The 56,389-nt window shown below is 64.9% G+C and carries 53 protein-coding genes (1 of these 53 cut by a window edge); 25 read left to right on the forward strand and 28 right to left on the reverse strand.

Annotated features, from left to right (window positions below; genetic code table 11):
* Positions 1-77 precede the first annotated feature (77 nt).
* The 4 genes from CO675_RS35410 to CO675_RS35425 all read right to left on the reverse strand — a co-directional run bounded on the left by CO675_RS35410 (position 78) and on the right by CO675_RS35425 (position 6,242).
* Positions 78-2,057 (reverse strand): acetyl/propionyl/methylcrotonyl-CoA carboxylase subunit alpha, encoded by a 1,980-nt coding sequence (locus tag CO675_RS35410; protein ID WP_097676520.1) that lies wholly within the window; start codon positions 2,055-2,057, stop codon positions 78-80.
* A complete protein-coding gene (locus CO675_RS35415) occupies positions 2,054-3,670 on the reverse strand; it encodes an acyl-CoA carboxylase subunit beta (protein WP_097676521.1) in 1,617 nt (538 codons plus the stop codon). The genes CO675_RS35410 and CO675_RS35415 overlap by 4 nt, the downstream gene beginning before the upstream one ends.
* Positions 3,670-5,268, reverse strand: a complete 1,599-nt coding sequence (locus tag CO675_RS35420; protein ID WP_097676522.1) for an AMP-binding protein — start codon at positions 5,266-5,268, stop codon at positions 3,670-3,672. Before CO675_RS35420 ends, CO675_RS35415 begins: the two co-directional genes overlap by 1 nt.
* 107 nt (positions 5,269-5,375) lie before the next feature.
* Entirely contained in the window at positions 5,376-6,242 is an 867-nt protein-coding gene (locus tag CO675_RS35425) for a beta-keto acid cleavage family enzyme (RefSeq protein WP_097676523.1), read from the reverse strand.
* A 212-nt stretch (positions 6,243-6,454) separates the two neighbouring features.
* Between CO675_RS35425 and CO675_RS35430 the strand changes: the two genes are divergently transcribed.
* Positions 6,455-7,678 carry an ABC transporter substrate-binding protein gene (locus CO675_RS35430; protein ID WP_097676524.1) on the forward strand — a complete coding sequence of 408 codons (1,224 nt, stop codon included), beginning with the start codon at positions 6,455-6,457 and terminating at the stop codon, positions 7,676-7,678.
* Positions 7,679-7,817: 139 nt separating this feature from the next.
* Here the strand turns inward: CO675_RS35430 and CO675_RS35435 are convergent, their stop codons facing one another.
* The 5 genes from CO675_RS35435 to CO675_RS35455 all read right to left on the reverse strand — a co-directional run bounded on the left by CO675_RS35435 (position 7,818) and on the right by CO675_RS35455 (position 13,236).
* Positions 7,818-8,648 (reverse strand): helix-turn-helix domain-containing protein, encoded by an 831-nt coding sequence (locus tag CO675_RS35435; RefSeq protein ID WP_097676525.1) that lies wholly within the window; start codon positions 8,646-8,648, stop codon positions 7,818-7,820.
* A 116-nt stretch (positions 8,649-8,764) separates the two neighbouring features.
* Positions 8,765-9,421 carry a glutathione S-transferase family protein gene (locus CO675_RS35440; protein ID WP_097676526.1) on the reverse strand — a complete coding sequence of 219 codons (657 nt, stop codon included), beginning with the start codon at positions 9,419-9,421 and terminating at the stop codon, positions 8,765-8,767.
* A 98-nt stretch (positions 9,422-9,519) separates the two neighbouring features.
* Positions 9,520-10,731, reverse strand: coding sequence for an acyl-CoA dehydrogenase family protein (locus CO675_RS35445; protein WP_097676577.1), 1,212 nt, complete (start codon positions 10,729-10,731; stop codon positions 9,520-9,522).
* A 61-nt stretch (positions 10,732-10,792) separates the two neighbouring features.
* A complete protein-coding gene (locus CO675_RS35450; protein WP_097676527.1) occupies positions 10,793-11,950 on the reverse strand; it encodes an acyl-CoA dehydrogenase family protein in 1,158 nt (385 codons plus the stop codon).
* Positions 11,951-12,099: 149 nt separating this feature from the next.
* Complete coding sequence (locus tag CO675_RS35455) at positions 12,100-13,236, reverse strand: acyl-CoA dehydrogenase family protein (RefSeq protein ID WP_097676528.1); 1,137 nt, start codon at positions 13,234-13,236, stop codon at positions 12,100-12,102.
* Positions 13,237-13,451: 215 nt separating this feature from the next.
* Here CO675_RS35455 and CO675_RS35460 point away from each other — a divergent pair, with 215 nt between their 5' ends.
* Positions 13,452-14,993, forward strand: a complete 1,542-nt coding sequence (locus CO675_RS35460; RefSeq protein ID WP_097676529.1) for an acyl-CoA synthetase — start codon at positions 13,452-13,454, stop codon at positions 14,991-14,993.
* A 127-nt stretch (positions 14,994-15,120) separates the two neighbouring features.
* Positions 15,121-16,341, forward strand: coding sequence for an ABC transporter substrate-binding protein (locus CO675_RS35465; RefSeq protein ID WP_198964861.1), 1,221 nt, complete (start codon positions 15,121-15,123; stop codon positions 16,339-16,341).
* A 253-nt stretch (positions 16,342-16,594) separates the two neighbouring features.
* Here CO675_RS35465 and CO675_RS35470 read toward each other — a convergent pair whose 3' ends face one another.
* Positions 16,595-17,359: a helix-turn-helix domain-containing protein gene (locus CO675_RS35470; RefSeq protein ID WP_097676530.1), complete on the reverse strand. Its 765-nt coding sequence runs from the start codon at positions 17,357-17,359 to the stop codon at positions 16,595-16,597.
* A gap of 253 nt (positions 17,360-17,612) precedes the next feature.
* Here CO675_RS35470 and CO675_RS35475 point away from each other — a divergent pair, with 253 nt between their 5' ends.
* From CO675_RS35475 to CO675_RS35485, 3 genes are all read left to right on the forward strand, one after another.
* Positions 17,613-19,832 carry a marine proteobacterial sortase target protein gene (locus CO675_RS35475; protein WP_502693437.1) on the forward strand — a complete coding sequence of 740 codons (2,220 nt, stop codon included), beginning with the start codon at positions 17,613-17,615 and terminating at the stop codon, positions 19,830-19,832.
* A 143-nt stretch (positions 19,833-19,975) separates the two neighbouring features.
* Positions 19,976-20,587, forward strand: a complete 612-nt coding sequence (locus CO675_RS35480) for a class GN sortase (protein WP_097676532.1) — start codon at positions 19,976-19,978, stop codon at positions 20,585-20,587.
* A gap of 168 nt (positions 20,588-20,755) precedes the next feature.
* Complete coding sequence (locus CO675_RS35485; protein ID WP_097676533.1) at positions 20,756-22,978, forward strand: acetate--CoA ligase family protein; 2,223 nt, start codon at positions 20,756-20,758, stop codon at positions 22,976-22,978.
* A 173-nt stretch (positions 22,979-23,151) separates the two neighbouring features.
* Here CO675_RS35485 and CO675_RS35490 read toward each other — a convergent pair whose 3' ends face one another.
* Positions 23,152-23,913, reverse strand: coding sequence for a S1 family peptidase (locus CO675_RS35490; RefSeq protein WP_097676534.1), 762 nt, complete (start codon positions 23,911-23,913; stop codon positions 23,152-23,154).
* A 435-nt stretch (positions 23,914-24,348) separates the two neighbouring features.
* Between CO675_RS35490 and CO675_RS35495 the strand changes: the two genes are divergently transcribed.
* The 10 genes from CO675_RS35495 (at position 24,349) to CO675_RS35540 (ending at position 33,361) form a co-directional block, all read left to right on the forward strand.
* Positions 24,349-25,023 (forward strand): LuxR C-terminal-related transcriptional regulator, encoded by a 675-nt coding sequence (locus tag CO675_RS35495; protein ID WP_097676579.1) that lies wholly within the window; start codon positions 24,349-24,351, stop codon positions 25,021-25,023.
* 349 nt (positions 25,024-25,372) lie between these two features.
* Entirely contained in the window at positions 25,373-27,829 is a 2,457-nt protein-coding gene (locus CO675_RS35500; protein ID WP_097676580.1) for a S8 family serine peptidase, read from the forward strand.
* Positions 27,830-28,003: 174 nt separating this feature from the next.
* A complete protein-coding gene (locus CO675_RS35505; protein WP_029080476.1) occupies positions 28,004-28,195 on the forward strand; it encodes a hypothetical protein in 192 nt (63 codons plus the stop codon).
* Between the two features lie 56 nt (positions 28,196-28,251).
* A complete protein-coding gene (locus CO675_RS35510) occupies positions 28,252-28,431 on the forward strand; it encodes a hypothetical protein (RefSeq protein WP_097676535.1) in 180 nt (59 codons plus the stop codon).
* Positions 28,432-28,467: 36 nt separating this feature from the next.
* Positions 28,468-28,806 carry a hypothetical protein gene (locus tag CO675_RS35515; RefSeq protein WP_143279201.1) on the forward strand — a complete coding sequence of 113 codons (339 nt, stop codon included), beginning with the start codon at positions 28,468-28,470 and terminating at the stop codon, positions 28,804-28,806.
* Between the two features lie 96 nt (positions 28,807-28,902).
* Positions 28,903-29,589 carry a methyltransferase family protein gene (locus tag CO675_RS35520; protein WP_097676537.1) on the forward strand — a complete coding sequence of 229 codons (687 nt, stop codon included), beginning with the start codon at positions 28,903-28,905 and terminating at the stop codon, positions 29,587-29,589.
* A 155-nt stretch (positions 29,590-29,744) separates the two neighbouring features.
* A complete protein-coding gene (locus CO675_RS35525) occupies positions 29,745-30,377 on the forward strand; it encodes an HAD-IA family hydrolase (RefSeq protein WP_198964862.1) in 633 nt (210 codons plus the stop codon).
* Between the two features lie 174 nt (positions 30,378-30,551).
* Positions 30,552-30,869, forward strand: coding sequence for a hypothetical protein (locus CO675_RS35530; protein ID WP_097676539.1), 318 nt, complete (start codon positions 30,552-30,554; stop codon positions 30,867-30,869).
* 161 nt (positions 30,870-31,030) lie between these two features.
* Complete coding sequence (locus tag CO675_RS35535) at positions 31,031-31,978, forward strand: AAA family ATPase (protein ID WP_097676581.1); 948 nt, start codon at positions 31,031-31,033, stop codon at positions 31,976-31,978.
* Positions 31,979-31,984: 6 nt separating this feature from the next.
* A complete protein-coding gene (locus CO675_RS35540) occupies positions 31,985-33,361 on the forward strand; it encodes a vWA domain-containing protein (protein ID WP_097676540.1) in 1,377 nt (458 codons plus the stop codon).
* A gap of 18 nt (positions 33,362-33,379) precedes the next feature.
* Here CO675_RS35540 and CO675_RS35545 read toward each other — a convergent pair whose 3' ends face one another.
* Positions 33,380-33,907, reverse strand: coding sequence for a hypothetical protein (locus tag CO675_RS35545; RefSeq protein ID WP_245453050.1), 528 nt, complete (start codon positions 33,905-33,907; stop codon positions 33,380-33,382).
* On the opposite strand from CO675_RS35545, the gene CO675_RS40275 reads away from it, so the two are divergent.
* Positions 33,899-34,168, forward strand: a complete 270-nt coding sequence (locus tag CO675_RS40275; RefSeq protein WP_143279202.1) for a hypothetical protein — start codon at positions 33,899-33,901, stop codon at positions 34,166-34,168. The genes CO675_RS35545 and CO675_RS40275 overlap by 9 nt on opposite strands.
* Before the next feature lie 71 nt (positions 34,169-34,239).
* The gene (locus tag CO675_RS35550; RefSeq protein WP_097676541.1) at positions 34,240-35,460 is read left to right on the forward strand and encodes a T6SS phospholipase effector Tle1-like catalytic domain-containing protein; all 1,221 of its coding nucleotides are present in this window, start codon (positions 34,240-34,242) and stop codon (positions 35,458-35,460) included.
* Positions 35,461-35,465: 5 nt separating this feature from the next.
* On the opposite strand, the gene CO675_RS35555 is transcribed toward CO675_RS35550, so the two are convergent.
* The 3 genes from CO675_RS35555 to CO675_RS35565 are packed head-to-tail and all read right to left on the reverse strand — an operon-like array spanning position 35,466 to position 39,516.
* Positions 35,466-37,688 (reverse strand): xanthine dehydrogenase family protein molybdopterin-binding subunit, encoded by a 2,223-nt coding sequence (locus tag CO675_RS35555; RefSeq protein WP_097676542.1) that lies wholly within the window; start codon positions 37,686-37,688, stop codon positions 35,466-35,468.
* Positions 37,685-38,176, reverse strand: coding sequence for a (2Fe-2S)-binding protein (locus CO675_RS35560; protein WP_097676543.1), 492 nt, complete (start codon positions 38,174-38,176; stop codon positions 37,685-37,687). The genes CO675_RS35555 and CO675_RS35560 overlap by 4 nt, the downstream gene beginning before the upstream one ends.
* Positions 38,173-39,516: a c-type cytochrome gene (locus CO675_RS35565; protein WP_097676544.1), complete on the reverse strand. Its 1,344-nt coding sequence runs from the start codon at positions 39,514-39,516 to the stop codon at positions 38,173-38,175. Before CO675_RS35565 ends, CO675_RS35560 begins: the two co-directional genes overlap by 4 nt.
* Positions 39,517-39,660: 144 nt before the next feature.
* On the opposite strand from CO675_RS35565, the gene recQ reads away from it, so the two are divergent.
* The 3 genes from recQ (at position 39,661) to CO675_RS35580 (ending at position 44,534) form a co-directional block, all read left to right on the forward strand.
* Positions 39,661-41,529, forward strand: a complete 1,869-nt coding sequence (gene recQ / locus CO675_RS35570; RefSeq protein WP_097676545.1) for a DNA helicase RecQ — start codon at positions 39,661-39,663, stop codon at positions 41,527-41,529.
* A gap of 227 nt (positions 41,530-41,756) precedes the next feature.
* Complete coding sequence (locus CO675_RS35575) at positions 41,757-43,505, forward strand: flavin-containing monooxygenase (RefSeq protein ID WP_097676546.1); 1,749 nt, start codon at positions 41,757-41,759, stop codon at positions 43,503-43,505.
* An 84-nt stretch (positions 43,506-43,589) separates the two neighbouring features.
* Entirely contained in the window at positions 43,590-44,534 is a 945-nt protein-coding gene (locus CO675_RS35580; RefSeq protein WP_097676583.1) for a metallophosphoesterase, read from the forward strand.
* A 23-nt stretch (positions 44,535-44,557) separates the two neighbouring features.
* Here CO675_RS35580 and CO675_RS35585 read toward each other — a convergent pair whose 3' ends face one another.
* The 3 genes from CO675_RS35585 to CO675_RS35595 form a co-directional block, all read right to left on the reverse strand.
* A complete protein-coding gene (locus tag CO675_RS35585) occupies positions 44,558-45,820 on the reverse strand; it encodes a S1C family serine protease (protein ID WP_097676547.1) in 1,263 nt (420 codons plus the stop codon).
* A gap of 206 nt (positions 45,821-46,026) precedes the next feature.
* On the reverse strand, positions 46,027-46,272 hold the full coding sequence (locus tag CO675_RS35590; protein WP_245453057.1) for a hypothetical protein: 246 nt from the start codon (positions 46,270-46,272) through the stop codon (positions 46,027-46,029).
* A gap of 128 nt (positions 46,273-46,400) precedes the next feature.
* Positions 46,401-47,414, reverse strand: coding sequence for a 1-aminocyclopropane-1-carboxylate deaminase (locus CO675_RS35595; RefSeq protein WP_097676548.1), 1,014 nt, complete (start codon positions 47,412-47,414; stop codon positions 46,401-46,403).
* Between the two features lie 161 nt (positions 47,415-47,575).
* Here CO675_RS35595 and CO675_RS35600 point away from each other — a divergent pair, with 161 nt between their 5' ends.
* Positions 47,576-48,040, forward strand: a complete 465-nt coding sequence (locus CO675_RS35600) for an Lrp/AsnC family transcriptional regulator (protein ID WP_097676549.1) — start codon at positions 47,576-47,578, stop codon at positions 48,038-48,040.
* Positions 48,041-48,061: 21 nt separating this feature from the next.
* Here the strand turns inward: CO675_RS35600 and CO675_RS35605 are convergent, their stop codons facing one another.
* Entirely contained in the window at positions 48,062-48,304 is a 243-nt protein-coding gene (locus CO675_RS35605) for a hypothetical protein (RefSeq protein ID WP_097676550.1), read from the reverse strand.
* Between the two features lie 294 nt (positions 48,305-48,598).
* Here CO675_RS35605 and CO675_RS35610 point away from each other — a divergent pair, with 294 nt between their 5' ends.
* Together CO675_RS35610 and CO675_RS35615 are read left to right on the forward strand one after the other, a co-directional pair.
* Positions 48,599-48,805, forward strand: a complete 207-nt coding sequence (locus CO675_RS35610; protein ID WP_097676551.1) for a hypothetical protein — start codon at positions 48,599-48,601, stop codon at positions 48,803-48,805.
* 190 nt (positions 48,806-48,995) lie between these two features.
* The gene (locus CO675_RS35615; RefSeq protein ID WP_245453051.1) at positions 48,996-50,150 is read left to right on the forward strand and encodes a LysM peptidoglycan-binding domain-containing protein; all 1,155 of its coding nucleotides are present in this window, start codon (positions 48,996-48,998) and stop codon (positions 50,148-50,150) included.
* 20 nt (positions 50,151-50,170) lie between these two features.
* On the opposite strand, the gene CO675_RS35620 is transcribed toward CO675_RS35615, so the two are convergent.
* A complete protein-coding gene (locus CO675_RS35620) occupies positions 50,171-50,551 on the reverse strand; it encodes a c-type cytochrome (protein ID WP_245453052.1) in 381 nt (126 codons plus the stop codon).
* A 22-nt stretch (positions 50,552-50,573) separates the two neighbouring features.
* Between CO675_RS35620 and CO675_RS35625 the strand changes: the two genes are divergently transcribed.
* Complete coding sequence (locus tag CO675_RS35625; RefSeq protein ID WP_502693435.1) at positions 50,574-51,467, forward strand: NAD-dependent protein deacetylase; 894 nt, start codon at positions 50,574-50,576, stop codon at positions 51,465-51,467.
* 23 nt (positions 51,468-51,490) lie between these two features.
* On the opposite strand, the gene CO675_RS35630 is transcribed toward CO675_RS35625, so the two are convergent.
* The 8 genes from CO675_RS35630 to CO675_RS35665 form a co-directional block, all read right to left on the reverse strand.
* A complete protein-coding gene (locus CO675_RS35630; protein ID WP_092122321.1) occupies positions 51,491-51,787 on the reverse strand; it encodes a hypothetical protein in 297 nt (98 codons plus the stop codon).
* The gene (gene minE, locus CO675_RS35635; protein ID WP_198964863.1) at positions 51,784-52,062 is read right to left on the reverse strand and encodes a cell division topological specificity factor MinE; all 279 of its coding nucleotides are present in this window, start codon (positions 52,060-52,062) and stop codon (positions 51,784-51,786) included. Before minE ends, CO675_RS35630 begins: the two co-directional genes overlap by 4 nt.
* Positions 52,062-52,877, reverse strand: a complete 816-nt coding sequence (gene minD / locus CO675_RS35640) for a septum site-determining protein MinD (protein ID WP_092122315.1) — start codon at positions 52,875-52,877, stop codon at positions 52,062-52,064. Before minD ends, minE begins: the two co-directional genes overlap by 1 nt.
* A gap of 21 nt (positions 52,878-52,898) precedes the next feature.
* Positions 52,899-53,609 (reverse strand): septum site-determining protein MinC, encoded by a 711-nt coding sequence (gene minC / locus CO675_RS35645; RefSeq protein WP_097676556.1) that lies wholly within the window; start codon positions 53,607-53,609, stop codon positions 52,899-52,901.
* 169 nt (positions 53,610-53,778) lie between these two features.
* Positions 53,779-54,030 carry a hypothetical protein gene (locus CO675_RS35650; protein ID WP_097676557.1) on the reverse strand — a complete coding sequence of 84 codons (252 nt, stop codon included), beginning with the start codon at positions 54,028-54,030 and terminating at the stop codon, positions 53,779-53,781.
* 47 nt (positions 54,031-54,077) lie between these two features.
* Positions 54,078-54,794, reverse strand: a complete 717-nt coding sequence (locus CO675_RS35655) for a TetR/AcrR family transcriptional regulator (protein ID WP_245453053.1) — start codon at positions 54,792-54,794, stop codon at positions 54,078-54,080.
* A 198-nt stretch (positions 54,795-54,992) separates the two neighbouring features.
* Positions 54,993-56,003: a phosphate ABC transporter substrate-binding protein PstS gene (gene pstS, locus CO675_RS35660; protein ID WP_097676558.1), complete on the reverse strand. Its 1,011-nt coding sequence runs from the start codon at positions 56,001-56,003 to the stop codon at positions 54,993-54,995.
* A 192-nt stretch (positions 56,004-56,195) separates the two neighbouring features.
* Positions 56,196-56,389, reverse strand: partial view of a tripartite tricarboxylate transporter substrate-binding protein gene (locus CO675_RS35665; RefSeq protein ID WP_245453058.1) — the end only. It continues 739 nt past the right edge of the window; only the last 194 of its 933 coding nucleotides appear in the window; its start codon lies beyond the right edge, outside the window; it ends in the stop codon at positions 56,196-56,198.

A 56,389-nucleotide genomic window follows, 5' to 3' on the forward strand; every position in this document is an offset into this window, starting at 1 on the left:
TGTGCCACGGGGGCCGTCCACATATGGGTCCCGGCCTTCGCCGGGACGACAGTGGAGTATGCCGCCGGTACCTTCCTTCAAGCCGCGCCCTCGATCTCCACCACGATCTTCCCCGTGGTCACCTGCTCGCCCTCGGCGACGTCGATCGACGACACCGTGCCCGCGACACCCGCCGTATGCACGTGCTCCATCTTCATCGCCTCCAGCGTCATCACCGGCTGGCCCGCCGCGACCTTGTCGCCGGCCTTCACCAGCACCGCGACGACCCGGCCGTTCATGGCGGCACGAACCTTGCCGTCACCGCCGGCGGCCGTAGCACTCTCCGGCGGCGCGAGCGTGAGGTCGCGCGCCGCCAGCGAGACGCCGCGATGCAGGATGTAAAGCCGATCGCCATCGCGCAGGAACTTTGCCTGCTCCATCAGGCCGTCATGATGGAAGCGGATGCTGTCCTGACCGAGCTCATCGATCGCGAAGCTGAAGCGATCGCCGTTCCGGGTCGCGAGATAGCTGCCGTCGCGCTCGCGGACAATTTCGATCTCCTGCACGCCGTGGCCGAGATCGATCCGCAAGCCGAGCGGGAATGTTGCCGATAGCGACCGGCCACGCTGCCAAGGCGGCGCGTGCGGATTGGTGACGTAGAGCAGCAACGCCGCCAGCGCGAGGTCGCTGCTACGATCCGGCCGCGGCGCAAGCAGCACATCGCGGTTGTTGCCGATGAAGGCTGTGGTCGCCTCGCCCTTGGCGAAGACCGGATGACGCAGGCAGTCGATCAGGAAGCCCTGATTGGTGGTCACGCCGAAGGCGGTGACCTGCTCGAGCGCGCAAATCAGTCTGCCGCGCGCCTCGTCGCGGGTCGCGCCATGGCTGATGACCTTGGCGATCATCGAATCATAGAACGGCGGAATCTCCGAGCCGGACTGCAATGCGTGCTCGACACGGATACCATCAGGCATCTGCCACCGTGCCATCGTGCCGGATTGCGGCATGAAGTCATGCCCGGCATCCTCCGAGCAGAGCCGCACCTCGATGGCATGACCGGAGAAGGTGATATCCTCCTGCCTCAAGCCGAGCGGTTCACCCCGGGCGACGCGAAGCTGCAGCTCGACCAGATCGAGCCCGGTGATCGCCTCGGTGACGGGATGCTCGACCTGCAGCCGTGTGTTCATCTCCATGAAGTAGAAATTGCCGGCGCGATCGAGCAGGAATTCCAGCGTGCCGGCGCCTTCATAGCCGATCGCCTTGACCGCCTGGACTGCAACCGCGCCCATCCGCGCGCGCAGCTCCGGCGTCACCGCCGGCGACGGCGCCTCCTCGATCAGCTTCTGGTGCCGCCGCTGCACCGAGCAATCGCGCTCGCCGAGATGGACGGCGTTGCCATAGCGGTCGCCGAACACCTGGATCTCGATGTGGCGGGGATCGACGATGGCGCGCTCGAGGATGACGGTAGGATCGCCGAACGCACCCTGCGCCTCCGACCGTGCGCTGCGCAGCGCATCCGGAAATGCGGTAGCATCCGCCACCAGCCGCATGCCGCGGCCGCCGCCACCGGCGACGGCCTTGATCATGACCGGAAAACCGATCTTCTTCGCTTCGGCCAGCATGACGGTGTCGCTCTGGTCGGCGCCTTGATAGCCGGGCACACAGGGCACGCCGGCCTTCTGCATGATCTCCTTGGCGCCGGCCTTATTACCCATCGCAAGGATTGCCTCCGGCGACGGGCCGATGAACACGAGCCCGGCGTCGCGGCACGCCTTCGCAAAGTCCTCGTTCTCCGCGAGGAAGCCGTAGCCCGGATGCACGGCGCCGGCGCCGCTCACCTTGGCGGCTGCAATAATCGCGTCGATCCTCAGATAGGATTGCGCCGGCAACGCCTCGCCGATCCGCACCGCCTGGTCGGCCTCGCGCACATGCAGCGCGTCGCGGTCGGCATCCGAATAGACCGCGACGACACCATAGCCGAGCCGCCGCGCCGTATGCATGATGCGTAGCGCGATCTCGCCGCGGTTGGCGATCAGGATCTTGAAGAACGGTGTCCGCTTCACGATGCTACCGCTCATGGCCGCGCCACCGAGAACTGCATGCGCTGCGGGCTGCGCGCCTCGGCCTCGCGGCAGATCGCCAGCACCTCTGACAGCACCGTCCGGGTATCGCGCGGATCGATCACGCCGTCGTCGAGCACCCGGGCGCTGGTCGAGAACACGTCCATCTGGCCATCGAACACACCGGTGATCTGCGCCTTCATCGCGTCCAGCTTCTCCTTCTCGATCGGCTTGCCGCGCCGCGCGGCGGCAGCTTCGGTGACGATCGCCATGGTCTCGGCGGCCTGCTCGCCGCCCATCACCGCGGTCTTGGCATTGGGCCATGAGAAGCAGAACCGCGGATGGAAGCCCCGGCCGCACATGCCGTAATTGCCGGCACCGAACGAGGCTCCGCAATACAGCGTGATCTGCGGCACTGTCGCCGAGGTCACCGCCTGGATCATCTTGGAGCCATGCTTGATCATGCCGGCCTCTTCATAGGCCCGGCCCACCATATAGCCGGTGGTGTTGTTCATGTAGAGGATCGGCGTCCGCGACTGGCAGCAGGCCTGGATGAAGTGCGTCGCCTTGTTGGCGCCGGGCACATCGAGCGGCCCGTTGTTGGTGATGATGCCGATCGCCTGCCCTTCGATACGTGCGTGGCCGCAGACCGTCGCCGGACCGTAATTGGCGCCGAACTCGGTGAAGTCGGAATCGTCGATGAAGCGCGCGATCGCCTGGCGCATGTCGACGGGCCGCTTGTGGTCCATCGGCATGATGCCGAGCAGCTCCTCCGCGTCATAACGCGGCGGCTTGAATGAGGCAGCTTCGGATGCCGGCCGATCCCACGGCAACTTGCCCATGATCTCGCGCGCAATGCGTAGCGCGTCGCGGTCATCTTCGGCGAGATAATCGCCGAGCCCGGAGATCTGCGTGTGCATCTCGGCGCCGCCGAGCTCTTCCTCGGTCGCGATCTCGCCGGTGGCAGCCTTGAGCAGAGGCGGCCCGGCGAGGAACGCGCGGGTCCGGCCGCGCACCATCACGATGTAGTCGGAAAGGCCGGTCTGGTAGGCACCGCCCGCGGTCGAGGAGCCGTGGGTGACGGTGACGACCGGCAGCCCGGCCGCCGACAGCCGCGCCAGATTGCGGAAGATGTTGCCGCCGCGGACGAAATCCTCGACCCGGTAGCGCAGCAGATTGGCGCCGGCGCTTTCGACCAGCTGCACATAGGGCAGCTTGTTCTCCAGCGCGAGCTCCTGCACCCGCAGCGTCTTGTCGAGGCCGTAAGGCTGCAGCGCGCCGGCGTCGATGCCGGCATCATTGGCGCTGACCATGCAGCGGATGCCGGAAACGAAGCCGATGCCGGCGACCAGGCCGCCGCCGGGCACGCTCTTGTCAGCGTCAGGCACATCGAACATGTAGCCGGCGAGGGTCGAGAGTTCGAGGAACGGCGAGCCGGGATCCAGCACCAGCGCCACGCGCTCGCGCGGCAGCAGTTGGCCGCGCTTGTGGAAGCGGTCCTTTGCCGCGGCGGATGCCGCGCGCGTCCGCTCCTCCAGTCCCCGCATCCGGGCGATCAGCGCCAGCATGCCGTCACGATTGCCCTGGAACGCTGCGCTGCCGGTGGAAATCGTGTTCTCGATGATGGCCACTAGGCGCGCTCCACAAAATGCTCACTGTATTGCTGCCGCAGCTCGACCTTGCGCAGCTTGCCGGTCGCGGTCATCGGCATCTCCTCGAGGATACGCACCAATTTCGGCACCTGAAAGCCGCCGAGATGTTTTCGGCAATGCGCCTCGATGCCGGCCTCGTCAGCCACCACACCGGGCTTCAGCTTGACGAAGGCGGAAACCGCCTCGCCCCATTGCGGGTGCGGCAGGCCGACCACGGCGGCATTCTGCACCGCGGGGTGCGCCAGCAGCGTCTCCTCGATCTTGACGGAAGCAACATTCTCGCCGCCCGACTTGATCATGTCCTTCTTGCGATCGAGGAACAGCACCTCGCCGTTGGCGTCGATCAAGGCCAGATCGCCGGTATGGTGCCAGCCGAACTTGCGCGCCTCCTCGGTCGACTTGGGGTCCTTGTAGTAGCCCATCATCACATTGGGTCCGCGATGCACCAGCTCACCGATCTCGCCGCGCGGCAGCAGATTGCCGTTGTCGTCCATGATCGCAGTCTCGTTGACGATCAGCGACTCGCCCCAATAGTTGCCGAAGCGCTCGAGCTGCACCTCCGGCCGAGACATCGTCGTCGCCGGGTACATTTCGGTCTGACCGCTGGTCAGCACGAAGTTCGGACACATGTCCGCCATCGCGCGTTCGAGCAGCGGCTTGCCCATCGGCGCCATGGTGTAGATGCAGCAGCGCAGGCCCGTGAGGTCATATTCGCGGCGGCGCGGATGGTCGAGGATCGCCTGGTACATCAGCGACAGGCCGACGAACACGGTGAGCTTGTCGCGGACGATCGCCTCCATGCAGACCACCGGATCGAAGCCGCGCATCAGCGCCATGCGGCCGCCGACCGAGAGATAGCTGAGCAGCAGCACGTGGCCGGCACAGTGAAACAGCGGAAATTGCCCGGTGATGCCGTCGTCGCGCGAGAGCTGCATCTCGATGCAGTTGCTCATAACAGCCATGACCACGGCAAGGTGGCAATGCATCGCCCCCTTCGGCCGCGACGTGGTGCCCGACGTATAGATGATCATCGCGAGATCGCGGTCGTTGATCTCGATGTCAGGCTCGATGTCGGATTGCCCCTCCAGCAGGCGGTTGAACTCCTGCAATCCGGTCTTGCCGGCATTGCCGGTCAGATCGATCGCGATCATCTCCATGCCGCGGGCTTCGAACGCGGCGCGCCGGTCGGCCTGGGCATGAAGATTGTCGTCGATGATGGCGAAGCGCACTTCGGCATGGCCGAGGATGTAGTCCATGTCCGACGGCCCGAGCATGGTGTTGATCGGCACCCAGACGAGGCCGGCGCGGTGGATGCCGAACAGCGCTTTGACGAACTCGACGGAGTTGTTGCAAATGGTCGAGATCTTCTCACCCGGCTTCAGCCCGCGCTGCACCAGATGATTGGCGAAGCGATTGGCGTCACGCTCGAGCTCGGTGAAGGTGACTTGCCTGCCGCCATCGGTCAGCGCGACGCGATCCGGAAACCGCCGCGCGGCGCGCTTCAGGAGATCGCCGATCGCGACCCGTCCGATGCGGCCCGGCCCGGCGACGCCGCCAGTTGCTGCGAGACTGTCCATGTACTTCCTCCTGCCTCGTCATTGCGAGGAGCGAAGCGACGAAGCAATCCACTCTCTCTTCGAGTGGTAAGATGGATTGCTTCGCTCGCGATGACGGCTGGTGCAGCCTAGTGCCTGACCCCAAAGATCTGCCGTGCTTCCGCAGGACTCGCGATGTCGCGGCCAGCGCGCCGCGCACAGGCGGCGAGCCCTTCGACCAGCTGCCCGTTCGACGTCACCTTGGTGCCGTCGCTGAGATAGAACGTATCCTCCAGCCCGCTGCGGAGATGACCGCCGAGATCGGCGGCGCGCTGGTGCAGCGGCCAGATCTCGGCGCGGCCGATCGCGGTGACCTGCCAATGCGCGTCCGGCGCCTTCAGCTTCAGGAGGATCGGCAACAACTCCGGATCGGCCGGCATGCCCGAGGCAACGCCCATGACGAAATTGTATTCGAGCGGGCCGGAATACATGCCGGTCTGCCGATACATGCCGACGCAGCGCACGATGCCGACGTCGAAGCACTCGAATTCGGGAATGGTGCCGGCGGCCTTCATCACGTCGAGATAGTCCTGCACCTTCTCGACCGCGTTATCGAACATCATCGGCGGCCAGGCCCAGGTGTTGTCGGCCTTGACCTTCAGATAGTTCAGCGAGCCGGCGTTGCAGGCGGCGATCTCGGGCCTGGTCTCGCGTACGCAGTCGAGCGCGCCCTGGTAGTTCGGGCCCGAGGTGCCGGTGGTGTGGTTGATGATCACGCCGGGGCAGGCCTCACGAATCGCCTGCTGGATCTCCTTGCTGACGCCGACCTCCCACGACGGCAGATGGCCCTTGTTCGGCGCCTGCTGACGCAGATGGATGTGCATGATGCTGGCGCCGGCGTTGAATGCAGCCTTGGCCTCGCGCGCCATCTCTTCCGGGGTCACCGGAACATTGTGCTGCTTCGGGTCGGTAAGCACGCCGTTCAGCGCGCAGGTGATGACGGCCTTGTCGCTCATGGTCTCTTGTCCGCTTTGCAGTGCACCTGCACTGCTGATTTTCCCATGATGGGAAATTTGCCTTCGCGCCATCTTGCGTTGACTGGCTAAGTCAATGCTCCCGCGCCGCAATTCGCCGCCAGCCGGTTAACACAAGACGAGAAGCCCACATGCACATAGGCTCTGCGTCAAGCAGAAGCGGCACAACAAGCCGGCATCACGGGGAGAACGTCATGGTCTCGATCAACCGGCGCACATGGCTCACCGGCGCGGCAGGCGCTGGGCTGGCCGCAGCCGCGGGTATCCGCCCTTCATTCGCCGAAGACACGCCCGGCGTCACCGCGACCGAGATCAGGATCGGCAGCACCACCTCGCTGAGCGGCCCGGTGTCGGCGCTCGGCGTGCAGGCGCGCTGCCAGGAAGCCTATTTCAAGATGCTCAACGAGCAGGGTGGCATCGCCGGCCGGCAGATCAAGTACATCTATTACGACGACGCGTTCAATCCGGCGAAGACGGTCGAGCAGGTGCGCCGCTTGATCGAGAGCGACAACGTCGCCTTCCTGTTCAACATGCTCGGCACCGCGCCGAACTCGTCGGTCGTCAAATACATCAACGCCGCCAAGGTGCCGCATCTGTTCTTGTCGGTGAACGGCGACAAATGGGGCGACTACAAAACCTATCCCTGGACCATGGGCTTCGCGCCGAGCGCGCGGACCGAGGCGCAGGTGTTCGTCAAATATGCGCTGAGCCAGAACAAGAACGCGAAGTTCGCGGTGCTCTACCAGAACGACGATCTCGGCAAAGACTTCGTCGCCGGCACCAAGGATGTGCTCGGCGAGCGGTTCGCGACCTCGGCCGTGGTGGCCTCACACGAGGTCACCGATCCCACGATCGATTCCCAAATCGTCGCTTTGCGCGGCGCCAATCCCGACGTGCTGATCTCGGGCACGACGGCAAAATTCTGCGCGCAGTCGATCCGCAAGATCTTCGAACTCGGCTGGAAGCCGATGCATTTCATCGCGAGCGGCGCGGCCTCGATCTCCTCGACCATTGCGCCGGTCGGCCTCGACAAGTCGCAGGGCACGATCTCGTCGGCCTATGTGAAGGACGTCGCAGATCCGGCTTGGGCCAACGACCCCGGCGTGAAGGATTTCCTTGCCTTCATGGCGAAGTACTTTCCCGACGGCAATCCGAAGGAGGGTTACAGCCTCTATGCCTACACGGTGGCGCAGGTGCTCAGAATCGTGCTCGAGCAGTGCAGGGGCAATTTCACCCGCGACAACATCATGGCGCAGGCGAACAGTTTGAAAGATGTCGAGGTCCCGACACTGTTGCCCGGCATCAAGGTCAACACCAGCCCGACCAATCATCACCCGCTGCAACAGCTGCAGTTGCAGCGGATCGAAGGGCCTGGCTGGCTGCGGTTCGGCGAGGTGATCCAGGGCGCGAATTTGTAGCGGAGGGGAATCCCAAGCGTCGTCCCGGCAAAGGCCGGGACCCATAACCACATCTGCTCATTATTTTGGAAGGCGTCTGCCATCTCGCATCACGGATAGATCACGCGGTATGGGTCCCGGCCTTCGCCGGGACGACAGTCTAGGTCACCGCGCGCTCGCTCGCCGATTGCCCGGTCCGGTAGATCGCAAGATCACGCGAGCCGGAGAAGATCGCGCGCGGCTTCAGGCCGTAGAAGCGGCGGATCGAGTGGCTGAAATGGGTCGAGTCGGGATAGCCGATATCCTGCGCGAGATGCGCGAGATTGATGTCCTGGTTGGCGAAGTGCAGCAGGTGCCGCGCGCGCTTCCAGGCGCGGAAGGAACGGAACGAGATCCCGGTCTCCTCCTTGAACAGGTGCAGGAAACGCGACGGCGACAGACCGGCCTCGGCGGCGCAGCCCGCCGCGGTCACCGGCTCGCCGGAGAACTGTCCGATGCGGCCGATCGCGCGCACCACGCGCGGATCGAGCACGCGCTGCGGCAGCGCGTCGCCGAAGCACATAGCATCGAACTCGGCATTGGCGATCGCGTCGCGATGCTGCATCTCGGCAAGCGTCGCGTAGGCATTGCGAATCCGGTTCGCGAATAAATGAGAGTCGGGCCCTTGCAGGCGGCGCGCGACTGCCTCCAGCGTGCCGTCAGGCACGCTCTCCGGCTCGATCGCAACGCAGATCGCGGATCGGTATTCGCTGGTGATGGTGTGGCGCAGGTTCGGCATCGTCACGGCGAGCTCGCCATGAGATTCGCGGCCCTCGCTGGTCGACAGATGCAAGCCGTCGCGGATCGCAACATAGACATGAAATGCGCCGGGACAGCGCTCGCGCGGGCGACCGAGCAGCCCGGCGTAGAACACCCGTTCCGGCGTGATCAGCATCCGGTGGCCGGACGGCTGGCCTGAGTTCTGGCACTTCGCGTCCACGATCGCGTCCATGGCGGTTCCTCCTCGCGCGGCTCTTTGGGCCGCTGCGGCGGAGCTACCATAGCGCAAATTCGAGGCCTGTCACCGACGCGCTAGATCAATTCGAGGACACATCGACGTTGCCAAGATCAAGGCCGCGCTCGCGGCGCAACGTTCTGTTCCAGCCCGGCTTTTTGCTCTGCTGCCACCGCGCGCTTATAGCCCTCGCGCTGCTGCAACCGCGCCCAATAGGCCGCGACATTCGGCCCGAAATCCTTGGCGAGGCCGATATTGCCGGCGAGGCGGAGGGCATAGCCGTTGGTGATGTCGGCGGCCGTGAAGCGTTCCGCGCAGAGGAATTCCGACTTGGCGGCGGCGGCTTCCACCGCACGCAGACGGCCCAGGAACCATTTTGCATAATCGCCCGAGACCTGCGGGTTGCGTCGCTCCTCCGGCTCCAGCTGGCTGTAGCGAAGCACCAGCGTCTGCGGAAAGGTCAGCGTCGCGTCGGAGAAATACATCCAATTCAGGAACGCGCCATAGGCCGGCTCGTCGACACCGACGATCAGCGGCGTCGGGCCGTACTTGGTGCCGAGGTAATGGCAGATACCGGAGGATTCCGTCATCTTGGTCTCGCCGTCGACCATGAACGGGATGGTGCCGAGCGGATTGATGCCGAGATATTCCTTGGCGAACACGCGCGGCGGGAACGGCAGCATCTTTAGCTCATAGGGCAGCCCGAGCTCCTCCAGCATCCACAACGGACGGAACGAGCGCGCGGCATCGCAGTGATAGAGCGTGATCATCAGGCGTTTCCCATGTTCTTGATCGCCGCCACCATGGAGCGCCGGCGCGGTGACTGCAACAATGTCGTACGCGGTGCATTCATCGCGCAGGTTTCCGGTTAGGCATTGCCGTATTTGCGCAGCTCGAGCCGCGCGATCTGGTTGCGATGGACCTCATCCGGACCGTCAGCGAGACGCAGCAGCCGGGCCGTCGCATAGGCCGCCGCGAGCCCGAAATCATTGCTGGTGCCGCCGCCGCCATGGGCCTGGATCGCCCAGTCGATGACCTGGCAGGCCATGTTGGGGACCGCGACCTTGATCATGGCGATCTCGGCCTTGGCGACCCTGTTGCCCACGGTGTCCATCATGTAGGCCGCGTTGAGCGTCAGGAGGCGCGCCTGCTCGATCATAATGCGCGATTCCGCGATCCGCTCTTGCGTAACCGTCTGCTCCGCAACCGGCTTGCCGAACGCAACCCGGCTCCTGGTCCTGACGCACATCTTCTCCAGCGTGCGTTCGGCGAGCCCGATCAGCCGCATGCAGTGATGGATGCGGCCCGGGCCGAGCCGGCCCTGCGCGATCTCGAAGCCGCGGCCCTCGCCGAGCAGCATGTTGCTCGCAGGCACCCGCACATTGCTGAACACGACCTCCGAGGCGCGATCTGGCACGCCGTAGAAGCCGAACACCGGCAGCGGCCGCAGCACCTCGATCCCCGGCGCATCCATCGGCACCAGGATCATTGACTGCTGGCGGTGCCGGTCCGGATTATCGGGATCGGTCTTGCCCATGAAGATGCAGATCTTGCAGCGCGGGTCGGTGGCGTTGGTGGTGTACCATTTGCGGCCGTTGATGACGTAGTCATCGCCGTCGCGCACGATCGAGCTCTCGATATTGGTGGCATCGCTGGAGGCGACGGCCGGCTCGGTCATCGCGAAGCAGGACCGGATCTCGCCCGCGAGCAGCGGCTTCAGCCACCGCTCCTGATGCTCCCTTGTGCCGTAGCGCGCCAGCACCTCCATGTTGCCGGTGTCGGGCGCCGAGCAATTGAACAGCTCGGGTGCAAGATGCGACCGGCCCATGATCTCGCACAGCGGCGCGTATTCGAGATTGGATAGGCCAGCGCCATGCTCGCTCTCGGGCAGGAACAGATTCCACAGCCCCTCGTCCCTTGCGATGGGCTTCAGCTCCTCAACGACCGGATAGATTTTCCACGGCCCGAGCTCTTCCGCCTCGCGATAGAACCGCGCCTCGTTCGGATAGACGTGGCGATCCATGAATGACTGAAGCCGATGCTTCAGCTCGGCGACTCTCGGGGTCTCCTGAAAGAGCATATCGACCTCCATCTCTGCGCTCGTACCGGCGGCGCATGCAATCCGCCGGGACGGCCTCGCACTATTTCTTCATTCCGGGCAGCGTGCCCATCATCTTGCACAAGACCATCAGCATCACCTCGTCGGCGCCGCCGCCGATCGAGGTCAGGCGGCTGTCGCGATAGGCGCGGCTGACCGGCGTCTCGTTGGTGAAACCCATGCCGCCCCAATATTGCAGGCAGGCATCGGTGAGCTCGCGGCCGAGCCGGCCGGCCTTCAATTTCGCCATGGTCGCCAGCCGCGTCACGTCCTCGCCCGCCACCAGCGCTTCACCGGCGCGATAGATCAGCGACCGCAGCAGCTCGACCTCGGTCTGCATCTCCGCAAGCTTGAAGTGCACCACCTGGTTGTCGAGGATCGAGCCGCCGAACGCCTTGCGATTGCGGGTGTAGTCGATGGTCTCGTTGATGATGAATTCATGCGCCTTCAGGCAGGCGGCCGCACCCCACAACCGCTCTTCCTGGAACTGGATCATCTGGTAGGTGAAGCCCTGCCCTTCCTCGCCGATCCGGTTGCGCTTCGGCACCCGGACATTGTCGAAGAAGATCTGCGCGGTGTCGGAGGAGCGCATGCCGAGCTTGTCGAGCTTGCGCGCGACCTGCACGCCCTTGGTCTTCATGGGCACGCAGATCAGCGACTTGTTGCGATGGACCTGGCCGTCGCTAGTGTTGGCAAGCAGGCAGATCCAGTCGGCCTGGGTGCCGTTGGTGATCCACATCTTGCCACCATTGATGACGTAGTCGTCGCCGTCGGAGCGCGCATTGGTCTTGATCGAGGCAACGTCGGAGCCGGCGCCGGGCTCGGAGACGCCGATGCAAGCGACCTGATCGCCGGCGATCGCCGGCACCAGGAATTCGCGCCGCACCTCGTCGGAACCGAACCGCGCCAGCGCCGGCGTCGCCATGTCGGTCTGCACCCCGATTGCCATCGGCACGCCGCCGCAGGTGATGGCCCCTAGCTCCTCGGCCATCATCAGCGCATAGGAATAATCCAGCCCCTGGCCGCCGAATTCGACCGGCTTGTTGAGGCCGAGGAAGCCGAGATTGCCGAGCTTCTTGAACAGCTCATGCGCCGGGAAGATATCGGCCTTCTCCCATTCGTCGACATGGGGATTGATCTCGGCCGCGATGAACTTTTGTAGAGCGCGGCGCGGTTCGTCGTGGTCGGCGGTAAAGAGCATGTTGCCTAGTCCTCGTCATTCCGGAGCAATGCGCAGCATCGGGCCCGGAATCCATTTCACATCAAATTTGCCGCTCGACGGGCCCGGGCTCGCGCTGCGCGCGCCCTCAGGTGCGCGATTGCGCACCGGGGAATGACGGAGCAAATTCATCACAATCCCATCTGCCTTGACGCGAGATCCTTCATGATCTCCTCGGTGCCGCCGCCGATGGCGTTGACCTTGACCTCGCGGTAGATGCGCTCGACCTTGATGCCGCGCATGAAGCCGGCACCACCGAAGATCTGCACTGCCTCGGAGGCGCAATGCGCCATGGTTTGGGTGGCCTGATTCTTCATCATGCAGATCTCGGCGACCGGGCTCTCGCCCTGGCCGAGCCGCCACGCCAGCATCTCCAGCATCGCCTGCGAGACCGCAACCTTCTGCGCCATGTCGACGATCTTGTGCCGGATGACCTGGTGCTGGGCGATCGGCTTGCCGAACGTCTTGCGCTCCTTGGCATAGGCGATCGCTTCATCGAGGCAGACCCGCGCATAGGCCGTGCAGCTTGCCGCCATGCCCATGCGCTCGCTGTTGAAGTTGTACATGATCTGCTTGAAGCCCTGGCCTTCCTCGCCGATCAGGTTCTCGACCGGCACGCGGCATTCGTCGAAATGAAGCGTCGCGGTGTCCGACGCCCACCAGCCCATCTTCTTCAGCTTGGTGCGGGATAGGCCCGGCGTATTGCCCTCGATCAAGAGCAGGCTGACGCCGCCCGGCCCCTCGCCGCCGGTGCGCACCGCAACCGTCAGATAGTCGGCGCGCATGCCTGAAGTGATGAAGGTCTTCTCGCCGGAGACGACGTAATGGTTGCCGTCACGCCGCGCCTTGGTGCGCAAATTCGCGACATCGGAGCCGCCGCTCGGCTCGGTGATCGCGAGCGCGGAGATCTTCTTGCCCGCGAGCACCTCCGGCAGCACCCGTGCCTTGACCTCGGGGCGCGCGGCGCGGGCGATCGGCGGCGAGCCGATGGTGTGGCTCATCAGGCTCGCGGAGACGCCGCCGGCGCCGGCGCGCGCCAGCTCCTGCGAGGCCACGATCTTCATGAACTGGTCGGCGGCGACCCCGCCATACTCTTCCGGGAAGCCGAGGCCGAGCAGCCCGATTTCGGACGCCTTGGCATAGAGCTCGCGCGGAAACTCGCCCTCCTCGTCCCATTGATGGGCATAAGGCTCGATTTCCCTGGCCACAAAGCGCCGCATCACCTCGCGAAAGGCCTCATGCTCGCCGGTGTAGAACGGGTTTGCCATCCGCGTGCTCCGTTGATTCCCGGATCGGACGATGTCCGGATTTTTCTCAGGCCACTTGCGTCGAGTAGCTGTCGGCCGGATCGGGTTTCCATCCGGCCTCCCGCCAGCCACTAAACGCAAGACAGTATCCTAATACGCCCCCTCCACTGCCAATTCATGGCATCAATCGAGCCAGGGACAGGCGGCGCAAGACTGCCGTTCCAGAGGAGGGACATTTGCCGGTTCGTTATTACGACTGGATCACGCATCATCGCCGGCGCACGCCGGACAAGATGGCGCTTGTCGATCTCGCAAGCGGTCGCCGTTTCAGCTATGCGGGCCTCGACGCGCGCGTGTCCCGGCTCGCCGGCTATCTGCGCGACGAGCTGAAGGTCGCCTGCGGCGACCGGGTCGCGGTGCTGGCGCTGAACACCACGGATACGCTGGAGGTGCAGTTCGCCTGCTTCCGGATCGGGGCGGTCTTCCTGCCGCTCAACACCCGCCTCACCGTTCCCGAGCTGCGCTACATCACCGGCGATGCCTCACCCAAGGTGATGATCCATGACGATGATCTCGCCGAGACCGCGCTTGCGGTCGCCAAGCTCTGCGACGTCGCGTCGACCGTGCGGCTCGGCCCCGGCGGCGCCTATGAAGCCGGCATCGCGGCGGCCAAACCGCTCGAACGGTTCGAGGAGGTCACGCTCGATGACATCTCGACCATCATGTACACTTCGGGCACCACGGGCCAGCCCAAGGGCGCGATCATCACCCATGGGATGACGTTCTGGAATTGCGTCAATCTCGGCGGCCCCGCCTACATCTCGCCGGCCTCCGTGCTGCTGACGGTGCTGCCGTTGTTTCATACCGGCGGACTGAATTGCTACACCAACCCGGTGCTGCATGCCGGCGGCACCGTGCTGATCATGCGCGCGTTCGATCCCGGCGAGGCCTTGAGGCTGATCGGCGATCCGGCGCAAGGCATCAACGTGTTCTTCGGCGTGCCCGCGATCTACCAGTTCATGGCGCAGCATCCAGCTTTCGCGTCGGTGGATTTCAGCCGCCTGATGATCGGCGGCGTCGGCGGCGCGCCGATGCCGGTGCCGTTGCTCAAGACCTGGGAGGCTCGCGGCGTGGCGCTGCAACAGGGTTACGGCATGACCGAGACCTCGCCCGCGGTGATGGTGCTCGACCGCGAGGATGCCGCGCGCAAGGCCGGCTCGTCCGGCAAGCCGGTGCTGCACACGGAAGTGAGAATCGTGCGGCCTGACGGCAGCGATGCCGCGGTCGGCGAGCTCGGCGAACTCTGGGTCAAGGGCCCGAACATCACGCCGGGTTACTGGAACCGGCCGGACGCCAACGCCGCGTCCTTCACCGACGGTTGGCTGCACACCGGCGACGCCACCCGGATCGACGAGGAAGGCTTCTACTACATCGTCGACCGCTGGAAGGACATGTACATCTCCGGCGGCGAGAACGTCTATCCGGCCGAGGTCGAGAGCGTGCTGCATCAACTGGCAGCCGTGGCCGAGGCCGCTGTGATCGGCATTCCCGACCAGCAATGGGGCGAAGTCGGAATGGCGATCATCGCCGTGAAGCCCGGCCATACTCTGACGCCGGCCGAGATCCACGCGCATTGCCAGGCCAATCTGGCGCGGTTCAAGTGCCCGCGCCTGATCGAATTCATCGATGCCCTGCCGCGAAACGCGACAGGCAAAATTCATAAGCCGACGCTGCGGCAGCAATTCAGCCAGCCGAAGCCGACCGATACCGCGGCGTGATCCGAAAACGCGCCTCGCGCGTTTCGAATTTCGCAGTGACAAGAACTGCCCCGCAACCGTCTGCCGGGACCGGCTGCGGGTTCGTTGCGTAAGTCCCCAACCAGAATCAATCGAGGAAATTGCCTTTATGAAAACCACAAAATTGTCGCTGCTGGCCGCCGCCGCGGCGCTTTGCCTGCTCTCCAGCCAGGCCGCCTTTGCACAAAAGAAGTATGACACCGGCGCCTCCGACACCGAGATCAAGATCGGCAATGTCGAGGCCTATAGCGGTCCCGCGTCCGCCTACGGCGTCATCGGCAAGACCGAAGAAGCCTATTTCAAGATGATCAACGATCAGGGCGGCATCAACGGCCGCAAGATCAACTGGATCTCCTACGACGACGGCTACTCGCCGCCGAAGACCGTGGAGCAGATCCGCAAGCTGATCGAGAGCGACGAGGTGTTCCTGGTGTTCAACGCGCTGGGCACGCCGACCCAGACCGCGGTACAAAAGTATCACAACGCCAAGAAGGTGCCGCAGCTGTTCCTCGCCACCGGCGCCAGCAAGTGGAACGACCCGAAAGATTTTCCGTGGACCATGGGCTTCCAGCCGAGCTATCGCGTCGAGGCGCGGATTTTCGGCAAGTACATCCTCAAGGCCAAGCCGGATGCCAAGGTCGCGATCTTCTATGCCAATGACGATTTCGGCAAGGACTACCTGGTCGGCCTCAAGGAGGTGCTCGACAAGTCGAGCGTCAAGATCGTCGCCGAGGAAAGCTACGAGACGACCGAGCCGTCGATCGATTCCCACATCGTCAAGCTGAAGGACACCGGCGCCGACGTGTTCGTCAACATCTCGACGCCGAAATTCGCGGCGCAGGCGATCAAGAAGATCGCCGAGCTCGGCTGGAAGCCGATGCAGGTGATGACCGACGTCTCGATCTCGATCGGCGCGGTCATGAAGCCCGCCGGCCTCGAAGCATCCGAAGGCGTGCTGTCGGCCGGCTATCTCAAGGACGCGTCCGATCCGCAGTGGAAGAATGACGAGGGCATGAAGAAGTTCATGGCCTTCGCCGAGAAGTACATGCCGGGCGCGAATCTCTCCGACGCCAATCTGGTCTATGGCTACGCCGCGGCGCAGACCATGGTGCAGGTGCTGAAGCAGGCCGGAGACAACCTGACGCGTGAGAACGTGATGAAGCAGGCTGCCAGCCTGAAGGACTTCACGCCCGACACGCTGATCCCCGGCATCCGGATCAACACCAGCGCGACCGACTTCGCTCCGGTCGAGCAGCTCAAGATGATGCAGTTCAAGAACGGGCAGTGGGAGCTGTTCGGCGACATCATCAGCGCCGAGACCGGCGGCTAGCGCTGCGCGCACCGCGTCCAAACATCAGCCATCGCGAAGCCGCCCATCCGGGCGGCTTCGTTGTTTCGGCGAGCACTTCGCCGATCAAACCGAGTTTAAAGTAGAGCCGGCGCCGGGAGGCACCCCTGTCTCACCGTCACCCTGAGGAGCCGCGAAGCGGCGTCTCGAAGGGTCGACGCCCCCGCTGGTGGCCGTGCATCCTTCGAGAGCCGCTTCGCGGCTCCTCAGGATGACGGGGCTAATTCTGTCGACGTCAGCCCGGCAAAAAGATCGCAAACGGCTCGTCGATCGTGCGGCGCAGATGCTCGCGATAGAGGGCGTAGTTGCCATCGTCAGCCGACACCCGGCCAAGGCTCGGCTTCGGCACATTCTTCACCGGCAGGAACGCGATCGGCGCGGCGACCGGCGTCAGCAGCGAGCCGCGGCCGGCAAGCAGCGTCGTGATGATGCCGTACATCTCACCGGTGTTGCGCGGGCGCGAGACCGTGATCACGCGATGTTGGCCATGGCGGTTGGTTACCAGATAGACGAAGCCCGATTCGTTGGGCACCGCCACCTCGCCATACTGGGTGTAGTCGGCATCCTGCCGCTCGCCTTCGCGGAAGCCGAGCGCTGACGCCGCATCGTCCCAGGCGATCTCCGTCCGATAGGCGTAGACCGCGCCCTGCTCGCCGAACGACGGGCGCACCGTGATGTAAGTGCCTTCGATCCGCGCCACCGAGCGGCGCGAATACGATCCGAGGCTGTCGGGCGCGATCCCGCCATTGGCAGGCACGGCCACCGCGATCGCCTCCGGCAGCTTGCGCAGGGACACGCCGAGCGCCTGCTCGAGCCGCACGGTGGTCGCCAACGTGAACGGACGGCGGCCGCCGAGCACCTTCTCCAGCGTCGACAGGCTGAGCTTGGCCTGCTCGGCCAGCGTCTGCCGCGAGATGCGGCGGCGCGCAATTTCCTCGCGGATGGTCTCCGCGACCTGCTGGCTCTGCTCGGTTGAAAGCTGCTTGTCCGGCGTCGGCATCCTGATTCCTGCCCGGTTCCCCTTGATTCCGCGCAGTCTAGCAGACCGGACAATCCATCACAAAACCGCACAAACCCGCCTCGACCGACGGCGGACCGCGCCGGACGGCGGCCAATCATTGCCGATCATTCTGCTCGCGCCAAAACCGCCGCTCTCCATGATTGCGAAGCAGCGAAAGCCTCGCTCGGGAGTGACGAAAATGACGATTTACGATGCATGTGAGAGCAGCCCGCAGATCCGCCTGTCGCGCCGGATGCGCATTGTGCTGTTCTTCCTGGTGGAAGGTGTGGCCGCGCTGGCGATCGGCTTCGCGGTGCTGTTCGTGAGTTTTGATCCGGTCTGGTCGGCCGAGCTGCCGCAGCAGGCGGTGCTGCGGCCGAGCGATGCGCGCTCCGGCTCGCTGCTGTTCAAGACCGACGACGGCTATGCCGACGCAACCAGGCTCGGCATCGATGTCGACCTCACCGTGTCGGGCCCGACGGTGCGGGCCCGCGTGACGCAGATCTTCCGCAACCCGACCAAGGACTGGGTGGAAGCGACCTATGTCTATCCACTACCGGCCGGCGGCGCGGTCGACACGCTGAAGATGGTGGTCGGTGACCGCATCGTGGTCGGCGACATCAAGGAGCGGCAGCAGGCCCGCGCGATCTACGAGCAGGCCAAGCAGAATGGCCAGAAGGCCGCGCTAACCGAGCAGGAGCGGCCGAACATCTTCACCAACTCGGTTGCCAATATCGGTCCCGGCGAAACCGTGCTGGTGCAGATCGAATATCAGGAGCCGGTGCAGCAGAGCGGCAACGAATTCTCGCTGCGGGTGCCGATGGTGGTCGGCCCGCGCTACAATCCGCGCCCGGTGGTGCAGAGCGTCGACCTTCGCGCCGACGGCGGCGGCTGGGGCGTCACCGCGACCGATCCGGTGCCGGACCGCGATCGTATCGCCTCCGAAGTGCTCGATCCCGCGACAAATGCGCCGGTCAATCCGACCAACATCACGGTGCACCTCAACGCCGGCTTCCCGCTCGGCGACGTGAAAAGTCATTTCCACCAGGTCAGGGTCGAGAGCCTCGACAGCACCACGCGCATCGTCAAGCTCGCCGAAGGCCCGGTACCGGCCGATCGCGATTTCGAGCTGACCTGGAAGCCGGCCACCGAAAAGGCGCCGTCGGTCGGGCTGTTCCGCGAGCATGTCGGTAATTCCGACTATTTGCTGGCCTTCGTCACCCCGCCATCGGTCGAGCAGGCGCAACAGAAGCAGCTCCGACGCGAAGTGATCTTCGTGATCGACAATTCGGGCTCGATGGGCGGCACCTCGATCATCCAGGCCAAGGCGAGCCTCATCTATGCCCTCGGCCGCCTGCAGCCGACCGATCGCTTCAACGTGATCCGCTTCGACGACACCATGGACACCCTGTTCCCGTCGCCGGTCGCTGCCAACAGCGCCAATATCGGCAACGCGACCTCGTTCGTCAGCGCGATACAGGCACGCGGCGGCACCGAGATGGTGCCGGCGATGCGCGCGGCGCTGTCCGACACCAACCATGATGGCGCCGACCATGTCCGCCAGGTGGTGTTCCTGACCGACGGCGCCATCGGCAACGAGCAGCAATTGTTCGAGACCATCAGCGCGCTGCGCGGCCGTTCACGAATCTTCATGGTCGGCATCGGCTCGGCGCCGAACACCTATCTGATGACGCGCGCTGCCGAGCTCGGCCGCGGCACCTTCACCCATATCGGCTCGGTCGAGCAGGTCGACGAGCGGGTGCGCGACCTGTTCGCCAAGCTGGAGAATCCCGCGGTGACCAACCTCGCCGCAAAATTTTCCGAGGCGACGGCCGACCTGACGCCGTCGGCGCTCCCCGACGTCTACCGCGACGAGCCGCTGGTGCTGGCTGCGAAGCTCGACAAGCTTACCGGCTCGGTCGAGATCAAGGGCCGGATCGGCGATCGTCCGTGGAGCGTGACGCTGCCGCTCGCGAATGCCGCCGAAGGCAAGGGCCTCTCCAAGCTGTGGGCACGCCGCAAGATCGCGGATGCCGAGGTTGCGCGCACCACGCGGCAGGCGAGCCCGGAGGATGCCGACAAGACCATTCTTGCGCTGGCGCTGGAGCATCAGCTTGTGACGCGGCTGACCAGCCTCGTTGCGGTCGACAAGACGCCGAGCCGTCCCGAAGGCGAGCCGCTGAAGTTGAGTGAACTTCCGCTCAACCTGCCCGCTGGCTGGGATTTCGCAAAGGTGTTCGGTGAGCGTCCGCGCCTGCCGGCCGCACCGGGCGAACGTCGTGCCGATGCCGGAGACGGCAAAGTGCAGCTCGCCGCGCTGAAGCGGTCACCGGTCGCCACGCAAGGTCCCGGCACGATCCAGCTGCCGAAGACCGCGACCGATGCCGAGCTGAAGATGATCGCAGGTGTGATCCTGCTCACGGTCAGCCTTCTGCTTCTGGTGTTCAACCGACGTCAGACGTCGTCCCACTGACGTCGGATGAAAGGAGGAGGTGCCCCCGACCTCCTCTTTCAAGAGCGCGCGCGGCCTTCTCACCCGTCCCCCCGGGGGGCCGCGCGCGCCATTTCTCTCAACAGGCGTCATTGCGAGCGAAGCAACGACCCGAGCAGAACAAGATGCGCCGCTTCATTCTCCCGCTCGCCTTCGCCCTCATCGGCCTGATCCTGTTCGGCCAGGGCGCCTATATCCACGCCAAGGCGCTGCTTGCGCAGGTGCTGCTGGAGCGCGCCTTCGCACAGAGCATCGCGACCGGACATGCCGTGAAACCGTGGCGCTGGGCAGATACCTGGCCGGTGGCCCGGATCGAGGTGAAGCGCCTGCATGCGTCCGCGATTGCGCTAGCCGGCAGCAGCGGCCAAGCGCTGGCGTTCGGCCCCGGCCACGTCGAAGAGACCGTCGATGCCGGCGAGCCGGGCGTTGCGGTCTATTCCGCGCATCGCGACACCCATTTCCGCTTTCTGAAAGATGTCACAATCGGTGACGAGATCGACGTCACGAGAAGCGACGGCAAGATTTTTCGCTACCGGGCCGATCGCAGCGCGGTCGTCCGTTTCGATCAATCGGGCATCGATCCGCTCACCAACCGGTATGAGCTGGTGCTGTCGACCTGCTGGCCGTTCGACGCGCTGACATCCGGCCCCGAGCGTTACGTGCTGCACGCGACCATGGTCCAATCGGATTCGAGCCAGCTCGAAACGGATTCGAGCCCATCCGACTCTGGTTCCTGATACGCATCGATTTTGCGCCTGCCGGGATATTGCAAGCGATGGCCTGACTTGCGTCAGCGTGAGTTGCTACCCCCTTCCATCGGCCATAAAAACAATGAAAAGTCGCGTTCTGCGGTGATCCGCCGTGGGCCAGAGGAAACAAGTAGAACAAGGATAAGGGCAGGCTCCATGGAAGCTTTCGCAGGCACCGCGTCACATTCGTCCCGCAAATGGGCACCGCCCGCTGACGCCAGCGATATCGTCAAGAGCATCCATGCGATGCTGCACCCGCGCAATATCGTGCTGGTCGGCGCCACCGACAAGCCCGGCAACTATGCCGAACGGATCTGGAACAATCTCGTCAAATACGAATATGCCGGCGGCCTGTTTCCGATCAACGCCAAACGCGAAACCATCTGGGGCGTCACCTGCTACAAGGATTTCGCCAGCCTTCCCGAAAAGCCCGACCATGTGCTGGTGCTGGTGCCGGCCCGCTTTGCCGTGCAGGTGATCCGCGATGCGGCCGCTGCCGGCGCCCGCTCGGCGACCATCGTCACGTCGGGCTTCAGCGAGTTGCAGGATGAAGAGAGCCAGCGGCTCGCGGTCGAGCTGAAGCAGGCGATCAAGGAGACCGGGCTGGCGGTCACCGGTCCGAATTGCCTCGGCAATCTCAGCGCCGGCGAGAACCTGTTCACCAACATCGACGACCGCATCGTCACCATGGAGCCGGGCGCGGTGGCGATCGCCGGCCAATCCGGCGCGATCGTGATGGCGATCCGCCAGGCGCTGGAGGATCGCGGCGTCGGTGTCGGCTACATGGTCACGACCGGCAATGAATCCGGCCTCGAGACCCCCGACTTGATGAGCTATTTCGCCGCCGATCCCAGCATCCGCGTCATCGTGGTCTATCTCGAAGGCGTCAGGAACACAAAAGTGTTCCGCGAAGCCTGCAAGGCTGCGCGCGCTGCGGGCAAGCCGGTCATCGCGCTCAAGCTCGGCGCCTCCGAAGGCGGCCGCGCCGCCGCGATGGCGCATACCGGTGCGCTGGCCGGCTCGATCGAGACATTCGATGCGATCTCGACCCGCGAAGGCGTGATCCGGGTGCGCGGGCTGGATGAATTGATCGAAACCACCGAGTGCTTCGTCCATGCCGATCCACCGAAGGGCAACCGCCTCGCGGCGGTGTCGCTGTCGGGCGGCAAGCGCGGCCTTCTGATCGACGCGTTCTATTCCGCCGGCCTGAACTTCGCGCCGCTGAGCCCGAATGCGTCCGAGCAATTGGCGAAGATGCTCGGGCCCGGCAGCATCGTCGGTAACCCGCTCGACGCCGGCTTCGCCGCGGTGGTCGATCCCTCCGTCTACATGAAGTCGATCAAGATCATGATCGACGATCCCGACACCGACATCGTCATCATCGATGCCGAGCTGCCGAAGGCGCCGCACGAGCTGCGCGAGCGCAATCTAAAGATCGTCAACGAGATGGCGGGCCAGGCCAACAAGCCGGTGATCTATATCAGCGCAATGTCGATCGGCTTCACCGAGTTCACCAAGGGACTGCGCAAGTCGCTGCCCGATATCGCGGTCTTGCAAGGTCTCGACCGCGCGGTCGGCGCGATCAAGTCGCTGATCGAATATGCCGGTCTGCGCAAGGAAGTGCCCGACATCGTGTCGAGTTCGAAGCCGTCCGCGCGCGCGGTGCTGGAGAAGACGCTGAAGGCCGCCAACGGCGCCGCCGCGCTCGACGAGGTTGCCTCGAAGCAGCTGCTCAAGGCCTACGGCATCCCGATCTCCAAGGAAGACGTCGCGCAGACCGCGGCCGAGGCCGTAAAGATCGCCAAGGCAATCGGCTTTCCGGTGGTCGCGAAAGTTGTCAGCCCCGACATCCTGCACAAGTCGGACATCGGCGGCGTGGTGCTGAACCTCGGCAATGCGGCCGAGGTGAAGAAGGCGTTCAACGACATCACCGCGCGGGTGAAGAAGCTAAAGGGCAAGCCGAAGCTCGAGGGCATCCTGATCGCGCAACAGGTCAAGGCCGACCTCGAGCTCGTGGTCGGCGCCTCGCTCGATGCCGAGATGGGCCCCGTGGTGCTGTTCGGCACCGGCGGCGTCGATATCGAGCTGCTGAAGGACGTCGCCCTTGCCGGCGCGCCGCTCGATGCCGCCGAAGCGAAACAGCTGATCGCCAAGACCAAGGCCGGCGTCAAGCTGAAGGGCTATCGCGGCAAGCCCGCGCTGCACGAGCCATCGGCAGTGAAGGCGCTGGTCGGGCTCTCCAACCTGATGGCCGACGCCAATGGCCGCATCGCTTCGATCGACGTCAATCCGTTCCTGATCAACAGCAAGCTCGGCGTCGCCGTCGACGGCCTGATCGTGCTGAACAACGCCGCCGCGAACAAGGCGGCGGGGCATTAGGGCTGATCGAGCTGATTAGGCACTCATCCTCCCCATCATCCTGAGGTGCGAGCGGAGCGAGCCTCGAAGGATGCACGGCCCAGATGGCCGTCGATCCTTCGAGACGCCGCTTCGCGGTTCCTCAGGATGACGGAACTATGAGCACATCAGCGCTTCGAACGGCTGCCGCTCGGCTAAAAGCTTGCGCCCCACTGCAGCGCGGTCTGCATCACCCAATCGCGATAGAGCGTGAGCGGCGTCACGCCGGTGATGCCGCCGCAACCGGCAGTGCCGTTCGGGCCGGTGGACCAGCTCACCACGCCGACGATGACCGGGCCGCCTTGCTTGTCCTCGAACACGGGTGCACCGGAATCGCCGGTGCATGCGCCGAGCCCGTCGCGCACGCCCTGCCCGACCGGATCGACCAGACGGATCTGCAGCGTGCCGGGCTTGCCGCTCGCGATCAGGCCGGCGACGCGAATGCTGCCGCCGCTCTTGCCGTCGCCACGCACGGTGACGCCGACGCCGGCGACGGTGAAGCGGCCGCCGACCTGGATCGGAATGTTGGGCATGCCGAGTGCGGCCGGCGCCTTGCCCGCGGCCGGGACCGCAAGCTGCAGCAGCGCGACATCGGCGGTCGCCACATGATTGGTCATCGCCTGCATCCGAAAGCCGGGATGGATCGCAACCGTCTTGACGTCCTGCAGCTTCGGCTGCCGGTCCGGCCCATAATCGACGATCTTGTAATCGGCGCCGGGCTGCACGCAATGCGCCGCGGTCAGCACCACCTTCGGCGCGATCAGCGCGCCGGTGCAGAAATTGCCACGCGAGCCGACGATGGTGACGACGGCGCGCGCGACGCCATCGGTCGACGGCGCGCCACCACCGACGATCGCGAAGGCCGGCGTTGCGATCAACAGGGTCAGAAAGGCTGCCGCTCGAATCAATGTCGTCATGGAACCCTGCGATTGGCATCTGGATGGAGCACATCCGAGGCGCGGCATTGCGTCGCTCACACTCGGCCGAAGAACACGTAATCTTGTACAGAGCACCCGCACGCACACACGTCAATTATCTAAATATCTAGACGTCGATGACTACGGCGTTGAAGTCACCGCGAGATTTTCTGCAGCCCCATGGCTCGCACGCTCTGCGTGTCGCCATCTTGCCGCGATATCCGTCACATCGTATCCTGCGCCGTGCTGCCAGCACGACGTTCGAATGTGAACTGCATCTCTTGATCCCGTGCCTATCGGGGCCGTAGTTTGGGCTTGGTAATAATACAACCTCTGGCAGCATACCGCATACTTACCTTCATGACTTTCTGGATGCCGGTGCCGTCGACCTACAGACGGTTTTCGATCCGCCATTTTTTGAGTTCGAGGATCATGATGAGGATCGCGGTCGTCACGCCGATCAGGCTGTTCAGCGAGGGGCTTACCTCGAGTTTCCAGAACCACGCCGAGTTCGCCGTCGAGGCGGCGGTCTCCGATCTTGCCGGCCTGCGCGCGACCCTCGAGACCGGCAGTGTGAGTGTCATTCTGATCGACGTCACACAGGGCATCGATCTCGATGAGGTGCGCGTGATTGCGAGCGAGCACGCGCAGATCGCGCTGGTGGCGCTCGGCCTCAACGAGGACCGGCGCGACGTGGTCCGCTGCGGCCGGGCCGGGTTCAGCGGCTACATTTCCCGGAATGCCAGCTTCGACGAACTCTGCCGCGCGCTGTCGGACGTGGCATCGGGGCGGCTTGCCTGCAGCGCCGAGATTTCCGGCGGCCTGCTGCGCGCGCTGTTTTGCATGGAGCGTCAGACCGATACGATCGATACGGATCAGGGCCTGACGCGCCGCGAAGGCGAGGTTCTCAAGCTCATCGGGCAGGGCATGTCGAACAAGGAGATCGCACGCGATCTCAAGCTCAGTCTTGCCACCGTCAAGCATCACGTCCATCACGTACTGCAGAAACTCGGCCTGCCGCGCCGGGCACAGGCGATGCGGCGGGTCCGCGAAGCGCCGTGGATCGCGTCATCTGCGCCGGCGCTCGATCGCCGCCGCGAGCTCGACTGACATCAGCGACCTGAATTCCGTATTCGGCTGACCACAGCGCATGCACACATTGCCGAGCTGCGGCGCGGCTTTACGCACATGCGTGCGGCGTCGCGCAGCAAGATCGATCCCGACTAAATCCTTGGATCGATCTTTCGAGGCGCAGGATCGATCTCCTGGATCGGCCGATCCGTATCATCGGCTCGATCCTTTCTGATCCACCACGGTGAATAGGCCTTTCTCGGCACACCTGCCACAACAGCACCAACGCAGCGACATGCCGCTCTTTTCGTTCGCTGCGCGATTGCAGATTGCCGTGGAAGACGGATCGGCTGCACGAATTCGCAGCAGATCGGCCAGGATCGATTTCATGAATCCAGTTGCCGACATCGCTGGCCTGACTGCCTTGTGGCAGAGAACGTCGGGTGGCGACCCCGCGGTGAAGATCGCGATCATCGACGGTCCCGTCGATCTCAATCATCCCTCGCTCCGGCAGGCCCGTGTCGCCATGGGCGACGAATTCGTCGCGCCGTCTTCGCCGACGATCCAGTCCGAGCACGGCACGCATGTCACGAGCGTGCTGATGGGTACGCCCGGCAGCCCGGTGCTCGGCGTTGCGCCGAACTGCAGCGCAACCGTGTTCTCGATCTATCGCGAGAATGCGGCCGGGCAGATCGAGCCGTCCTCGCAAAGCACATTGGCGCTCGCGATCAACCAGGCGCTGGCCGTCGGCGCCGACATCATTAACATCAGCAGCGGCCAGCAATCCGCGACGGGACAGGCCGATCGCATTCTGGTCGACGCGGTGCGGGCCTGCGAGCGTGCCGGCAAGCTGATCGTCGCCGCTGCCGGCAATGACGGCTGCCGCTGCGTGCAGGTGCCCGGCAGCCTGTCCTCGGTGCTTGCAGTCGGCGCGTGCGATCTGGCCGGCAACCCGCTGCCGTTCAGCAATTTCGGCGACGCCTATCTCGAGAGCGGCATCCTGGCGCCCGGCGAGAACATCGCCGGCGCCTCGCCGCTCCGCAATGTCAGCCTGCGCTCCGGAACGAGTTACGCCGCGCCGATCGTGTCCGGCGTCGCCGCGCTGCTGCTCTCATGCCTGCGCCAGAACGGACGCAAGGCCGATCCACAAGCCGTCCGTGCCGCGCTGCTCGAAAGCGCAGTGCCCTGCCGCAACGACGGCAGCGCCTCGCGCTGTCTCGCCGGACGGCTCGATATTCCCGCGGCTGTCGCCGCCCTGCTTGGCGAGCAGGCGGACGCCGTCATGCCGTCGGGTGCCACGGCCGCGCCTCCCCGCTTCTGGGGAGTGTCCGCGCGCCCTTTCGTCCAACCGTCATCCGCCGCTCAGCCAACTGCAACCAGAGAGGGTTCCATGGGAGATCTATCAGCAATGTCTGCACCATCGGCTCCGCGCATATTCGGGCCGGACGGCTCGGTCCTGCGAAGCAGCGCCGGGATCATGCCAAGCGAGGCGCAGCCCGCCGCGCCGGCAGCACATGCGGCCATGGCCGCGCCTGTTGATCACGGCGTCGTCGCAGCGCCGATCGCGGCACCCGCGCCCTATCCGTATCACGCGCCTCATGCGGGCGGCGACATGGTCTGGATGCCGGCACCGGCACCGCAGATGGTGATGCCGCCGATGATGATGCCGCAGATGGCGATACCGACGGCCGGCATGATGCCGCAGACCTGGCTGCAGCCGCAGCAACTGCCCGCGCTGATGCCGAGCAATGCGCTTCCCGTCGCAATGCCCCAGGCCTTGCCGATGTACGAAGCGCCCGCGGTTCGAACCAGCGGCGAGAAGAGCTGCGGTTGTGGCGGCGGCATGCGTCCACGGGGCGCGACGGCCGAGTCCACCGGTCAGCTCGCCTTCCCGATCGGCCGGCTGTTCTACGATTTCGGCAAGGAAGCCCGCCTGGATTACTTCGTGCAGGCGATCGCCAACTGGCGCGACAGCCTGATCGGCCGCGGCGATCCAGCCTTCGGGCCCGAGCGCGACCACTCCGGCGATACCTCGGCGCCGTACAATCCGGCGATCATGGCGCGCTATCTGCTGAATCAGGCCGAAGGCGAGACCGCAACGCCGCCCGGCGCCGGCAACAACTTCCCCGACGCCGACGCCATCACCTGGACGATGACGATCGATTCGATTCCGATCTATGCGATCAAGCCGCTCGACGTGTTCGGTCTCGGGTTCTTCGCCGCGCTGATCCTGGCGCTGTGGCATCAGGAGGTTTCGCACGACGATCCTGCGACGACCCGCACCGTGGCAATCGCGACGATGTCGGCCCCCGCCGGCGGCGAGCCGCCGGCGACGCGCCCGGCATTCCCACCGCCCGGCGGCGTTGCGCGGGTCTCGATGGCCGGCTGGGTCGACAGCACCAACACGACCAAGCTGCTCAACGGCACCGTCGTGCCGACGCTCGTGACCGATTGGCGCGGCTTCTACCAATGGGATCTGTTCACCCTGTTCGGGCCACTCCCCTGGCCGGACGGCGCAGAAGGCTTCCTCGAGCGCATCTACAACGAGTTCCGCAATGTCGGCCTTTCGCCGCAGGATCGCGCGCTGAACTACTCGGCGATGAATGCCTACAACACGCGGAAGATCTTCATTGACGCTGCCAAGAAGGGCCTGCGGCTCGACACCGTCGAAGTCGACCAGAGCGTCATCTGCCGGCCGGACTCGGAATGCCACGACGTGACCTACCGCTTCTTCAACCCGACGCAAGTCCTGACCCAGGCGCGCGAAGTCTATCAGTACACGATCGACGTGAGCGACGTGGTGCCGGTGGCGGTCGGGCCGCTGCGGCAGTGGCAGGTCTATTGACGCGATTGCTCCTCTGCGCCCGGAGGAGATCAGAACGTGGCGCGAATTAGCGTCACGTGGTCCAGGAGATCGACGCGATGAGCGATCCCCTGGGCGACGTCCAGCGACGGCTGCCCCGGTCGGTGCCCACCTCCCGTAGTTGCCGTCAATTCAAACCGAAAGAAGGAGCTGAACATGTACGCAAGGAACGACTTTGAGACCTTCGGCAGCGTGCGTAGCCCGATCCAGTGTGAGGGCATCGAGCGCGGTCCGAAGCGGATTGCCGAAGTGGCGACCAACGGGTCGGTCAACCCGCAGGGTTGGCAGGACATCCTCGGTACGGCCGTGCAGGCGCTGCCGGGCGTCCTCGGTGCTTTCGGCATCTGATCGCCAAACTCGGGGCCCGGCGCTGTCGGGCCCCACCCACCTTTGAGGAGGCCGACATGATGCAGAAATCCACCGCCAGGAGCCCACAGCAACAGCAAAAGAACGGTCGCCGGATCGAGCCCTCCGGAAAGATCGTCGTGTCGTCAGTCGTGACCCACGCCTCGCTGCTCGCCGCGATCAGCGACCGCAACCCGATCATCGCCAAACGCACCACATCCGACGAAGACAAATCCTGACGTCGTCGTCATCACCGAACCTATGGAGCCGATGCCATGGCAAGACCGCCCCGCAAATCCGGATCCGACAGCGCCGCCTCTCCGCCGCCGGCGGAAGCATCCGCAGCGTCAAGCGTTGCCGACGCGCGGCGCCCGTTGGAGGCCGCTGTCGTCGCCCGTCCGAAGATCGCCACCACGCCCGCCCCGCCGACGACGTCGGCCTACATGGCGCCGCCGCAGGGCCCCGGTGCTCCGCAGCAGATGCGCCATGATGGCTCGCCGCACTCGGAGGCGAGGCTCAACACTGCGATGAAGATCCTGCTCGATCCCACGGCCCGTGCGCTGCCGAGCAAGGTCTATTCCGGACAGGCACGAAACTGGACCCGCAGACCGTGACCGGCTCGACGCAGTGAGCTGCGCTTCGATCCGCTGCCCGAACATGCAACGGCCCGCCCGCCCCGGCGGGGCCGTTGCCGCTCGCCGGAGAGAGACATGAACCAGAACGGCAATCCTCCTCGCATCAATCTGCGCCGCGCCGCCTGCACAATTGTGGGCCTAGGGACGCTGCTATTTCTTGCGGCGGGCACCGTGCGATGGGCCGGCGCCTGGATATTTTTGCTCGAGATCGCGATCGGCGGGCTGATCACCGAGGCATGGCTCGCAAGGCATGATCCGGGTCTGCTGGCGGAGCGCCGCACCGCGCGCGGCCAGGCCGGGTGGGATCGCGTGATCACGACGATCATGCCGCTGTTGTGGCTGACATGGCTGCCGTTGATGGCGCTCGACGCGGTGCGCTGCCAGACTTCGTTCGTCCCCCTGTGGCTGCAATGCGCCGGCGCTCTGATGATCGCCGCCTCGTTCTACGTCGTCTACCGGACCTACCGCGAAAACAGCTACGCCGCCCCGGTCGTGAAGATCCAGCGCGAGCGCGGGCATGCTGCGGTGACCACGGGACCATACGCCTATGTGCGGCATCCGATCTATGCCAGCGGCCTGCTGACCTATGTCGGCACGCCGCTGCTGCTCGGATCCTGGTATGGCCTTGGCATCGTGCCGGTCATGGCGGCGCTGCTCGGCCTGCGGTCCATGATGGAGGAGCGAATGCTCGCCGCCGAGCTCGACGGCTATGCCGAATATCTCGCCCGCGTGCGCTATCGCCTGGTTCCGATGGTCTGGTGAGCCCGTTCCGCATGGCGGAGTTTGCCGCAAACTGGCGGCTTGCCTGATCGGCGGCAATTCCAATAAAGAAGGCTGGACGCGCGTTTCCCTGTCTTCGGCCAAAACGGCCGGACGACCCGAGGCGAAGCCGCCGCTTTGCAACGGGCAGGACATTGATGATCGAGGCAGTGATCTGGGATTTCGGCGGCGTCTTGACCACCTCGCCGTTCGAGGCCTTCGCGCGCTACGAGACCGAGCGCGAGCTGCCGGTCGACATCATCCGCCGCACCAACGCCGCCAACCATCTGGACAACGCGTGGGCCAAGTTCGAGCGCGCCGAGATCGGGATCGACGCGTTCGACGCGCTGTTCGCGACGGAATCCAAGGCGCTCGGCGCCGAGGTGCGCGGCAAGGACGTGCTGCCGCTGCTCTCCGGCGACCTGCGTCCTGAAATGGTCGAGGCACTGAAGCGCATCAAGGCGAAATTCAAGACCGGCTGCATCACCAACAACCTGCCGTCGAACGCAATCGGCAGCCACAGCGGACGCACACTCTATGTCGCGGAAGTCATGGCGCTGTTCGACCATGTCATCGAGTCCGCGAAGATCGGCCTGCGCAAACCCGACCCGCGCATCTACCAGATGATGGTGGAGACGCTGCAGGTGAACCCGAAGACCTGCGTCTATCTCGACGATCTCGGCGTCAACCTGAAGCCGGCGCGCGAGATGGGCATGACGACGATCAAGGTTGCGAACGCCGCTCAGGCGATTTCCGAGCTCGAAGCCGCGACCGGCCTCACGCTGAGGTGAAGCGGCCTTCCGGCATATTCACTCCGCATTCAGGCGACAGTCTCTAATTCTCAGCCTCCCCCTGGGTCACGGCGCGACCATGAGATCGCATCGTGATCCCATTCCTGGTCTGAGCATGACGTTCCGGAAAAGCCGACATCGCTTCTCCGGATCATGCCCGCGGAGGCACATCCCATGAAACGTTTCGTCGTCGCCCTTGTCTCGGCTGGTTCGCTGCTGGTCTCGGTCGCGGCATTCGCGCAAGCAGCCTCAACCCCGGCTGCAGCGCCGGCAGCGGCTCCTGCGCAAGAGAGCACGTCGGCGGCAGTGCCCGTGCCCGGTGCGAAGCGCGCGGCCTGCCAGAGCGCCGCGAAGGCACTGAAGGGTCAGGATCGGCACGACCAGATGCAGCTCTGCATGGCGCAGGCGCATCTCGACTGCCTGAAGCAGGCGATCGACCAGAAGATCGTCGGCCCGCAACGCAAGGATTTCGTGAAGAGCTGCGCGAGCTAGAGCTTGCCGCCTCCGGGTATTGCGCTCGGCGGAAATACCCCGGGACCATGCGCTAAGCGCAGCGTTTACCCCATGCCTTTGCGGGCCAAACGAGCCTTGTGCTTTGCCCGCAACGGGAGCAGAACAGGTCCGAGTTCAAGGCAAATTCGGAGCTGATCCTCGTGGCTGACACCAGGCCCACCGCCTCGATCGAGGCCGTGGAAAGCGGCCTCGCCGCGCAAGGCTATATCGCGAGCCGGCAGATCGCGACCGCGGTCTATCTGTCGCAGCAGATCGAGAAGCCGATCCTGGTCGAGGGCCCTGCCGGCGTCGGCAAGACCGAGCTTGCGAAGGCGATCGCGGCCTGGCGCGGCCTGAAGATGATCCGCCTGCAGTGCTATGAGGGCCTCGACGAGGCCAAAGCGCTGTATGAGTGGAAATATGCCAAGCAGCTGCTCTACACCCAGATCCTGAAGGACAAGCTCGGCGAGGTGCTCGGCGGCGCGCAGTCGCTGGCCGCGGCGCTCGACCAGCTCCACACCTTCGGCGACGTGTTCTTCTCCAAGGAGTTCGTCGAGCCGCGGCCGCTGTTGCAGGCTCTGGAGCAGCCGGCCGGCTGCGTGCTCCTGATCGACGAGATCGACAAGTCGGATGCCGAATTCGAATCGCTGCTGCTGGAAATCCTCTCGGACTTCCAGGTCACGATCCCCGAGCTCGGCACCGTCTCCGCGGTGGCGCCGCCGACCGTGATCCTGACCTCGAACAGCGAACGCGATCTCGGCGATGCCTTGAAGCGGCGCTGCCTGCATCTGCATATCGGCTTCCCCGAGCAGAAGCTGGAAGAGCGCATCGTCGAGAGCCGGGTGCCCGGTATCTCGCAGACGCTGCGCAAGCAGATGGTCGGCTTCATCCACGAGATCCGCTCATTGGACCTGAAGAAGCTGCCCTCAGTCAGCGAAGCGATCGACTGGGCGCGCGTGCTGGTGCTGCTGCAGGCCGGCGAGCTCGACACCGAGATCGTCAAGGACACGCTCAACGTGCTCCTGAAATACGAGGCCGACATCGAGGCCGCGGCGCCGCAGATATCGTCCTTCATCGCCAAGGCGTCGCGCCAAGGCGTGTTCAGCTAGGCCAAGATGCGCGAGAACCTGCATCGCTTCTTTCGTGCGGCGCGGGGAGCCGGGGTCCGGGTCTCGCCCGCCGAAAGCATCGATGCGATGCGGGCGGTGGCTCAGGTCGGCTTTGCCGACCGCGACATCCTGCGCGACACGTTCCTGTTGACGCTTGCCAAGACGCAGGATGAGAAGCGTTCGCTCGGCGAATGCTTTGACTTGTTCTTCAGCCAGCCCGAGCCGCAGCAGGACGCCGCCGAGCAGAACAAGACCGGCGACGACAGCGAATCCGGCGCCAACCCGTCGGCCGATGAGCATGGCGATGCGGCGGGTGGCGCTGCCAACGAGAATGTCGGCCCATTGGCGCAGATGCTGCTGTCGCAGGATCGCGCCGCGATATCGACGGCGATCGCCAATGCCTCCGGCGCCGCCTCGCTGCCCGATATCCGCTACTTCACCCAGCGCGGCATCTTCCAGACCCGCATTCTCGATGCGATGGGCATCCAGCGGCTGCGCGACGACATCGACGAACAGACCACCCGCAACCCGGCGCTCGCCGAACGGCTGCAGGAGGCGCTCAACGGCCTGCGCGGCACCGTCCGCGACACGGTCTCGCAAGCCTTGCTGCTCTACGGCCGCGAAGAGACAGAAAACCTGCGCAACGAGATCCTGCGCAACGCCCCGCTGGCGCGGATCGAGCCGCGGCAGGTCGAGCAGATGCGCGCGCTGATCCGACAGATCGCGCGCCGGCTGCGCGAACGCTATTCCAAGCCGCGCAAGCGTCAGCGCCGCGGCCATCTCGACGTCCGCCGCACGTTGCGGCGGAACGCAGCCTGGGGCGGCGTGCCGTTCCTCACCGCGTGGAAGCGCAAGCATCGCGACCGGCCGAAGATCGTAGCGCTGTGCGACGTCTCGGGCTCGGTCGCCCGCGTCTCGGACTTCTTCCTGCTCCTGATCCACAGCCTGCACGAGGTCGTCGACGACGTCCGTTCGTTCGCCTTCTCGGGCCATTTGATCGAGGTCAGCGACATCCTGGAATCCAATTCGCCGGAAGAAGCGATGAAGGAGATCATGTCCAGGGTCGGCTTCGGTTCGTCCGACTACGGCAATTCCTTCGCCGATTTCGAGGACAATTGGATGAGCGCAATCACGCCGCAGACCACGGTGATCGTGCTCGGCGACGCCCGCAGCAACAATCTCGATCCGCGCGCCGACATCCTGCGCCGCATCGGCGAGCGCTCGAAGCGGCTGGTGTGGCTCAACCCCGAAGGCCGCATGGTCTGGGGTTTTGGCGATTCCGAGATGCCGCGCTACGCGACCTTCTGCACCGTGGTGCGCCAATGCGCGACTGCCCAGCAGCTCGAGCGCGCCGTCTCTGACATCGTGGCGACGTATCAATAGACCGCGCAGTCGGGACTGCTATATCGCGAGCGACTCGCTGTGGAGGAACCACCCGACTAACGCAACCAGCGTCAGCGCGATCGACGCGGAGACACTGACGAGCTTGATCGTCGTGATCGCCTTCAGCATCGAGACGGAGCGGGCCGCCGCATGCGGATCGCCGTGCAGCAACAGCCAGGCCAGCAGGCAATCCTCGATCAGGTCGCTCAGCAGATACACCGCCGGCACGACCAGGCCGAGCCACGCTGCGGTCGGATAGATCTGGTTCAGCCAGAATGATGACGCCGCGCCCATCGCGCCCGCCAGCGCCAGCATGACGACGAGATCGAGCGGGAACAGGATCGGGAAGACATATTTCATCCGCAGATCGGATTGCACCAGTTCGCCGAGCTGATCGCCGGTGTAGCTCAGCGTCTTCTCCGGAAAGCGGGTCCGGAATCTACTGGCGAAAACGCGATCCGAATAGCTACCGACCCACCAGAACAGTCCGAACGCACTCACCACCAATCCCGCGAGAATGACCGTCACGAGCGCTTGGTGGCTCATGCCGATGCGTTCCTGTCCATGGTGTGGAGGCTGCGGAAGGCCGCAGGCAAGATGATCGCGCGCACCGGCGAAATCCCTGAAGGGCAGAAAATTCGACGCAATATCGCAATGATTGACGACGAGATTTCCACCTTTTCCAAAGTGTTGCAATTGAATTCTGCGGATCGCTGGTTAGAGCGCGCACGCCCGCGCGATGTCGGCCGCAGACGCCGGAATGACAGTCGGCGTTCATGCCGCGCACATAGAACCGTCTTCAATTGAAGATTGAATCTTCCCCGTGTTCTGCCGTACATTGAGATCGCGAATTTTCACGGCGGCCGCGGGGGCAACGGATGCCGAAGGATATTGTGATTTGTTGCGACGGCACCGGCAACGAGATCGGCGCCAATATTTCCAACGTGCTGAAGCTGTTTCGCGTCGCCGACAAGGATGACCGGCAGCGCATCTACTATCATCCGGGTCTCGGCACGATCGGCCTGCAGAACAGCTGGGGCCGCTTCAAGCAGGAGGTGCGCGGCCTGTTCGGGCTGGCCTTTGGCGCCGGCCTCGACGAGGACACGCTTGGCGCCTACCGTTTTCTGTGCCGGCTCTGGGAGCCCGGCGACCGGGTCTGGATGTTCGGTTTCAGCCGCGGCGCCTATACCGTGCGCACGCTGGCGGCTTTCATCCATGCGATGGGCCTGTTGCCGGTCGACCAGCTCGACCTCGCCAGCCATGCCTTCGGCACCTACAAGAAAGCCAGCTCCGACGCCCAGAAGTCCGACGGGACGTTTGACCCTGCCCCGCTGAAGGAAGTCTGGCACTTCAGCCAGATCGCCGGCGGGCGCAACATCGACATCGAGTTCGTCGGAGTCTGGGACACCGTGGCCTCGATCATCGTGCCACGGCAGGACAACTTCCTGTTCGACATCCAGACGCTGCTGTTCACCCGCACCAACTCCAGCGTCAAATGCTTCCGCCAGGCGATCTCGATCGACGAACGCAGGCGCATGTTCCGCCTCAACCGCTGGATCGAGCCGCAGAAGTTCCGCACCGATCCGTTCGATCCGGCAACGGAGGTGGACCAGGACATTCGCCAGGTCTGGTTCGCCGGCGTGCACTCCGACGTCGGCGGTGGCTATCCCGAGGACCAGAGCGGGCCGTCAAAATTTCCGCTGATCTGGATGCTCGAGCAGGCCAAGACCGCCGGGCTGCACATGGATCAGGCGCTGATCGATCATCTCGCCTGGGGGATGCCGCTGCCGCCGCACAAGTTCGACTACGTGCCGCCGAGCGCGACCGCCCCGCTGCACAATTCGCTGACCGCCGCCTGGGAAATCCTGGAATGGATTCCGAAGAGCGACAAATGGAAGGAGTGGCCGGAGCGGAAGTCCTTCCTCGGCTTCTATCTGCCGCGCGGCGAGCCGCGGCCGATACCGGACGGGGCGACCATCCATGCCTCGGTGGTTGAACGGATGGAGAAGGATACGACCTACAAGCCGATCAACCTGCCGACGACCTACAAGGTCGAGCCAATGACGCCGCCTCCGGCGCCACCCGCTCCGACGGCCTGACCAATTTACGCATCGATCGCATCCTTGATCCGCTTGCGGCTGAGCGGCAGGTCGCGCAGCCGCTTGCCGGTCGCGCGCGCAACGGCATTGGCGAGCGACGCAGCGGCCGGCCCCTGCCCGGTCTCGCCGCTGCCGAGGAACGGCTGGCCCGGGCGGTTGATGATGTGGACGGCGATGCTGTCGGGCACGGCATTGAAGCGCAGGATCGGGTAGGTCTGCCAGTCGATGCTGGTGATCCTTGCTTCATCGAAGGTGACGCTCTCATAGAGCGTCCAGCTCGCCGACTGCACGATCGCGCCCTCGATCTGGTTGGTGATGCCGTCCGGATTGACGACCTGGCCGGCATCGACGGCAGCGACCGCGCGCACCAGCCGAGCCCGGCCAGTCTCGCGATCGACCTCCACCTCGGTCGCAATGGCACAATAGGCGGCCAGATTCTTGTAGCGCGCGAACGCAAAGCCATAGCCGCGATTCTGCGGCGCCCTCGCACCGGGCGTCCAGCCGAATTCCCGGGCAGCGGTCTCCACCACCGCGCGGCCGCGCGCATCGTCGAGATGGTTGAGGCGAAACGCGACCGGATCGGCGCCGGCGAGATCGGCCAGCTCGTCCATAAAGCTCTCGATCGAGAACACATTGTGATAGGCGCCGAGCGCGCGCATCGCCGAAATCCGCAAAGGCATCGCGGGAATGAAGTGGTGCATCACATGCGCGTTCGGGAAATTGTAGATCGGTATCGCGTTGCGATCGCCGCCGCCCTCCGGCAGCGGCAACGGCTTTGGCGCAGGCACCGCAAACGACCGCGCCATGTGCTGGGCCGCGAGCAGCGAGCCGGCGCCGCCCGGCCGCATCGAATGCGTGTTGCTCCACACCGCAAAATTCCAATCGGCGATCCTGCCGTCGACCGTGAGCGAGGCCCTCAACTTCGTCACCATGGCCGGGCCATACGGCTCCCAACCGTGCTCCTGCTCGCGCATCCACTGCACCCGGACCGGGCGCCCGGGCAGCGCATGGGCAATCAGCGCGGCGTCAGCGGCGGCATCGTCGGCGCCGTTATGGCCGTAGCAGCCGGAGCCCTCGACATGGATCAGGCGGACGCTGGCAAGCGGCATGCCGAGCATTTCAGCGATGGCCTGCCGGTCGGGATAGACGCCTTGGGTGTGCGTCCACACCGTCATCGCGCCATCGCCGAACTGCGCGAGCGCGCAGGACGGCCCGATCGAGCCATGCGACTGATAGGGCCGCGTGTAGGTCGCCTCGAGCGATTTCGTGCCGCTCACCGCGGGATCGCTGCGTTCGAAAATTGCGAAGTCCTGCGACGGCAGCGCGGTCAGCACATCAGCCAGATCCCGCTGGTTCGGCAGCTTCGCGCTCTCCCGCCACTTCGCCGCGGCTGACAGCGCATGCATGGCCTTGACCGCCGAAAACTCCTTCTCCGCCACCACGGCAAGGAAATTGCCGTCGCGCACGACTCCGACCACACCGGGCATCTTCTCGATCGCGGCCGTATCGCATTCGATCAGCTTCGCGCCGTAGCTCGGCGGACGCACGACGCGCGCATGAACCATCCCAGGAAGGCGCATGTCCTGCACATAGGCGGCGCCGCCGGTGACCTTGGCCGGAATATCGACGCGCGGCACCGGTTGACCCATCACCTTGAAACTTGCCGGATCCTTCAGGCGCGATGTCGGCTGCGCCTCGACATGCAGCATGTCCGAGGCGACGAGCTCGCCATAGCTCAAGTGCCGGCCGTCGGGGGCGATCACCGCCGCATTCTCGGTGCGCAACGCGTCGGTTGGCAGATCGAACCGCCTCGCTGCCTCCGCAACCAGCAGCGCACGCGTCTGCGCCGCGGCATGCAGGATCGCGGTGCCGCTGTCTTGCATCGAATGGCTGCCGGAGGTGTAGCCTTCGTTCGCCGTGAGCTTTGTATCGGCAGTGATCACCTTCAGCGCATCGAAGGGAATATCGAGCTGCTCGGCGGCGATCTGCTGGAACGCGGTGCGGAATCCCTGGCCGAGCTCGGCCTTGCCCGTAAAGGCCGTGATCTGGCCATTGGCGTCGATCCGGATCCAGGAATCCAGATTGGGTGAGGTTGCGAGGCTGCCCGGCAGCTTCGGGCCCTGAGCCTTCTGCTCCTGCGCCACCGCATGGCGCAGCGAGAAGCTGACGATCAGCGCGCCGCCACCGGCCAGCACGCTGCGGCGATCGAGCACTATCGGCGCGATCATCGGACGCCCTCCTCGCTTGCGGCGTCGGCCGTATCCATCAGCCGCGCGGCGCGATGCACCGCGCGCAGGATGCGCATATGGGTGCCGCAGCGGCAGAGATTGGGCTCCAGCTCGGCGCGGATCTGTGCATCGGATGGCTTCGGGTTGCGCATCAGGAGCGCCTGCGCCCGCATCATCATCCCGGCGATGCAGTAGCCGCACTGCGCTGCCTGCTCCTCCATGAAGGCGCGCTGGATCGGCGCCGGCGCGGCCACGGTGCCGAGCCCTTCGAGCGTCGTCACCTGCTTGCCCTCGACGAGCAACAGCGGCGTGACGCAGGACAGCACCGCCTTGCCGTCGACGATCACGGTGCAGGCGCCGCATTGCCCGAGCCCGCAGCCGAACTTCGCGGCATTGAGCGCGAGATCGTTGCGCAGCACATAGAGCAGCGGCGTATCCGGATCGGCATCGACCTGGTGATCCCGGCCATTGACCTTCAGCGTTGTCATGGCGTACCTCGCCGTCTGGTTTCCGCAGGCGCGTCGCGCGCCGCAAGCGACGTGGCCTGCGCCGCGCGCGCCTCGTGCACCGCCTTGTCGAGATCGTTCCACGCCGGTTGCTTGCCGAACCTGGAGCGCAGATAGTTCGCGAGCTCAACCACCTGCGCGTCGTCGATGCTGGCCGCGAATCCCGGCATGATCGGACTGCGCTCACCCGCGGCGGCACTGATGCCCGCCAGCACGATATTGAGGAGGTTGCGCGGGTCGGAGCCTGCGATCGCCGTGCTCAGCGCGAGATTGACACCGCCATAGGGCAGCGCCCGATTGCCCTCATGGCACGCTGCGCAGGCCGCAGCATAGATCGCCGCGCCCGCGGCGTTGGCTTGCGCTGCGTCCGCTGATGCCGATTGCGCCACGGCATCGGCGGGCGGCTTGCGATCCGGCGCCGACGTACCCGAGACATCGGCCATGTACACGGCGATGGCGCGCACATCGCTATCGGCGACATCAGCCAGATTGCCGACCACTTCAGCCATCGGCCCGCGTGCGGTGCCGTGATCGGAATGCCAGCCGTGGCGCAGATAGGCGTACAACGCGTCAGCCGTCCACCGCACCGGGGCGTACGAGGCATCGTTCAGCGCGTAGGCGTGCCAATTGTCGACCTCGCCGCCGGCGAACTGCGCGTTCACGCGTTCCGCGCCAAGCACGTTGCGCGGCGTGTGGCAGGCGCCGCAATGCGCGAGCCCCTCGACCAGATAGGCACCGCGGTTCCATTCCGCGCCCTTGGCCGGATCGGAGGGGACGTCGCCGCTGCGAAGATACATGAACTTCCACCCGGCAATCAGCGGCCGATAGTTCAACGGAAACGCCAGCTGATTCGCCGGCGGCGACGCACGCACCGGCTGCCGCGTCATCAGGAACGCATAGAGCGCCCGGTCGTCTGCATCGGAGACAATGGTGAAATGGTCATAGGGAAAGGTCGGGTAGAGATGCCGGCCGTCGCGGGCGACGCCCGAGCGCATCGCGCGGACGAACGCCTCCTCCGGCCAGCCGCCGATGCCGGTCTCGGCGTCCGGCGTGATGTTCGACGAGAAGATGGTGCCGAACGGCGTCGGAACCGGCAGCCCGCCGGCATAGTTCCCACCGCCCTGCACGGTATGGCAGGTGTTGCAGTTGCCGATCGCCGCGAGATCGCGGCCGCGCTTGACGGTGTCAGGGTCGAACGTATCAGGCCGGGGCGGCGCAATGGCCGCGATCTGCGGCCGCCAGGCGATCGCGGCGCCCGCGGCCGCGCCGGCGACCAGCACGATCGCGGCAATGCCTGTGATGATCCGCAGCTGACCGGCCATGCGTGAATTGAGTTTGTTGTTGGGACGTGTATTAACACGTTTCGTTCCGGTATCGTTCGGCCAGAAGACCTCGATCACCGCCTGTTGACCCCAAGGAAGTCCAAAGGAAATCCAGGGGAATCCCAAGGGATCAAGCAAGGGATCATGACCGCCCAGCCCGCCCTCGATCATGCATCCGCTCCGCCTCGCGACGCGCGGTCCGTGCTCAGCTCCGTATTCGGCCTGTCGGGCTTCCGCGGCGCGCAGGAGAAGATCGTCCGCCACGTCACCGATGGCGGCAATTGCCTGGTGCTGATGCCGACCGGCGGCGGCAAGTCGCTGTGCTACCAGCTGCCGTCGCTGCTGCGCGACGGCTGCGGCATCGTGGTGTCGCCCCTGATCGCGCTGATGCGTGACCAGGTCGCGGGGCTCACGGAAGCCGGCGTCAACGCCGCGGTGCTGAACTCGACGCTGTCCTATCAGGAAGCCTCCGAAGTCGAGCGGCGGCTGCTCGCCGGCGATCTCGATTTGCTCTATGTCGCGCCGGAACGGCTGCTGACGCCGCGCTGCCTCAGTCTGCTCGGCCAGGCGCAGATCGCGCTGTTTGCGATCGACGAGGCGCATTGCGTCTCGCAATGGGGCCATGATTTCCGCCCGGAATATATCGGCTTGTCCGCGCTCGCCGAGCGCTTCCCCAAGGTGCCGCGCATCGCGCTGACGGCAACCGCGGACGCGCTGACGCGAAAGGAGATCGCCGAACGGCTGTCACTCACCGGCGCACCGGAGTTCGTCGCAAGCTTCGACCGCCCCAACATCCGCTACGAGATCGTCGACAAGCAGAACGCCACCACGCAGCTCAAGAGTTTCATCAAGGAGCGCCATGCCGGCGACGCCGGCGTGGTCTATTGCCTGTCGCGCGCCAAGGTCGAGGACGTCGCGGCGTCGCTGAGCGAGGCCGGCATTCCCGCGCTGCCCTATCACGCCGGGCTCGACGCCAGCGTGCGCGCCCGGCATCAGGACCGCTTCCTCAATGAGGACGGCATCGTCATCGTCGCCACCATCGCGTTCGGCATGGGCATCGACAAGCCCGACGTGCGCTTCGTCGCGCATCTCGATTTGCCGAAGAGCATCGAGGCCTACTACCAGGAGACCGGACGCGCCGGCCGTGACGGCAAGCCGTCGGCCGCGTGGATGGCCTACGGCCTCTCCGACATCGTGCAGCAGCGCCGCATGATCGACGAATCGACCGGCTCCGACGCCTTCAAGCGCGTCTCGATCGGCAAGCTCGACGCGCTGGTTGCGCTGGCCGAGACCGTGCATTGCCGGCGGCAGCGCCTGCTCGGCTATTTCGGCGAGGCCCGCACGGACGAAAGCTGCGGCAATTGCGACAACTGCCTGACGCCGCCGCGGGTCCGCGACGGCAAGGTGCTCGCCCAAAAGCTGCTCTCTTGCGCCTATCGCACCGGGCAGCGCTTTGGCGCCATGCACCTGATCGACGTACTGGTCGGGCGGCTGACCGAACGCGTCAAGCAGTTCAACCACGACCAATTGTCGGTGTTCGGCATCGGCCGCGAGCTCAACGAGAAGCAATGGCGCGCGGTGTTGCGCCAGCTGGTGGCGATGGGTCATCTGCGCGCCGACAGCGACGCCTTCGGTGCGCTGAAACTCACCGATAGTGCCCGCGGCGTGCTGAAAGGCGAGACCGCGGTGATGCTGCGCGAACAGCCGGAAGGCGCGCGCAACCGCGCGGTTCGCGGTAAGTCACGTCGCGGCGACCTCGCGCCGACGACCGACAGCCCGGGCGGTGTGGCGAACCCCGCGCTGCATGCAGCGCTGCGCGCCTGGCGCTCGGAGGTCGCGCGGCAGCGCGGCGTGCCGGCCTATGTGGTGCTGCACGATTCAACCATCGACGGCATCGCCGCGATGCGTCCGGACACGCTGGGCGAACTGCGCAACATCGCCGGGATCGGCGACAAGAAGCTCGAGCATTACGGCGACGAACTGATCCGGATCGTGAAGTCCAACGACGGCTGAACAATCGGCATTGGCGATGGCCGCCGATTGACGGATTTCATCGCAACGAGTCTCACCCGAAGCAGCGCCAGGATACCGCGACCCTCAGCCCCGCGGCATGGGAGCCATACCCGGCGCGGGAATGCACGCGCTTGCAGGCCGCGCCGCCCTGGCCCTAATCTTTAGGTCGTTGCGTCCAACGAGACGCGGACAAGACATAACGACAAGATATAGGGATGAGACGGGCCATGGCTCAGGAGAGCACCGCGCGCAAGGCTGCGCGCCCTGCCGAAACTGCAACGTTCGACGCCGTCGTGATCGGCGCAGGATTCGCCGGCCTGTACATGCTGCATCGGCTGCGCGGGCTCGGCTTCACCGCACGGGTCTATGAGGCCGGCGGCGGGGTCGGCGGCACCTGGTACTGGAATCGCTATCCCGGCGCGCGCTGCGACGTCGAGAGCCTGCAATACTCCTTCTCGTTCTCCGAGGAACTCGATCAGGACTGGAGCTGGTCGGAGAAATATTCTCCGCAGCCCGAAATTCTCGCCTATGCCAACCACGTCGCCGACCGCTTCGACCTGCGCAGCCAGATCGTGTTCGACACCCGCGTCACCGCTGCGACCTTCGACGAAAAGGCGGGCAGCTGGTCGATCGAAACCGATCGCGGCGACAGGGTCACCGCCAAATTCTGCATCATGGCGGTCGGCTGCCTGTCGGCGCCGAACCGACCCGCTTTCCCCGGGATGGCGGATTTCCGCGGGCCGATCTATCACACCGGCGAATGGCCTCATGAGGGAGTCGACTTCACCGGCCTGCGCGTCGGCGTCATCGGCACCGGATCGTCCGCGATCCAGTCGATCCCGATCATCGCGCAACAGGCGTCCGAGCTCACCGTGTTCCAGCGCACCGCGACCTGGTCGGTGCCGGCATGGAACGAGCAGCTGTCGCCGGAATATCTGAAGGAAGCCAAGGCGCATTATCCGGAGCTGCGCGCGAAGGCGCGTGCGCGCCCCACCGGCTTCTACTTCCAGTTCAACGCTCAGCCCGCATTGCAGGCAAGCGAGCACGAACGCGAGCGGCTCTATGAGGAAGCCTGGCAACGCGGCGGCCTGCCCTTCCTCGGCGCGTTCGGCGACCTGTTGTTCGAGAAAGCCGCCAACGACACCATCGCCGATTTCGCGCGCGAGAAGATCCGCGGCATCGTCAAGGATCCCGCCACCGCCGAGCTGCTGTGCCCTCGAAACGTGTTCGGCTGCAAGCGGCTCTGCGTCGATACCAACTACTTCGAGACCTACAACCTGCCGCACGTGAAGCTGGTCGACGTGTCGACGACACCAATCGAACGCTTCACCACCGAGGGCATCGTGGTCGACGGCACCGAATACAAATTCGATGCGATCGTCTCCGCCACCGGCTTTGCCGCCATGACGGGCTCGTTCGACAAGATCGCGATCACCGGCCGCGGCGGGCAGACGCTCGCCGAGAAATGGCAGGCCGGTCCGCGCGCCTATCTCGGCCTCGCCACGGAAGGATTTCCGAACCTGTTCATGATCACCGGGCCCGGCAGTCCGTCGGTGCTCGCGAGCATGATCCAGGCGATCGAGCAGCATGTCGACTGGCTGGCGGATTGCATCAGCCACATGCGCGATGTCGGCGCCGGCACGATCGAGGCGGTGCGCGACGACGAGGACGCCTGGGTCGCCCATGTCAACGACGTCTCCACGGTCTCGCTGCGCTCGACCTGCAGCTCCTGGTATGTCGGCGCCAACATCCCGGGCCGCCCCCGCGTGTTCATGCCCTATATCGGCGGCTTTCCGATCTATGTGCAGAAATGCAATGAGGTGATGAATTCGGGCTATGACGGCTTCGTGCTGCAGGGTGCGCGCAAAGGCAACGCACCGCCGCAGGTCCGCTTCACCGAGCGCTGGCAGGTGCCGCTCGATATCGAGGTGATCTCGCCGGCCGCGGTCGCCGCCAAGCGCGTCCCCATGGTCTGAGCTCCGGCGGTATCCCGCACCGGCGTTGCGCATGATAGTGTCGTGCCGGGTTCGCGTTTCGCATCGCGGGCTGCACGGAGGATGATGGCCGACACGGCATTGCAGGGATTGGTCGAGCGGATCGGCGCAGATCACGTCGTGCGCCGGCTTGGAATCGAGGCCGCGCATGAGAAGCAGCTGTTCGGCCAGGGCACACTCGTGTTCAACGTCGAGAACTGGAAGCTGGCGCCATGGGTCGTCGAGACTGCGCTGAAAGTCGCCGGCCTCCATGGCCGCGCGCGGCGCAACGCCGACCGGGTCGAGGTGCGGCGCAATCTGGTGACGTCGACGCGCCTGCCGGCGGCGTTCGACGGCTTCACCATCCTGCAGCTCAGCGATCTCCACGCCGACATCAGCCAAGGCGCGATGCGGCATCTCACCGACATCGTCCGCTATGTTGCCTGCGATATCTGCGTCCTCACCGGCGACTATCGCGGCAAGACGTTTGGCTCGTTCGAGACCAGCCTCGCGCTGATGAAGGATCTCTGCGCGCGGATCAAGTTGCCGCTCTACGGCATCCTCGGCAATCACGACAGTATCCGGATGACGCCGGCGCTGGAGGCGATGGGCATCAGGATGCTGTTCAACGAACAGGAGCCGATCACGCGCGACGGCGCGACCATCCATCTCGCCGGCATCGACGATGCGCATTTCTATCGCACCGACGACATTGCAAAGGCTGCCGCGGCGATCCCGCGCGATGCATTCTCGATCTTGCTTGCGCATACGCCGGAATCCTATCGCGAGGCGGCAGCAAGCGGCTTCGACCTGATGCTGAGCGGCCATACCCATGGCGGCCAGCTCTGCCTGCCCGGCGGCATCGCGATCAAGCTGGAGGCGCGGCTGCCGCGCAGGATGGGCAAGGGCGCGTGGTGCTTCCAGACGCTTGCCGGCTACACATCAACCGGCGCCGGCACCAGCCTGGCGCCGGTGCGGCTCAACTGCCCGGCCGAGATCACGGTGCATACGCTGCGGCGGCTCGGCGCGTGAAACGATAGAGCGCCGCGCCGGCATCAATTCCCCGGCTTCTTCGCGCCGGAGGCTTGTTCGTTCACCTTGCACGTGATCAGGAGCGTAAAGCCGCGCGCGTCCTTCGCGATCTCGGACGTCTCCCGCTTTGTCGCATCATGCCAATCGGCGACCTGGTACTGCACCGCGCTGTTGTCGAGGAAGTCGCGCAACGCCCCGGTCTTGATCGCGAAATTGATGTTCTCCGGGATGGTTCCCGTCGCGCGCGCGACCCTGACCGCGTCGAGCTTCGCGGCCACGACGCCGACCACACCACCGCCGAGATCGAACAGCGGGCCGCCGCTGTTGCCCGGCTGCACCGCGGCGCTGATCTGCAGGAAGCGGGTGTCGTTGAGGATGCCGCTGAGCGAAGAGACGATGCCCGTGGTCACGGTGAAATCGGACGTCAGCAGCCCGTGATAGGGATAACCGATCGCCACGACGCCATCGCCGACCAGAATGGCATTCTGCCTGATCTTGGCGACATCCTTGAACGGGGACGGCGCCTGCAGCAGCGCGAGATCGTTGGTCTCATCGCTGGACACCAGCCGCAGCTTGGCCGGCGCCTCGCCGCTCAGGTTTCCGGTAATCTCGCTGCAACCGTCGATGACATGATGGTTGGTGACGACATGGCCGCTGCTGCTGACGACAAAGCCGGTCCCGGTCCCGGACTTCGCCTGCTTCGCCGGTGGCGGGTTCGGCGCAGCCTGCGGCGGCGCGGCCGCGGGCTTGGTCGCGACAGCGAACTCCCCGGCACCGGCGACGCCGTTCTTCTTCACCGAGACCACGCAGTTGAGGAGCGCCGGCAGCAATTGCGCGGTCTGATTGAGGTTGAATTGAAACAATTGCCCCTGCGCGAACGCCGTCATCTGGCGCGCCTTGCGGAACTGATTGATCAGCGCCGAATTCACCGGCATCTCGACATTCACGAGCTTCTCGCCGAGCGGCATGCCGTAGACATTGAACGCGGGCTGGCCGTCAAAGGTCAGCGCAAGCGGAAAGGCTTCGCCCGGCGTCAAACGCCAGCTGTCATGAGCCAAGCCCAACCGCCAGCTGCCATTGGCGGCGACCGCCACCATGAAGAAGATGCCGCTCTGGTAGGTGCTCCCCGCCGAGCAGTGCGTGAACGCACCACTCTTGTCGTCGGTGAAGGCGCCGCCCTTCCAATTGCCGACCGTGATCGAGCCGTAGGGACCGCGGGCGTTCGACGGAGTTGCAACCGCAAACAGCCACGCGGCCGCAACGGCCGCCCAGATCACAACTCTCATAACGCACACTCCCCAGCCACAACCTTTTATAGGAGGCGGAGAAATTCATCCGCAAGTGGTGCGCGGCTTGGCCTTTGGTTCAGCGGCCACGCAATACCGCCGCAGATGAGGTGATCGCCACACCCTCTGGTTACAGACGATATGTTCCTATTTTGTTCCTAAGATGTCAACCCGGACACATTCCAACCCGCCGCGCCGGGCGGAGGCTACTGCGGCTCCCTAACCGAAGACTGCGTCGGCGGATTTGGATCGCTGAACCAGTAGCGGGATGCGAAGGCATGCACGCCGACGCCGATCAGGAAAATGCCGGCATAGAGCTCGATCTCGCTGTTCATCGCCAGCAGGCGAGCGCGCGGCGTATGACCATGGCCCTGGTAAGCCCAAAACCAATGCCCCACCGCGACGATGCCGACGCCGAGCGCGGCGATGGCTCGGCCGGCCGCATTCATCATCCTCACGCGAAGGTCTCCCGACTCGCCCGGCCTGGGCAGGATATCGGGAGAAGCTGACGCCGACCTGACGCGGTAGTGGCGCAGCCCGGAGTCGCTTCAATCCATCCAGGCTACGAAACGGGATCGCCTCAGCCGTTCCTGAACGCGTAGGCGTAGCCGTTGAGCGCCGGCGCGCCGCCGAGATGGGCGTAGAGCACCTTCGATCCGGCCGGGAAGAAACCCTTCTGCACCAGATCGATCATGCCCTGCATCGACTTACCCTCATAGACGGGATCAGTAATCATGCCTTCCAGCCGCGCGCTGAGGCGGATCGCCGCCTTGGTCTCTTCCGACGGCACGCCGTAGGCGGGGTAGGCGTAGTCCTCGATCAGCACGACATCATCCTCGACGATGTCGCGGCCAAGCTCGACCAGTTTCGCGGTGTTCTGCGCGATCGACAGCACCTGCGCCTTGGTCTGCGCGGGCGTAAATGAACCGTCGATGCCGATGACATTGCGCGCACGCCCGTCGGCGGCGAAGCCGACCAGCATGCCGGCATGGGTCGAGCCGGTCACCGTGCAGACGACGATGTAGTCGAACTTGACGCCGAGCTGGCGCTCCTGCGCACGGACCTCTTCGGCAAAGCCGACATAGCCGAGCCCGCCATATTTGTGCACTGAGGCGCCCGCGGGAATGGCATAGGGCTTGCCGCCCGCCGCCTTCACTTCCTCGATCGCCTGCTCCCAGCTCTTGCGAATGCCGATGTCGAAGCCATCGTCGACCAGGCGCACATCCGCGCCCATCACGCGCGAAAGCAGGATGTTGCCGACGCGGTCGTAGACGGCGTCCTCATGCGGCACCCAGCTTTCCTGCACCAGCCGGCACTTCATGCCGATCTTGGCCGCGACTGCCGCGACCATGCGGGTGTGGTTGGATTGCACACCGCCGATCGAGACCAGCGTGTCGGCGTTGGAAGCGATCGCGTCGGGGATGATGTATTCGAGCTTGCGCAGCTTGTTGCCGCCGAAGGCGAGCCCGGAATTGCAATCCTCGCGCTTGGCATAGAGCTCGACCTTGCCGCCGAGATGCTTTGACAGCCGATCGAGCTTCTCGATGGCGGTCGGCCCGAAGGTGAGCGGGTATCGCGCGAATTTCTCCAGCATGCTGGCATCCTCTTTGGTGGTCTGGAACGGCGGCCAGAACTACCACTCCAGGCGCGAAAGGTGCTCTCTAAGTCAGCCCATCTGATTGTCAGTGATTGCACTATTAGAACTGAATGATACGTTTTCTCTCACCTATTTGCCCTATAACGAAAGATTCTTCCATGTCAGCCCGACTCGACCGCATCGACCTCAAGATGTTGAGATTGCTGCAGAAGAACGGCCGGCTCAGCAACGCCGAGCTGGCCGATCAGGTCGGTGTCAGCCCCGCCACCTGCCATCGCCGGACTCAGGCGCTGTTCGACGAGGGCTTTCTCAGTGGCGTTCGGGCCATGGTGGCGCCCCGCAAGGTCGGCATGGGCACGCTGGTGATGGTCGGCGTCGTGCTCGACCGCTCGACGCCGGAGAGTTTTGCGAGTTTCGAGCAGGCGGTGGCGAACCTCAAATGCGTACTCGACTGCCACCTCGTCGCCGGCGACTTCGACTACTTCCTCAAGATCCGCGCCGGCGACATGGAGGATTTCAACCGCATCCATGGCGACCAGCTGATCGCACTGCCCGGTGTGCGGCAGACCCGCACCTTCTTCGTGATGAAGGAGGTGGTGGACAATGCGGCGCTGGAGTTCTGAGTTGCGGCTCCGTCCGGCAGCCTACTTCGAAGCCTTGTCGATCTTGTGCGCGAGATGGCCGGTCTGATGATCTCTGCGGAGTTGGCTCAGCGAGGTCTCGTTCAGCGCTGCCAGGACGTCGCTCAGCTTCTCGGTTTCGGGATAGCCCGCGGCGAAACCCGGCCCGTAAACCTTGCGCAAGGTGCGCAGCAGCGTGTTTCCGTGCTTGCCGCTGATTTCGCCGTCCTTGTTGGGATGCCGGTGGTCGAGGCCTGCCTTGCTCATGCTGCTCTCCCTTGAACTTATTGGCCGGCAGCATCTGCCTGCGGCGATCAAATGGCAATTGAGGCCGCAAACCGGCCGGGAACCGCTCCGACGCGCTCACGCATGCTTCGTCGAAGGCGACTATTCAGTGGCTATTTGCCGCGTATTCGGTCAATGTCACCATGTGCTCCTGCGGGCTCCGGAGAGGCCTGACGCGGCTGTCGAAGCAGCAAGTCGCGTCCATACGGGAAGCCACAGCTCCATTGCGTCACAGCACGGTCCTGCGTGAGAGCCCCCAACTGCAGAGGTGGACAGATGTCATATGCCTACAAGCTGAATGAAGACGTTCGCCACCGGGCCCAGGGGCCGCAAGGTCGAGCCGAGGCCGATGAGCCGGCGGTCTACACCATTGTTCAACGCATGCCGATCGAAGCAGACGGGCGGCTTCGGTACCGGATCAGAAGCAAAGCGGGCAATATCGAGCGCGTGGTGACGGAAGAACAGCTGTCGTATTCGCAATAGGCTACGCGGCGCCGGAGTCCTGAGCCAGACGCGGTCCCGAGCCTGCTGCGTCGGCCATCCTGCCCGAGAGGAGTAGTCCTTTCATTCGACTTGATGGGCCGCGCAAATCGGCGCAGTCTCTCCCGGACTCCCCACAGGGCTGCAGGGTCGCGCGCGGCTGCGCGGGTAGATCGATCCGGGGGTGACAGTCATGAACGTCACGGCGATGCGACTGGCCATACCGTTGCTGGCACTTGCGGCCGGCGGCACAGCTGCGTTCGTCTTCGGCATTCACCAAACCCAGCAGATCCTGGGCGTGAGCACGCGCTTGATGGCGACAGCACCAGCGGCTCCCGCGCAAGACCAGGACGCGGCAAAACAGGACAAGACCGCGCTGGCAAAGGCGCAGACCGAGACCGCGGCGCTGGCCAACGCGTTGGCAGGAGCCTCGCCGACACCGGGCGGCAACGCGGTGCCGGAGTTCGACGTCGTGAACATCGAGCCGACCGGCGCGGCCGTTGTCGCCGGCCGGGCGCTCCCCGGCGCGACAGTGGAGTTGCTGCGCAATGGCGAGGTGCACGATCGCGCCGTGGCGGACAAGTCCGGCCAGTTCGTGATGGTGCCCCGCCCGCTTCCGCCGGGAAACTACGACCTCACCCTGCGCATCACGCATGATGGCAAGCAGGTGACCTCCAGGCAGAGCGTGGCCGTGGCGCTCGATGCTGCGGCCAGCGAGCGGCCGATGGTGGCGCTGATGGTGCCGGACAAGCCGATCCGCGTGCTGTCGCAACCTGCGCCCACCTCGCCGGCGGCCGGGAAGGTAACTGTCGAGGCCGTTGAGACCGAACCGGGCGGCAAGCTCCATGTCAGCGCCCAGGCAGCTCCCGGCGCAACGGTCAGGCTCTATCTCAACGACAGTCTGATCACATCCGCGACGGCCGACGCGACAGGGCATCTCTCGGTCACGATCAACAAGGGCGTAACGACCGGCGACTATCGGGTTCGGCTTGACGAGGTCGACCTCGGCTCCGGCAAGGTCCGCGCGCGTGCCGAGGTGCCGTTCAACGCATCCGACCCGACGACCACTGCATCGATCCCGACGCCTGCGGCGGCGTCCGCGCGTACGGATGCGACCGCGCCGCAGTTCGCGGCGGCGACCACCGCCACGTTGAGCTCACCCTCCGCCGTGATCGTGCCGAAGATCACCACGACCACCGTGGTGCGCGGCGACAGCCTGTGGCGGATCAGCCAGCGCGCATTGGGCGCCGGGCAGCGCTACGCGGTGATCTATCGGGCTAACTCGCGGCAGATCCGCAACCCCAATTTGATCTATCCCGGCCAGGTCTTCGTTTTGCCGACGCGGTGACGCCGGCATCCTGTCCACGTTCACTTGCCAGGGGATTTCAGGAAAGCGACGATCCTGGCGCGATCCTCCGCCGCGCGCACGCCGGTATACGGCTTCATGCCGTTGCCCGACACCACCGCTTCGGGGTCCTCGATGAAGCGCAGCAGCGTGCGCTCATCCCAGACGATGTCGGACGATTTCATCGCCTCCGAATAGGCAAAGTTCGCCACCGATCCGGCCTTGCGGCCGATGATCCCGTGCAGATTCGGGCCAACGCGATTGTCGCCGTCCTTGACGGTGTGGCAGGTGCGGCAGGAATTGTTGAACGCCTGCTCACCGGACACGCCTGCATCCTCGCCACATGACGGCGACAGCGGCAGGGACACCAGCCCGCAAACAACGACGATGAATCCCGGTCGCATCGATCACTCCGTCGGAAGTGCCATGCCGTCAACGCAGAGGCAACGTGAAAGGTCCTCGCGCGGCAGGCCCTACATCTGGCGCCGCCGCGCGCGCAGCACTAGATGTGCTGCCATGCAGCACCCCGCCCTCGAGGATTTCGTCGCCGGCCACCAGCGCCTGTTTGTCCTGACCGGGGCCGGCTGCAGCACCAATTCCGGCATTCCCGACTATCGCGACAGCGACGGCAACTGGAAGCGGACGCCGCCGGTCACCATTCAGGCATTCCTGGGCGAAGCGGCGACGCGGCAGCGCTACTGGGCACGCAGCATGGTCGGCTGGCGGCGGTTCGGCCGCGCGGCGCCGAATGGTGCGCATCGCGCACTGGCGAAGCTCGAACAACAAGGCCGCTGCGAACTGCTCTTGACCCAGAACGTCGACCGCCTGCACCAGGCCGCCGGCAGCCAGCGCGTGATCGATCTGCACGGCCGGCTCGATGTCGTCCGTTGCCTCGGCTGCGGCGCGACGACGCCGCGCGAACAGTTTCAAGGCGAGCTGGCGCGGCTGAATCCCGCCTGGCTCACGCTCGATGCCACTGACGCGCCCGACGGCGATGCCGATCTCGAGCAGGATTTTTCGTCATTCGTGGTGCCGGCCTGCGAGGCCTGCGGCGGCGTGTTGAAACCCGATGTGGTGTTCTTCGGCGAGAACGTGCCGCGCGATACCGTCGCGTCGGCGCAGACGCATCTCGAGCAGGCCGACGCTCTCCTGGTCGTCGGCTCCTCGCTGATGGTCTATTCCGGCTTTCGCTTCGTCCGGATGGCGGAGCAGCTTGGCCTGCCGATCGCCGCGGTCAACCTCGGCCGCACCCGCGCCGACGAGCTGCTCACGCTCAAGGTCGAGGATAGTTGCGAGACCGCGCTGGCGTTTTTGCTATAGGCCAGCGCCGTTCGCCTGCGCTTTCACGCGCGATGGCGCTGCGACTTGGCCATCGGCATGTTGGCGTTCCAGTGCGTCCAGCTGACGCTGGCGAGGCTGCCCCGGTCCGTTGCCAACGGACGACGGGTGCGGCGCTCGTACTCGGCGATGCAGCGGCCGGACTCACCGATCTTGCGCTGCAATTCGTCGATCGTCATCTGCGTTGCACGGCCGCAATTGGCCTTGCCGAGCTGATCGACCTCGATCGCCTTCAACGCCGCACGCAGCTTCTTGAGCTGCGCGCGCTGCCAGGCGATATGACTGTTGCTGTCTGCTGTCATGTAGCCGCCACCATCTTTGATCGTTGCACGCCGTTGGGAACCTCGATGTCGACTTCGAGCATCGAGACGAACTTGCCGCGATCCATCTTGACCACGACCTTGTCGGGATCGACGTCGATATGCTTGGAGACCACGCCCAGGATTTCCGAGCGGAGCATCTCCAGAAGGTCCGGCGTGCCGGTCCGGCCGCGCTCATGCGACAGCAGGATCTGCAACCGCTCCCGCGCGACGGGCGCCGATGCAGCGCGGCCACCGAACAGCCGCATTACGTTCATCATGCCGCCCTCCGTCGCAGCAGCCGGTCCATCAGCCCCTTGCGCTCGACCGGCACGGTCATCTCGACCGCCTCGCCCATCAGGCGGCGCACCGCGTCGGTATAGGCCCGCGCCGGCGCACTGCTCGCAGCGTTCAGCGTGACCGGGCAACCGACATTGGAGGCGCGCAGCACGTCCTGGCTTTCCGGGACGATGCCGAGCAGCGGCGTGGCAAGGATTTCCAGGATATCGTCGATCGACAGCATCTCGCCGCGCGCGGCGCGGGCGCTGTCGTAGCGGGTGACCAGCAGATGCTTCTCGACCCGCTCGCCGCGCTCGGCGCGAGCGGTCTTGGAATCCAGCATGCCGATGATGCGGTCGGAATCCCGTACCGACGACACTTCCGGATTGGTGACGATGATGGCCTCGTCGGCGTAGCGCATCGCGAGCGTCGCGCCGCGTTCGATGCCGGCCGGGCTGTCGCACAGGATCCAGTCGAACTTGGTCTTGAGATCGGCGATCACGCGCTTGACGCCTTCTTCGGTCAGCGCATCCTTGTCGCGGGTCTGCGACGCCGGCAGCAGCCAGAGATTTTCCAACCGCTTGTCGCGGATCAGCGCCTGCGGCAGCTTGGCGACGCCCTGCACCACATTGATGAGATCGAACACGACCCGCCGTTCCGCGCCCATCACCAAATCGAGGTTACGCAGGCCGACGTCGAAATCGATGACGACAACGTTCTGGCCCATTTGCGCGAGCGCCGCGCCAAGCGCGGCGGTGGAGGTCGTCTTGCCGACCCCGCCCTTCCCAGACGTCACGACCAATACCTTGGCCATTCTCTCTCTCCTTGTGGTCGATCAGTTCAAAGCTGTGATGCGCAGCATCTCGCCCTCGAGCCACGCCTGGGCGGGCCGGTTGCGCAAGCTGTCGGCGATTTCATCTGCGGTCTGGTAGTAGCCGTCGATGGCGAGCAGTTCGGCCTCGATCTTCTGGCAGAAGATCCGCGCCGCCGAATTGCCGTTGATGCCGGCCATCGCGCGGCCGCGCAGCGTGCCGTAGATATGGATCGAGCCGCCGGCGACGATCTCGGCGCCGGAGCCGACCGAGCCGAGCACGGTGACATCGCCCTCGGCGAACACGATCGACTGACCGGAACGCACCGGGCTCTCCAACAGCAGCGACGGCAGCTTGGTCTTGTCCTTGTTCTTTTCCTGCACCGGCGGCGTCTTCGGCTCGACGTGGGTGATCGCGCAGGCGCGGCCGCCGGTCAGCAGCGGCGGCAGGTTGGCGCCGAGCTTGGATTCGTCGACCCCCTCGATGCCGAGGATGCGGATGTTGCGTTCAGCGAGGCTGCCGACCAGATGCGCGATCGCGGCCTGGCTGAGGTCGACCGCCGAGAGGTCCAGCACCACAGGCTTGCCGGTGAAAAAGCCCGGTGACTTCCCCAGCGTCGCGTCGATCTCGGCGAGCCAGGACACCACCGGCACGACGGGCGAGAAAACGAACGCAACGTAGGAACGGCCGCGCATGCGGACCTGCTGACGTGCCACCTGTGGAGTTGCGTCCATCGCCTCTGACTCGGTTGTCTTGTCGAATGGTTAACAATCGGACCGCATGGTTAATCAAAGGTTAACAGAGGGTGGTGTTTTCACGGATTTGCGAGGACTGCTCCTTTGGCAATCGCCGTTGGCTGCGACCTGTTGCCTGGACGCATGATTCTGGGACCGGCGGCGCGGATCAACGCCGCGACGATGGCGATCGATCGGCCTGCACCGATGCATCGAACACCGCGCGGCATGACGGGCTGAGCTGCTCGACCTGCGCGGCCATGCAATCCCTGATCCGGCCACGGTCCGGAATGTAGGCGCCGCACAGGCGGACCGCGTCACCCATGCACGCCTGGCGCTGCATGGATTCGTTCGGCCCGGACTGGGCCATGGCGGGCGCGATGGTTGCACCGAGAAGGACGAGGGCAAGACGAAGCTTCATGGATCACTCTCTCACTGGCAGGTTGAAATGTTGGTCGAGACTGGATGTCACGACAGCGGTGGGCGGCCGTTGCGGGCGGCGGGTTCGGCGCCGGCTTGCGACGGCGGCAGGTGCAGAAGCGTTGCGACCGTGGTGTCGAGCAGCTCGGTCCACGCGGTCGCGGGATCGATCTCGGGCGCGAACCGGCCGAGCAGCATCGGAAACGACGGCGGCTGGTTGAGCGCGGCGTTGAGCAGCGCGAAGAACAGCGCCGGATGGCTGCTGCGGATGATGCCGGCCGCGATGCCGGCCTGAAACAGCTCGCGCGCGCTCTCATAGGCCGGGCGCAACAGCTTTTCTGTCACCAGCGTGGAGCGCTCGGGCGCCTCCGCGCCATGGCGCACCACGAAATTCCGTACCTGCGGATGCGCGGCGTAGAATGTGGCAACGCGGATGATGAGATCGCGCAGTCGGTCGCCCAGCGGTCGATCCGCATCGACGGCGATCGCGTGCACCTCGGCCATCACGGGCATCGCAAGCGCGACGATGCGGTCGACGCAGGCCTCCCACAGCGCGGCCTTGTTGCCGAAATGAACGCGCACAAGATTCGGCGCGACGCCCGCCGCCGCGGCGACGCTGCGCAGGTCAGCACCGTCGAAGCCTTGGGCCGCAAAGGCCTCGGTCGCCGCGATCAGCAGCGCCTGGCGGCCGTCGGGCATGTCCTTGCTGCGGCGTCCCTTGGGCCGGGAGGCCGGCAGCACGGCGGCAGTCGTCGCTCCAGTCATCGCTCACCAGATATGTTCAAATGGACATATAAACTGGCAAGCCTGGATTTCAAGTTTGGGACGAGATCTGAAAGATCATGAAATTCAGATAGTTAGGCGAGATGCCGCGAATGTGAGCTTGGCGGCCAACCGCCAAGGAAAAGCCGGCGTCAATCGACGCCGGCTTCATGCCATTGAGCGGATCCGAAAGGGAGCGGCTCAGCTCTTGACGTCAGCAGCCCAGGTCTTCTCGATCTGCTTCACGACGCTGTCGGGCATCGGGATGTAGTCGAGCTCTTCCGCGCTCTTGGCGCCCTTATCAAAGGCGAACTTGAAGAACTTGAGCGCTTCCTTCGAGGCCGCCTTGTCGGTCGCATCCTTGTGCAACAGGATGAACGTCGAAGCGACGATCGGCCAGGACTTGTCACCCGGCTGGTCGGTCAGGATCAGGTAGTAGCCGGGCGCGTTGGTCCAGTCGGCGTTCGACGCCGCAGCCTGGAATGCCTCGTTGGTCGGCTGAATGGTCTTGCCGGCCTTGTTGATCAGCGCGGTGTAGGTCAGCTTGTTCTGCTTGGCATAGGCATACTCAACATAACCGATCGAGTTCTTGGCCTGCGCGATGTTGCCCGCGACGCCTTCGTTGCCCTTGGCACCGACGCCGACCGGCCATTCGACCGCAGTGCCCGAGCCGATCTTGCTCTTCCAGTCCGGGCTGACCTTGCTCAGATAGTCGGTGAAGTTGAAGGTCGTTCCCGAACCGTCGGCGCGATGCACCACGGAGATCGCTTCGGACGGCAGCTTGGCCTTCGGGTTGAGCTTCTTGATCGCGGCGTCATCCCACTTGGTGATCTTGCCGAGGAAGATGTTGGCAAGCGTCGGACCGTCGAGAACCAGATCGCCAGCCTTGACGCCTTCGAGGTTCACCACCGGAACGATCGCACCCATGATCATCGGCCACTGCGCAAGACCGTCCTTCTGCAGCTGGTCGGACTTCAGCGGCGCGTCGGTCGCACCGAAGGTCACGGTGTTGGCTTCGATTTGCTTGATGCCGGCACCCGAACCGATCGACTGGTAGTTCACGCCACTGCCTGAATCCTTCTTGTAGGCGTCGGCCCACTTGGAGAGGACGGGGAAGATAAATGTCGAACCGGCACCGGTGATGTCGGCTGCGAAGCTCGGCGTCGCCATGGCCACCAGACCGGCGGCCACAATTGTCTTGACGAATTTCATGTTGATCTCCGTGGAAACGCGAGAAGTCTCGCGCGCTCGATGCTCTCGTAAGCAGCCGCAACGTTTTTTCGGAGGCCCATGACGATGGGATGACAGCGGCCTCTGACCTTCGGCCTACGTCAAAAGTTCGGAACGGCAAGGGATACCGCGTGTCGCAGTTCCCTTTGGTTTGATGGAGCGTCGCTGCGGAAGTTATTCCGCCTTGATGTTGGCCGACTTGACGATCGGCCACCATTTCTCGACCTCAGCGGCCTGATGGTCGCGCAGTGCGGTGGGGGTCTGTCTGTCCGGTGATGGGATCTCCTGTCCGAGCTCGGCGAAGCGTTGCCGCACAACGGGCTCGGCGAGCGCCGACATCACTGCCTTCGACAGCACAGACACGATAT

The sequence above is a fragment of the Bradyrhizobium sp. C9 genome, assembly GCF_002532045.1.
In the GTDB taxonomy this organism is placed as follows: Bacteria; Pseudomonadota; Alphaproteobacteria; order Rhizobiales; family Xanthobacteraceae; genus Bradyrhizobium.

What these genes read in the sequence shown, in the direction of transcription:
- CO675_RS35615 (WP_245453051.1), top strand. Translation starts at nt 48,996, where the DNA reads ATGAACGTCACGGCGATGCGACTGGCCATACCGTTGCTGGCACTTGCG.
- CO675_RS35580 (WP_097676583.1), top strand. Translation starts at nt 43,590, where the DNA reads ATGGCCGACACGGCATTGCAGGGATTGGTCGAGCGGATCGGCGCAGAT.
- CO675_RS35600 (WP_097676549.1), top strand. Translation starts at nt 47,576, where the DNA reads ATGTCAGCCCGACTCGACCGCATCGACCTCAAGATGTTGAGATTGCTG.
- CO675_RS35425 (WP_097676523.1), bottom strand. Translation starts at nt 6,242, where the DNA reads ATGAGCGACAAGGCCGTCATCACCTGCGCGCTGAACGGCGTGCTTACC.
- CO675_RS35470 (WP_097676530.1), bottom strand. Translation starts at nt 17,359, where the DNA reads ATGCCGACGCCGGACAAGCAGCTTTCAACCGAGCAGAGCCAGCAGGTC.
- CO675_RS35475 (WP_502693437.1), top strand. Translation starts at nt 17,613, where the DNA reads ATGCGCATTGTGCTGTTCTTCCTGGTGGAAGGTGTGGCCGCGCTGGCG.
- CO675_RS35540 (WP_097676540.1), top strand. Translation starts at nt 31,985, where the DNA reads ATGCGCGAGAACCTGCATCGCTTCTTTCGTGCGGCGCGGGGAGCCGGG.
- CO675_RS35545 (WP_245453050.1), bottom strand. Translation starts at nt 33,907, where the DNA reads ATGAGCCACCAAGCGCTCGTGACGGTCATTCTCGCGGGATTGGTGGTG.
- CO675_RS35435 (WP_097676525.1), bottom strand. Translation starts at nt 8,648, where the DNA reads ATGGACGCGATCGTGGACGCGAAGTGCCAGAACTCAGGCCAGCCGTCC.
- minC (WP_097676556.1), bottom strand. Translation starts at nt 53,609, where the DNA reads ATGGACGCAACTCCACAGGTGGCACGTCAGCAGGTCCGCATGCGCGGC.
- CO675_RS35485 (WP_097676533.1), top strand. Translation starts at nt 20,756, where the DNA reads ATGGAAGCTTTCGCAGGCACCGCGTCACATTCGTCCCGCAAATGGGCA.
- CO675_RS35410 (WP_097676520.1), bottom strand. Translation starts at nt 2,057, where the DNA reads ATGAGCGGTAGCATCGTGAAGCGGACACCGTTCTTCAAGATCCTGATC.
- CO675_RS35440 (WP_097676526.1), bottom strand. Translation starts at nt 9,421, where the DNA reads ATGATCACGCTCTATCACTGCGATGCCGCGCGCTCGTTCCGTCCGTTG.
- CO675_RS35505 (WP_029080476.1), top strand. Translation starts at nt 28,004, where the DNA reads ATGTACGCAAGGAACGACTTTGAGACCTTCGGCAGCGTGCGTAGCCCG.
- CO675_RS35620 (WP_245453052.1), bottom strand. Translation starts at nt 50,551, where the DNA reads ATGCGACCGGGATTCATCGTCGTTGTTTGCGGGCTGGTGTCCCTGCCG.
- CO675_RS35550 (WP_097676541.1), top strand. Translation starts at nt 34,240, where the DNA reads ATGCCGAAGGATATTGTGATTTGTTGCGACGGCACCGGCAACGAGATC.
- CO675_RS35625 (WP_502693435.1), top strand. Translation starts at nt 50,574, where the DNA reads ATGCCGTCAACGCAGAGGCAACGTGAAAGGTCCTCGCGCGGCAGGCCC.
- recQ (WP_097676545.1), top strand. Translation starts at nt 39,661, where the DNA reads ATGACCGCCCAGCCCGCCCTCGATCATGCATCCGCTCCGCCTCGCGAC.
- CO675_RS35565 (WP_097676544.1), bottom strand. Translation starts at nt 39,516, where the DNA reads ATGGCCGGTCAGCTGCGGATCATCACAGGCATTGCCGCGATCGTGCTG.
- CO675_RS35455 (WP_097676528.1), bottom strand. Translation starts at nt 13,236, where the DNA reads ATGGCAAACCCGTTCTACACCGGCGAGCATGAGGCCTTTCGCGAGGTG.
- CO675_RS35525 (WP_198964862.1), top strand. Translation starts at nt 29,745, where the DNA reads ATGATCGAGGCAGTGATCTGGGATTTCGGCGGCGTCTTGACCACCTCG.
- CO675_RS35530 (WP_097676539.1), top strand. Translation starts at nt 30,552, where the DNA reads ATGAAACGTTTCGTCGTCGCCCTTGTCTCGGCTGGTTCGCTGCTGGTC.
- CO675_RS35575 (WP_097676546.1), top strand. Translation starts at nt 41,757, where the DNA reads ATGGCTCAGGAGAGCACCGCGCGCAAGGCTGCGCGCCCTGCCGAAACT.
- CO675_RS35490 (WP_097676534.1), bottom strand. Translation starts at nt 23,913, where the DNA reads ATGACGACATTGATTCGAGCGGCAGCCTTTCTGACCCTGTTGATCGCA.
- CO675_RS35420 (WP_097676522.1), bottom strand. Translation starts at nt 5,268, where the DNA reads ATGGACAGTCTCGCAGCAACTGGCGGCGTCGCCGGGCCGGGCCGCATC.
- CO675_RS35500 (WP_097676580.1), top strand. Translation starts at nt 25,373, where the DNA reads ATGAATCCAGTTGCCGACATCGCTGGCCTGACTGCCTTGTGGCAGAGA.
- CO675_RS35465 (WP_198964861.1), top strand. Translation starts at nt 15,121, where the DNA reads ATGAAAACCACAAAATTGTCGCTGCTGGCCGCCGCCGCGGCGCTTTGC.
- pstS (WP_097676558.1), bottom strand. Translation starts at nt 56,003, where the DNA reads ATGAAATTCGTCAAGACAATTGTGGCCGCCGGTCTGGTGGCCATGGCG.
- CO675_RS35480 (WP_097676532.1), top strand. Translation starts at nt 19,976, where the DNA reads ATGCGCCGCTTCATTCTCCCGCTCGCCTTCGCCCTCATCGGCCTGATC.
- CO675_RS35520 (WP_097676537.1), top strand. Translation starts at nt 28,903, where the DNA reads ATGAACCAGAACGGCAATCCTCCTCGCATCAATCTGCGCCGCGCCGCC.
- CO675_RS35450 (WP_097676527.1), bottom strand. Translation starts at nt 11,950, where the DNA reads ATGCTCTTTACCGCCGACCACGACGAACCGCGCCGCGCTCTACAAAAG.
- CO675_RS35595 (WP_097676548.1), bottom strand. Translation starts at nt 47,414, where the DNA reads ATGCTGGAGAAATTCGCGCGATACCCGCTCACCTTCGGGCCGACCGCC.
- CO675_RS35560 (WP_097676543.1), bottom strand. Translation starts at nt 38,176, where the DNA reads ATGACAACGCTGAAGGTCAATGGCCGGGATCACCAGGTCGATGCCGAT.
- CO675_RS35445 (WP_097676577.1), bottom strand. Translation starts at nt 10,731, where the DNA reads ATGCTCTTTCAGGAGACCCCGAGAGTCGCCGAGCTGAAGCATCGGCTT.
- CO675_RS35655 (WP_245453053.1), bottom strand. Translation starts at nt 54,794, where the DNA reads ATGACTGGAGCGACGACTGCCGCCGTGCTGCCGGCCTCCCGGCCCAAG.
- CO675_RS35515 (WP_143279201.1), top strand. Translation starts at nt 28,468, where the DNA reads ATGGCAAGACCGCCCCGCAAATCCGGATCCGACAGCGCCGCCTCTCCG.
- minE (WP_198964863.1), bottom strand. Translation starts at nt 52,062, where the DNA reads ATGAACGTAATGCGGCTGTTCGGTGGCCGCGCTGCATCGGCGCCCGTC.
- CO675_RS35555 (WP_097676542.1), bottom strand. Translation starts at nt 37,688, where the DNA reads ATGATCGCGCCGATAGTGCTCGATCGCCGCAGCGTGCTGGCCGGTGGC.
- CO675_RS35630 (WP_092122321.1), bottom strand. Translation starts at nt 51,787, where the DNA reads ATGACAGCAGACAGCAACAGTCATATCGCCTGGCAGCGCGCGCAGCTC.
- CO675_RS35650 (WP_097676557.1), bottom strand. Translation starts at nt 54,030, where the DNA reads ATGAAGCTTCGTCTTGCCCTCGTCCTTCTCGGTGCAACCATCGCGCCC.
- CO675_RS35495 (WP_097676579.1), top strand. Translation starts at nt 24,349, where the DNA reads ATGAGGATCGCGGTCGTCACGCCGATCAGGCTGTTCAGCGAGGGGCTT.
- CO675_RS35610 (WP_097676551.1), top strand. Translation starts at nt 48,599, where the DNA reads ATGTCATATGCCTACAAGCTGAATGAAGACGTTCGCCACCGGGCCCAG.
- CO675_RS35590 (WP_245453057.1), bottom strand. Translation starts at nt 46,272, where the DNA reads ATGATGAATGCGGCCGGCCGAGCCATCGCCGCGCTCGGCGTCGGCATC.
- CO675_RS35585 (WP_097676547.1), bottom strand. Translation starts at nt 45,820, where the DNA reads ATGAGAGTTGTGATCTGGGCGGCCGTTGCGGCCGCGTGGCTGTTTGCG.
- CO675_RS35510 (WP_097676535.1), top strand. Translation starts at nt 28,252, where the DNA reads ATGATGCAGAAATCCACCGCCAGGAGCCCACAGCAACAGCAAAAGAAC.
- CO675_RS35430 (WP_097676524.1), top strand. Translation starts at nt 6,455, where the DNA reads ATGGTCTCGATCAACCGGCGCACATGGCTCACCGGCGCGGCAGGCGCT.
- minD (WP_092122315.1), bottom strand. Translation starts at nt 52,877, where the DNA reads ATGGCCAAGGTATTGGTCGTGACGTCTGGGAAGGGCGGGGTCGGCAAG.
- CO675_RS35605 (WP_097676550.1), bottom strand. Translation starts at nt 48,304, where the DNA reads ATGAGCAAGGCAGGCCTCGACCACCGGCATCCCAACAAGGACGGCGAA.